Annotated in this window: 38 protein-coding genes and 1 riboswitch (1 of these 39 running past the window's edge); of the genes, 11 read left to right on the top strand and 27 right to left on the bottom strand. The window is 66.9% G+C overall.

Annotated features, from left to right (window positions below):
- Window positions 1-314 precede the first annotated feature (314 nt).
- The 3 genes from ACIBI6_RS35535 to ACIBI6_RS35525 form a co-directional block, all read right to left on the bottom strand.
- Window positions 315-1,313, bottom strand: a complete 999-nt coding sequence (locus ACIBI6_RS35535; protein WP_396959315.1) for a hypothetical protein — start codon at window positions 1,311-1,313, stop codon at window positions 315-317.
- A gap of 6 nt (window positions 1,314-1,319) precedes the next feature.
- A complete protein-coding gene (locus ACIBI6_RS35530; RefSeq protein WP_364353349.1) occupies window positions 1,320-2,345 on the bottom strand; it encodes an NlpC/P60 family protein in 1,026 nt (341 codons plus the stop codon).
- Between the two features lie 280 nt (window positions 2,346-2,625).
- Complete coding sequence (locus ACIBI6_RS35525; protein WP_396959313.1) at window positions 2,626-3,198, bottom strand: C40 family peptidase; 573 nt, start codon at window positions 3,196-3,198, stop codon at window positions 2,626-2,628.
- 606 nt (window positions 3,199-3,804) lie between these two features.
- Between ACIBI6_RS35525 and ACIBI6_RS35520 the strand changes: the two genes are divergently transcribed.
- Entirely contained in the window at window positions 3,805-5,574 is a 1,770-nt protein-coding gene (locus ACIBI6_RS35520; protein WP_396959311.1) for a DEDD exonuclease domain-containing protein, read from the top strand.
- A 5-nt stretch (window positions 5,575-5,579) separates the two neighbouring features.
- Complete coding sequence (locus ACIBI6_RS35515; RefSeq protein ID WP_364353340.1) at window positions 5,580-5,855, top strand: Lrp/AsnC ligand binding domain-containing protein; 276 nt, start codon at window positions 5,580-5,582, stop codon at window positions 5,853-5,855.
- 221 nt (window positions 5,856-6,076) lie between these two features.
- Here the strand turns inward: ACIBI6_RS35515 and trpD are convergent, their stop codons facing one another.
- Complete coding sequence (trpD, locus tag ACIBI6_RS35510) at window positions 6,077-7,132, bottom strand: anthranilate phosphoribosyltransferase (protein ID WP_396959309.1); 1,056 nt, start codon at window positions 7,130-7,132, stop codon at window positions 6,077-6,079.
- Window positions 7,133-7,202: 70 nt separating this feature from the next.
- The gene (locus tag ACIBI6_RS35505; RefSeq protein WP_364353334.1) at window positions 7,203-7,622 is read right to left on the bottom strand and encodes a hypothetical protein; all 420 of its coding nucleotides are present in this window, start codon (window positions 7,620-7,622) and stop codon (window positions 7,203-7,205) included.
- 369 nt (window positions 7,623-7,991) lie between these two features.
- Here ACIBI6_RS35505 and ACIBI6_RS35500 point away from each other — a divergent pair, with 369 nt between their 5' ends.
- From ACIBI6_RS35500 to ACIBI6_RS35485, 4 genes are all read left to right on the top strand, one after another.
- The gene (locus tag ACIBI6_RS35500; protein WP_364353331.1) at window positions 7,992-8,603 is read left to right on the top strand and encodes a heme-copper oxidase subunit III; all 612 of its coding nucleotides are present in this window, start codon (window positions 7,992-7,994) and stop codon (window positions 8,601-8,603) included.
- A 61-nt stretch (window positions 8,604-8,664) separates the two neighbouring features.
- Window positions 8,665-9,528, top strand: coding sequence for a cytochrome c (locus ACIBI6_RS35495; RefSeq protein WP_364353328.1), 864 nt, complete (start codon window positions 8,665-8,667; stop codon window positions 9,526-9,528).
- Window positions 9,529-9,631: 103 nt separating this feature from the next.
- Window positions 9,632-10,807, top strand: coding sequence for a ubiquinol-cytochrome c reductase iron-sulfur subunit (locus tag ACIBI6_RS35490; protein ID WP_364353389.1), 1,176 nt, complete (start codon window positions 9,632-9,634; stop codon window positions 10,805-10,807).
- Window positions 10,804-12,426, top strand: a complete 1,623-nt coding sequence (locus tag ACIBI6_RS35485; RefSeq protein ID WP_364353325.1) for a ubiquinol-cytochrome c reductase cytochrome b subunit — start codon at window positions 10,804-10,806, stop codon at window positions 12,424-12,426. The genes ACIBI6_RS35490 and ACIBI6_RS35485 overlap by 4 nt, the downstream gene beginning before the upstream one ends.
- Before the next feature lie 49 nt (window positions 12,427-12,475).
- Here the strand turns inward: ACIBI6_RS35485 and ACIBI6_RS35480 are convergent, their stop codons facing one another.
- The gene (locus ACIBI6_RS35480) at window positions 12,476-12,994 is read right to left on the bottom strand and encodes a polyadenylate-specific 3'-exoribonuclease AS (protein WP_364353322.1); all 519 of its coding nucleotides are present in this window, start codon (window positions 12,992-12,994) and stop codon (window positions 12,476-12,478) included.
- 105 nt (window positions 12,995-13,099) lie between these two features.
- Between ACIBI6_RS35480 and ACIBI6_RS35475 the strand changes: the two genes are divergently transcribed.
- Window positions 13,100-14,485, top strand: a complete 1,386-nt coding sequence (locus ACIBI6_RS35475) for a class II 3-deoxy-7-phosphoheptulonate synthase (RefSeq protein WP_364353319.1) — start codon at window positions 13,100-13,102, stop codon at window positions 14,483-14,485.
- 48 nt (window positions 14,486-14,533) lie between these two features.
- Here ACIBI6_RS35475 and pknB read toward each other — a convergent pair whose 3' ends face one another.
- Window positions 14,534-16,531 (bottom strand): Stk1 family PASTA domain-containing Ser/Thr kinase, encoded by a 1,998-nt coding sequence (gene pknB / locus ACIBI6_RS35470; protein ID WP_396959305.1) that lies wholly within the window; start codon window positions 16,529-16,531, stop codon window positions 14,534-14,536.
- Between the two features lie 384 nt (window positions 16,532-16,915).
- On the opposite strand from pknB, the gene ACIBI6_RS35465 reads away from it, so the two are divergent.
- Window positions 16,916-17,284, top strand: coding sequence for an Rv2175c family DNA-binding protein (locus ACIBI6_RS35465; protein WP_364353313.1), 369 nt, complete (start codon window positions 16,916-16,918; stop codon window positions 17,282-17,284).
- Between the two features lie 178 nt (window positions 17,285-17,462).
- Here the strand turns inward: ACIBI6_RS35465 and ACIBI6_RS35460 are convergent, their stop codons facing one another.
- The 4 genes from ACIBI6_RS35460 to ACIBI6_RS35445 form a co-directional block, all read right to left on the bottom strand.
- The gene (locus tag ACIBI6_RS35460) at window positions 17,463-18,401 is read right to left on the bottom strand and encodes a phytoene/squalene synthase family protein (protein WP_396959303.1); all 939 of its coding nucleotides are present in this window, start codon (window positions 18,399-18,401) and stop codon (window positions 17,463-17,465) included.
- Window positions 18,398-20,116 (bottom strand): alpha-(1->6)-mannopyranosyltransferase A, encoded by a 1,719-nt coding sequence (locus tag ACIBI6_RS35455; protein WP_396959301.1) that lies wholly within the window; start codon window positions 20,114-20,116, stop codon window positions 18,398-18,400. The genes ACIBI6_RS35460 and ACIBI6_RS35455 overlap by 4 nt, the downstream gene beginning before the upstream one ends.
- Window positions 20,117-20,180: 64 nt before the next feature.
- Window positions 20,181-21,764: a phytoene desaturase family protein gene (gene crtI / locus ACIBI6_RS35450; protein WP_396959299.1), complete on the bottom strand. Its 1,584-nt coding sequence runs from the start codon at window positions 21,762-21,764 to the stop codon at window positions 20,181-20,183.
- Window positions 21,765-21,782: 18 nt separating this feature from the next.
- On the bottom strand, window positions 21,783-22,931 hold the full coding sequence (locus tag ACIBI6_RS35445) for a polyprenyl synthetase family protein (protein WP_364353386.1): 1,149 nt from the start codon (window positions 22,929-22,931) through the stop codon (window positions 21,783-21,785).
- Window positions 22,932-23,106: 175 nt separating this feature from the next.
- Here ACIBI6_RS35445 and ACIBI6_RS35440 point away from each other — a divergent pair, with 175 nt between their 5' ends.
- A complete protein-coding gene (locus ACIBI6_RS35440) occupies window positions 23,107-24,159 on the top strand; it encodes a methylenetetrahydrofolate reductase (protein WP_396959297.1) in 1,053 nt (350 codons plus the stop codon).
- 111 nt (window positions 24,160-24,270) lie between these two features.
- Here the strand turns inward: ACIBI6_RS35440 and ACIBI6_RS35435 are convergent, their stop codons facing one another.
- The 11 genes from ACIBI6_RS35435 to ACIBI6_RS35385 all read right to left on the bottom strand — a co-directional run bounded on the left by ACIBI6_RS35435 (window position 24,271) and on the right by ACIBI6_RS35385 (window position 35,520).
- Entirely contained in the window at window positions 24,271-25,422 is a 1,152-nt protein-coding gene (locus tag ACIBI6_RS35435; protein ID WP_396959295.1) for an LLM class flavin-dependent oxidoreductase, read from the bottom strand.
- Window positions 25,419-26,225, bottom strand: a complete 807-nt coding sequence (locus ACIBI6_RS35430; RefSeq protein WP_364353295.1) for a DUF1684 domain-containing protein — start codon at window positions 26,223-26,225, stop codon at window positions 25,419-25,421. Before ACIBI6_RS35430 ends, ACIBI6_RS35435 begins: the two co-directional genes overlap by 4 nt.
- 61 nt (window positions 26,226-26,286) lie before the next feature.
- Window positions 26,287-27,981 (bottom strand): ABC transporter ATP-binding protein, encoded by a 1,695-nt coding sequence (locus tag ACIBI6_RS35425; RefSeq protein ID WP_364353292.1) that lies wholly within the window; start codon window positions 27,979-27,981, stop codon window positions 26,287-26,289.
- Window positions 27,978-28,850 (bottom strand): ABC transporter permease, encoded by an 873-nt coding sequence (locus ACIBI6_RS35420; RefSeq protein WP_364353289.1) that lies wholly within the window; start codon window positions 28,848-28,850, stop codon window positions 27,978-27,980. Before ACIBI6_RS35420 ends, ACIBI6_RS35425 begins: the two co-directional genes overlap by 4 nt.
- Window positions 28,843-28,971, bottom strand: a complete 129-nt coding sequence (locus tag ACIBI6_RS35415; protein WP_396959293.1) for a hypothetical protein — start codon at window positions 28,969-28,971, stop codon at window positions 28,843-28,845. The genes ACIBI6_RS35420 and ACIBI6_RS35415 overlap by 8 nt, the downstream gene beginning before the upstream one ends.
- Entirely contained in the window at window positions 28,964-29,968 is a 1,005-nt protein-coding gene (locus ACIBI6_RS35410) for an ABC transporter permease (RefSeq protein ID WP_364353283.1), read from the bottom strand. The genes ACIBI6_RS35415 and ACIBI6_RS35410 overlap by 8 nt, the downstream gene beginning before the upstream one ends.
- Window positions 29,969-29,970: 2 nt before the next feature.
- Window positions 29,971-31,590, bottom strand: coding sequence for an ABC transporter substrate-binding protein (locus ACIBI6_RS35405; RefSeq protein WP_396959290.1), 1,620 nt, complete (start codon window positions 31,588-31,590; stop codon window positions 29,971-29,973).
- The gene (locus tag ACIBI6_RS35400) at window positions 31,587-32,723 is read right to left on the bottom strand and encodes an LLM class flavin-dependent oxidoreductase (protein ID WP_396959288.1); all 1,137 of its coding nucleotides are present in this window, start codon (window positions 32,721-32,723) and stop codon (window positions 31,587-31,589) included. Before ACIBI6_RS35400 ends, ACIBI6_RS35405 begins: the two co-directional genes overlap by 4 nt.
- Window positions 32,724-32,727: 4 nt before the next feature.
- The gene (locus ACIBI6_RS35395) at window positions 32,728-33,702 is read right to left on the bottom strand and encodes an ABC transporter substrate-binding protein (protein WP_396959286.1); all 975 of its coding nucleotides are present in this window, start codon (window positions 33,700-33,702) and stop codon (window positions 32,728-32,730) included.
- Window positions 33,703-33,721: 19 nt separating this feature from the next.
- The gene (locus ACIBI6_RS35390; RefSeq protein WP_396959284.1) at window positions 33,722-34,501 is read right to left on the bottom strand and encodes an amino acid ABC transporter ATP-binding protein; all 780 of its coding nucleotides are present in this window, start codon (window positions 34,499-34,501) and stop codon (window positions 33,722-33,724) included.
- The gene (locus ACIBI6_RS35385; RefSeq protein ID WP_396959282.1) at window positions 34,498-35,520 is read right to left on the bottom strand and encodes an amino acid ABC transporter permease; all 1,023 of its coding nucleotides are present in this window, start codon (window positions 35,518-35,520) and stop codon (window positions 34,498-34,500) included. The genes ACIBI6_RS35390 and ACIBI6_RS35385 overlap by 4 nt, the downstream gene beginning before the upstream one ends.
- Before the next feature lie 10 nt (window positions 35,521-35,530).
- A riboswitch (SAM riboswitch) is annotated at window positions 35,531-35,625 on the bottom strand.
- Window positions 35,626-35,947: 322 nt separating this feature from the next.
- Between ACIBI6_RS35385 and ACIBI6_RS35380 the strand changes: the two genes are divergently transcribed.
- Entirely contained in the window at window positions 35,948-36,661 is a 714-nt protein-coding gene (locus ACIBI6_RS35380) for a hypothetical protein (RefSeq protein ID WP_396959280.1), read from the top strand.
- A 74-nt stretch (window positions 36,662-36,735) separates the two neighbouring features.
- Here ACIBI6_RS35380 and ACIBI6_RS35375 read toward each other — a convergent pair whose 3' ends face one another.
- The 5 genes from ACIBI6_RS35375 to ACIBI6_RS35355 form a co-directional block, all read right to left on the bottom strand.
- Window positions 36,736-37,917 (bottom strand): glycosyltransferase, encoded by a 1,182-nt coding sequence (locus tag ACIBI6_RS35375; RefSeq protein WP_396959278.1) that lies wholly within the window; start codon window positions 37,915-37,917, stop codon window positions 36,736-36,738.
- Window positions 37,893-38,669: an LppM family (lipo)protein gene (locus ACIBI6_RS35370; RefSeq protein WP_396959276.1), complete on the bottom strand. Its 777-nt coding sequence runs from the start codon at window positions 38,667-38,669 to the stop codon at window positions 37,893-37,895. The genes ACIBI6_RS35375 and ACIBI6_RS35370 overlap by 25 nt, the downstream gene beginning before the upstream one ends.
- Window positions 38,670-38,754: 85 nt before the next feature.
- Window positions 38,755-39,645, bottom strand: a complete 891-nt coding sequence (locus ACIBI6_RS35365) for a carotenoid biosynthesis protein (RefSeq protein ID WP_396959274.1) — start codon at window positions 39,643-39,645, stop codon at window positions 38,755-38,757.
- A gap of 302 nt (window positions 39,646-39,947) precedes the next feature.
- Window positions 39,948-41,516, bottom strand: a complete 1,569-nt coding sequence (locus tag ACIBI6_RS35360) for a phytoene desaturase family protein (RefSeq protein ID WP_396959272.1) — start codon at window positions 41,514-41,516, stop codon at window positions 39,948-39,950.
- A gap of 75 nt (window positions 41,517-41,591) precedes the next feature.
- Window positions 41,592-42,209 carry an N-acetyltransferase gene (locus tag ACIBI6_RS35355; protein WP_364353259.1) on the bottom strand — a complete coding sequence of 206 codons (618 nt, stop codon included), beginning with the start codon at window positions 42,207-42,209 and terminating at the stop codon, window positions 41,592-41,594.
- 151 nt (window positions 42,210-42,360) lie between these two features.
- Here ACIBI6_RS35355 and ACIBI6_RS35350 point away from each other — a divergent pair, with 151 nt between their 5' ends.
- Window positions 42,361-42,799, top strand: partial view of an SAV_6107 family HEPN domain-containing protein gene (locus tag ACIBI6_RS35350; protein WP_396959331.1) — the 5' portion only. 2 nt of this gene lie beyond the right edge of the window; 439 of the gene's 441 nt are visible here — the first part of the coding sequence; it begins with the start codon at window positions 42,361-42,363; the stop codon is cut by the window's right edge — 1 of its three bases falls inside, at window position 42,799.

Here is a 42,799-nt window from a genome sequence, read left to right as displayed (position 1 = left end):
GGAGTTCGCGACTGTGGCGTATGCGCTTCGAGGGCTTGGACGTGGGACGGGGCGCGAATGTCGTTTGTATGACTCGCTCCGTTGTGGTTGCGTCATTGAGGGGAGTTCGCGACTGTGGCGTATGCGCTTCGAGGGCTTGGACGTGGGACGGGGCGCGAATGTCGTTTGTATGACTCGCTCCGTTGTGGTTGCGTCAGTGACGGGAGTTCGCGACTGTGGCGTATGCGCTTCGAGGGCTCGGACGTGGGACGGGCCGCGAACGGTCGCTCGCAAGTCTCGCTCCGTCGTGGCGGGTAGTCGGTAGCGGTCCGAGATCAAGCGGCGCGGGCGGACAACCAGCTGCGCCAGTCGGCGACCAGATCGTCACGGCTGGTGCCGAGCACATCGCGCATGATGCGGTCCTCGCTCGCGGAGTCCTGTTTACCCGCGGCGATGCGGCGGTACAGCTCGACCAGGCGCGGCTGGTCGAACTTATCGGCGACGAACGCGCAGACCGACCACGCCTGCTCATAGGCGACGACGGCACCGCTGCCCGCGAAGTCGGCGGCCGACGGGAGATCGCGCGGGACATCTCCGGCGCGAATGCGGGTGGCGACCGTGGGTGCGATATCGGCGAAATGCTGTCCGGCGCCGAGGTGGGCCACGAATTCGGCGAAGCCCTCGAGCATCCACTGCGGCGCGCCGTCGACGGTCTGTGCCCGGGTGGCGATATGGGTGAGTTCATGGCGCAGCAGCGTGCGCAGACCGCCGGCGTCGAGGCGGCGTCCGGCATCGGAGCTGAAGACGACGCGCTGCCCGGTCGGCTGGGTGCCCGGTGTGAACGGATCAGCGACCGAGGCCGCGGCGACATCTGCGGGCATGCTCGCACCCGAGCGCACCAGTGCGGCGAACTCCGACGGATTCGATGCGACCACCACCATCGCGGACTGGGCCCAGCCCGGACCCCATACGCCGGTGACGGCCGTGGTCGCGGCCGCGAGTTCACCTGCGAGCGTATCGATTTCGGCCTGCTGGGCCGGATGACCGACGACCAGGGACTGCTGGCCGTTCCCGGTCGGCAGCTGCTCCGTTACGAGCTGTCCGAAGGGTTCGAGTGTTCGCCGCACCGCGGCCAGGCGCGGATCGTCGTCGGCGGCGCGCAGGCTGCCGATCGAAGTCGGCTGGGCCGCATGCAGTTTCGGCAGCACCGAATTCGGCATCATCAGCAGTGCACCGCAGGTGCCGGTCAGTATGGTCACCATCGCCACCGTGGCGACGAACTGGAAGCGGCGCCGCACGAACAACCAGGCGCGGGCCCGCCGAAAGCTACTCATAGCTGATCAGTATCGTCGAGCCGAGTGATAGGGCGTCGACCCCATCGGCGCAACGGCTACCGGAACCCCGAACGTGGAGGCGTGCAGCATCATTCCATTGCCCGCATAGATGCCGACATGGGAGATATCGGAGTAGAAGAACACGACGTCGCCGGGTTGCAGATCCTTCTGGGCCACCGGGGTGCCGTAGGTGGCCTGCTGCGAACTGGTCCGCGGCACATCCTTGCCGACTTGTTTGAAGGCCCACTGCACCAGGCCGGAGCAGTCGAACTGATGCGGTCCGGTCGCGCCCCAGACATACGGGTCGCCGATGCGGGTGAGTCCGGCGGCCAATGCGCTGGTGCCGCTGCCGGGGACGAGTCCGCGCAGCAGGGTATCGGTATCGAAACCGGGCGGGAAGGGTGATCCGGCCAATGCCGATTTGTCCTTGGTGGACAACTGCCCCCATGCCTCTACGACCTGCGCGATGGATCCGGACAGGCCGGCCCGCTTGCGCTCGAGATCGGCGCGCACCTGGTCGGCCTTATCGGAGGCCGCGCGGGCGGTATCGGCGGCGGCACGTGCGGCCTTTTCCGCTTCGGTCGCGGTGGCGGTGGCCTGCTTGTAGAGATTGAGCTGCTCGGAGTTCCTGGCCGAGATCACATCGATGGTGGACATCTGGTCGAGCAGACGCTGCGGTGAATCACTCAGCAGCACAGCGGAGAGCCGGCTGGTGCGTGCGCCCTGATAGGCGGCGATCACGGTGCGATCGACGATCGGCTGAAACTTGCGGACTTCCTCGCGGGCCGCGTCGGCGGTCTGGGTGGCCGCGGCGAGTTCGGCGTCGGCATCGTGCAGGGCGGCGAGTTTGGTGTCGAGATCGGCCTGCGCGCCGAGTGCCTGCTGATTGAGCTGTTCGGATTCGCGAGACAGGTCGATCATCCGCTGTACGGCCTCACTGGCCGTGGTCGGCATGGCGGCCGGATCGGCTCCGGCTGGACTGCCACTGCAGAGTGCGGCGGCCAGGACTGCGGCCGCTAATGCCCCTCCCACCAGACGTTTACTGCGATGTCTCCGGTGATGTGCTGTCACAGCGCGCCAGGCCCCGTTTCTCTCGTGAAGCGATCTTGTCGCCTCCGTAAGCTGCGGAACCGCTGCGGCGAACTCCGCAACCCGGGAAGGTCTCGATTAGGTTACGGAACGGCGTAGGTCTGTGTCCAGTGGGCCACAAAATGATCACTGGCCCTTCGAACGGCCCGCAAGCGATCGCTACCTATGCCGTCCCGACGCCCGGCCGTTTCGTACGGCCGGGCGGGGTGGTCGAAAGAGCTGCTCAGAAGCGGCGCGCGCCGGCGACCGGCATGGAGGAAATCGGCGCGAGCTTCACCGGGGTGCCCGAGGTGGACGCGTGGACGACGTTGCCGTCACCGGCGTACAGGCCGGAGTGGCTGCCGCCGTAGAACGACACCAGATCGCCCGGCTGCAGGTTGTCGAGCGAGACCGGGGCGCCCGCGTTCAGCTGCTCACCGCTGGTGCGCGGCAGCTCCAGACCGGCCTGCTGGTAGGACCACTTGACCAAGCCCGAGCAGTCGAAGGCATTCGGGCCGGCGGCACCGTAGACGTACGGCGCGCCGAGCTTGCTCATCGCGGCGTCGAGCGCGATATCGCCGACGGACTTCTGGGGCGCCATGAACGGTAGCGGTGCGGGGTTGGGGATCTCGATGCCCGGGATGCCCTGCGGGATCGGGATCTCGTTGGGCACGTCGAAGGTGCCGACGCCGGGGATGGTGACCGGCTGGGCCGAGGCGGGCGCGGCGGGCAACAGGAAGACGCCGAGCGAGGCAGCTCCGACGGCTCCGGCCGCGACGGCACGCTTGGCATGTCGCTTGACGGTGTTGGTCGCCATGATGCGGTACTTCCAATCTGCCCCACGACGCCGCACCCGGTGGTACAGCGGACTGCGTGTCGAGGCACCGTCGGGTGGTGCGCCGAACTCCGTGAGGTCTCGAAAAGGTTACGAACACATCACGGTGTTTTGTAAAGCCGGAGACATCCGAAATGGCGATGCTCAACAAATTCGCCACCGAATATGTGCGACTTGAGTCACACCAATCACGAAACGATAACGACGTGTGATTTCCCAGGGGTGGTGACGTCGCTGGCGAGCTGTCCGACGTCCGGCGGCGGCGCGTCTCAGACGCTGGATTTATCCGAATTTTTCCAGGTCGCGAAGGTATCTTGGCTTGTGTTCAGTCGGGCGAGTCGGACCGAACGGTCTTCTCGTAGGGGGCATGGGCAGCACGCCGAGGGCATCGACTCCGGGCGCCCGGGCGTGTCCGTCCGATTGATGCAATCTGCTGAATAATGTGATGTGCGCCACTTTTTGGTGTTCTAGATCATTTCGTGGGAATCGGAGCGAAATCCTCGCCGTGTAATTCGGACATTTCTCCGCTGAAATCCCGAGTGGCTTTCCCGGCGGTTCCTGTCGTACCGAGGCCCTACGCTGCACGCCGTGCCCGATCCGACGCCGCGCCAGGCCGCCGCATTGCAGTTGGCCTTCGACGAGCTCGAGACCCCGCTCTACGACACCACCTTCGTGGTCGTCGACCTGGAGACCACCGGCACCAGTCCCGAAGCTGACGCGATCACCGAGATCGGTGCGGTGAAGGTGCGCGGCGGTGAGGTGCTGGGGGAGTTCGCGACCCTGGTGAATCCGGGACGGGCCATACCGCCTGCGATCGTGCAGATCACCGGGATCACCACCGCGATGGTCTACGAGGCGCCCCGGATCGAGGCGGTGCTGCCGGGTTTTCTCGAGTTCGCCAAGGGCGCTGTGCTGGTCGCGCACAACGCCCGCTTCGATATGGCCTTCCTGCGCGCCGCCGCGGCCCGTATGGATACGGCATGGCCGAGCGGGCCGGTGGTGTGCACGGTGAAGTTGGCGCGGCGCGTACTCGCCCGTGACGAAGCCCCCTCGGTCCGGCTCGGTGTGCTCGCGCCGCTGCTCGGTGCGAGCACCCAGCCGAACCACCGCGCCCTCGACGACGCCAGGGCCACCGTGGACGTGCTGCACGCCCTCATCGGACGGGTCGGCAATCTGGGCGTGCACAGCCTGACCGAACTGCTCGACTATCTGCCGAATGTCACACCGCGCCAACGCGCCAAGCGGGTGCTCGCCAACGATCTGCCGTCGAGTCCGGGCGTCTATCTTTTCCGCGGACCCTCCGACGAAGTCCTCTATATAGGGACGGCCGTGAATTTGCGTCGCCGTGTGCGCAATTACTTCACCGGATCCGAGACCCGCGGCCGGATGAAAGAGATGGTCTCCCTTGCTATTCGGGTCGACCATGTGGTGTGCGCGCACGGCCTGGAGGCCGGGGTGCGCGAGCTGCGACTGATCGTCGCGCACACCCCGCCCTATAACCGCCGCTCGAAATTCCCGAAGCGCGGTTGGTGGATAACGCTGACCGACGAACCGTTTCCGCGATTCGCGATCGCGCGGACACCGACCGCGGATGCGTTGGGGCCCTTCCCTTCTCGGATGGACGCGAACGACATCGCGCTGACCATCGCGGAGCACAGCGGCCTGCGCACCTGCACCACGCGACTGCCGCGCGACGGTCGCCACGACTGTCCGCCCGCGGTGGTCGGCGGATGCCCGGCAGCCGTCGGTGGCACTCCTATATATAAGGAGGAATACGAACCCGTCGCCGCGGCCGTTCGGGCGCTGTTCGCGGGCCACTCCGACGCGGCGCTGCGGGCCATGCTCGACCGCATCGAAACTTATTCGCAGGCTGAGCATTTCGAGGCCGCCGCCAGACTGCGTGACCGGACCGGCGCGGTGGTGCGGGCACTGCACCGTACCCAACGACTCGCCGCGGTGGCGCGGATCGGGGAACTGATCGCGGCGCATCCGAACGGCGCGGGTGGTTGGGAGTACGCGGTGATCCGCTATGGGCGGCTGGCGGGGGCCGGAACCTCGGCACGGGGTGTGCCGCCGATGCCGGTGATCGAACGCATCGTCGCGACATCGGAGACCGTGCTGCCGGATCCGGTGCCGCCATTGCGTGGTGCATCGCCGGAGGAGGTCGGTCTGGTGACGCGATGGTTGGCACGGCCGGGGGTGCGGATCGTGCGCACGAGTGAGGGATACGGCGAGCCGATCCGCGGTGCCGGACGCTGGGCTGGTTGGGCAGCTCTCGCCGATGCGGCGGCGCGGGCCCGACTCCACGGCCCGGAGGCCGAACTCGCGGAGTACAAGCATGGTGACCGCCTAGGCTGACAGCCATGATTACCGCGATCGTGATGATCCAGGCCGAGAACGCCCGCATTCCGGAGACCGCGCAGGCGGTGGCCGACACCCAGGGTGTCACCGAGGTCTATTCCTGCGCGGGCGATGTCGATCTGATCGCGATCGTGCGGGTGCGCGACCACGAGGAGATCGCCGAGGTGGTGACCGGCCGGATCGACAAGACCCCCGGCGTCGCCCGCACCACTACGCACATCGCCTTCAAGTCCTATTCCCGCGCCGACGTCGAGGCGGGCTTCTCTCTCGGCGAGTGAGCCGTACTCAGCGAATGAGGATGGAGGAGTCGGAGAAGGTTCGGGCAGCGCCCGAGGCGAGTACCGCGTAAACGCCCCGCTTCATCGTGTGCTCCTCAGGAGTCGAGCCGGGCGGCGTAGGCCCGACGCGAAACGGGCGACGCCGGATTGCCGCGTCACTGTAACCTTTACCGCCACAAGAGGCCTGCCGACATGCGGCGCATGATTCCCGGCGCGGGGTGTCAGTTGTCGCCGAGGGTGTTGGTGAGTTTGGCCCAGCGGTCGAGCAGGGCTGCGGATTTGCTGGTGTCGATGGCTTCGGCCGCGCGATCGATGCCCGCGGCGATGGCGTCGTGGATATCAGCATCCGGATCGCCGACACCCTGGGACAGGTCGTAGGCGACGATGGCGGCGGCGGAATTGAGCAGTACCGCATCGCGCACCGGGCCCGAGGTACCCGCGAATACGCTGCGCGCGACACCCGCATTGACCTCCGCGTCGCCGCCGCGCAAGGCGCTCAGCTCGACGCGCGCGATACCGATACGGGTCGGATCAATGGTGGTCTCCCGCAGTTTCCCGCCCGACACCACCCACACGTCGGTGGTGTCGGAGGTGGTGATCTCGTCCAGACCGTCATTGCCGCGCACCACGAGCGCGCTGGCGCCGCGCTCGGCGAAGACCCCGGCGATCACCGGAAGTAGATCGGGGAACGCGCAGCCGACCAGCCCGGCTCGCGGTTGCGCGGGGTTGGTGAGCGGGCCGAGCACATTGAAAACGGTGGGAATGCCGATGTCTTTGCGGGCCGGACCGGCGAAACGCAACGCGGGGTGGAACAGCGGCGCGAAACAGAAACCGATGCCGACCTCGCGCACGCAGCGAGCAACGGCCTCGGGGCCGAGAGCCAGCTTTACGCCCAATGCCTCCAGCACATCGGCGCCGCCGCTCTTCGAGGACGCCGCGCGATTGCCGTGCTTGACCACCGGAACACCGGCCGAGGCCACCACGATCGAGGACATCGTCGAGATATTCACCGAACCGGCCCGGTCGCCGCCGGTCCCGACGATGTCGACCGCATCGCCGTCGACGTGCACCAGGCGGGCGTGGCCGAGCATGCCCGCGGCCATACCGGACAACTCGGTAGGAGTGGGGCCCTTGATCTTCATCGCGACACCGAATGCGGCGATCTGCGCCTGCGTCGCATTGTCGGTGAAGATCTCGTCGATCACCCAGGTCGTGTCCTCCGCTGCCAGATCGCCACCATCGGCAAGGGTCCCGAGTACTTGGGGCCAGCTGCGCATGTCCACTTCTCCTGTCACCACTGGTTCGCGCACCAGTCTGTCGCGATAGAGCGTAGTGGTCGAGACGTTATTACCGCTGCGCGGTCGGGGAACCCGGTTGCAGAGCGTCCCAGCCGTCCGCGACGCCGTCGTGGCGCTGGGCTAGGCCGACCATCCTCGCCCGTTCCTGCGAACAATGCAGTGCGTCCAGCAGTTGAACCCGTTGCAGGGTCAGCGCTTCCAGTTCGTGCGGACCTTCGGTGCGCGGGGCCGCGGCGTAACCGTCCTGGGCCGCGATCGCACACACCTCATCGATCCGATCAGGCGGAATACGCAAATGGTGGCGCAGCAGTGCGGGCGCGTCGGCTTGGAGAGCCGTGGCGCGCGAAAGTGTTGTCGAACACCCTTCGGAGTCATCGAAGCATTCCGCGACGACTACTAGATCGGAACGGGTCGGATCGAGCGGTTCGGGTTCGTTCCCGCCGAACAGCCGTTGCCACCACCACGTCACATCCGCCTCCTGATCTCAGCTTTTCCTTACCAACGCCTGTCACCATCTGAGGCTGTAATCGTCTGGTCGCGCGACATTCACACACCTACATCACCACAACGGAGCGAGTCTTACGAGCGACCGTCGGCGGCCCGTCTCGCGGCCGAGTCGTCCAAGCGCATGCGACGCAGTCGCGAGTCTCGACGACGCCGCCAGCGACTGCTTGCAGGTCGCTCGCAATGGTCGGCCGCGAGACACCTGGGGGCCGCCGACACGCCGCGCCGAAGGCGCGGCCATCAAACGCTGTCTGTCCGTGCGTTTTCCGACGCGGGAGGACAAGTTTCGCACCCGGGTAGTTGTGTCGTACTACGACGAGTCATACTTACCCCCGTGACGACCGCAGTAGGGACCCCAGGATCGGCCATTACTCAGCGTGTGCATTCGCTGAACCGGCCCAACATGGTGAGCGTCGGTACCATCATCTGGCTGTCTAGCGAGCTGATGTTCTTTGCCGGGCTCTTCGCGATGTATTTCGTCGCGCGCGCCCAGGCCCACGGCAACTGGCCGCCGGAACCGACCGAGCTGAACCTGAAGCTTGCCGTGCCGGTCACCACCGTGCTGGTCGCCTCGTCGTTCACCTGCCAGATGGGTGTGTTCGCGGCGGAGAAGGGCGATGTGTTCGGCCTGCGGCGCTGGTATGTCGTCACCCTGATCATGGGTGCGATGTTCGTGTCCGGTCAGGGCTACGAGTACACCAACCTGGTCAAGGAGGGCACCTCGATCTCGAGCAGTGCCTACGGCTCGGTGTTCTACATCACCACCGGTTTCCACGGTCTGCACGTCATCGGTGGTCTGATCGCCTTCGTCTTCCTGCTGGTCCGCACCAAGGTCAGTAAGTTCACCCCGGCACAGGCCACCGCCGCGATCGTCGTCTCCTACTACTGGCACTTCGTCGACATCGTCTGGATCGGGCTGTTCGCCACGATCTACTTCGTCCGCTGAGTCGGGCCAGTACCTCAAAGCTTTTGCACAAGTCGGTTCCGTCTACTCCAAAGGGACACAGATGAGTTCATCTCCCCCGTCAGCGCCAGAGCCCGCCAGCCCCGGGAACGGCCAGGCAAGCAAGACGCGCAAGCAACGCCGTATGCGGCGTCGCATCGCGGGTGGGCTTGCGCTGTTGGTGGGCCTCGTCGGAGCCGGATTCCTCGCCACCGCGATTACGCCGGACCCGCAGGTCGCGACCGCGCACGAGGACCAGTCCGCGCTGATCCGCGACGGCAAGCAGCTCTACGAGACCTCCTGCATCACCTGCCACGGCGCCAACCTGCAGGGCGTGCCCGACCGCGGTCCGAGCCTGATCGGTGTCGGTGAGGCGGCCGTCTACTTCCAGGTCTCCTCCGGCCGTATGCCGATGGCGCGCAACGAGGCCCAGGCCCAGCGCAAGCCACCGAAGTTCGACGCGCACCAGATCGACGCGCTCAGCGCGTACGTCGCGTCCAACGGTGGCGGCCCGAGCGTGGTGCGCGACGCCAACGGCGAGATCGCCCAGGAATCGCTGCGCGGTCCGGATGTGGCCCGCGGTTCGGAGCTGTTCCGGATGAACTGCGCGTCCTGCCACAACTTCACCGGTCGCGGCGGCGCGCTGTCCTCCGGTAAGTTCGCACCGCCGTTGGAGCCCGCGAGCGAGCAGCAGATCTACGATGCGATGCTCACCGGCCCGCAGAACATGCCGAAGTTCTCCGACCGGCAGCTGAGCCCGGAAGAGAAGCGCGACATCGTCGCCTACGTCAAGAACGCCACCGAGGAGAAGAGCCCCGGCGGCTGGGATCTCGGCGGGTTCGGTCCCGCGACCGAGGGTCTGGCCATGTGGGTGGTCGGCATCACGCTCGTCGTGGGTGCCGCGATGTGGATCGGATCACGTTCATGAGCGAGCGCAGCGAGCGAACAACAAACACAGCCGATATATCGGTCATGACGGAGCCGAGCGCCAGCGAGGTGCAGGCATGAGCGATAGCAAGGAGCCAACTGACATGGGTCGGCCGGATGAGGGCCACGACGGTGCGCAGCCGTCGAAGGAGCCGGTGAACACCACACCGGCTGAGCCCACCGAGGAAGAACTCGACGCGATGTCGCGCGACGAGCTGGTCAAGCTCGGTACCGAGCGCGACGGTGTCGACGTCGCCTACCGGCGCGAGCGGTTCCCGGTGCCGGGCACCCGCGCCGAGAAGCGCGCCGAGCGGGAGGTCTCGTTCTGGTTCGCGGTCTCCGGTATCGCGGCCGCGGTCCTGGTCGGGGTCTTCCTGTTCTGGCCTTGGGAGTTCAAGGGCAAGGACGAGGAAGGCCACACCGCCTACTCGCTGTTCACCCCGCTGGTCGGTCTCAGCCTCGGTATCTCGGTGCTGGTCATCGGCGTCGCGGTGGTGCTGATCCGCAAGAAGTTCATCCCGGCAGAGCTGTCCATCCAGGACCGGCACGACGGACCCTCGCCCGAGGTCGAGCGCCGCACCCTGGTCGCCGAACTGCAGGATGCGCTGGACACCTCCACGCTGGGCCGCCGCAAGATGATTACCCGGACCGCGGGCGCCGGTGTCGGCGTACTCGGTATCGGTGCGCTGCTGGTCTTCGTCGGCGGCATGATCAAGAACCCGTGGGCCAAGGGCGACAAGTCGCCGCTGTGGGTCTCGGGCTGGACCCCGGACTTCCCCGGCGAGACGATCTACATCCGTCGCGACACCGGTCGCCCCGAGGACGTCATGCTGGTGCGTCCCGAGGACCTGGACGCGGGCGCGATGGAGACGGTGTTCCCGTGGAAGGAGAAGTGGCGCGGTGACGAGCACGCGACGCTGCAGTCCCTGCGCGGTATCCGCAACGCCGTCATGCTGATCCGGCTGCGCACCGAAGATGCGCAGAAGGCCATCAAGCGCAAGGGGCAGGAGAGCTTCAACTACGGCGACTACTTCGCCTATTCGAAGATCTGCACCCACCTCGGTTGCCCGACGTCGCTGTTCGAGCAGCAGACCAACAAGATCCTGTGCCCCTGCCACCAGTCGCAGTTCCTGGCGACCGAATGGGGTAAGCCGGTCTTCGGTCCCGCCGCTCGCGCACTGCCGCAGCTGCCGATCACCGTCAACTCCGAGGGTTACCTGGTCGCCGCGGGCGACTTCATCGAGCCGCTCGGACCGGCCTACTGGGAGCGTCGTTCATGAGTCGGGTTGCAGCCCAAGCCAACGAGGCGGACGAGCGGTACCGCGCCGCCGCGTTCATGAAGCGGTCGATCAACAAGGTCTTCCCGACCCACTGGTCGTTCCTGCTCGGCGAGATCGCCCTCTACAGCTTCATCATCCTGCTGCTGTCGGGTGTGTATCTGACCCTGTTCTTCGATCCGTCGATGAGCGAGGTCGTCTACAACGGTGCCTACCAGCCGCTGCGTGGTGTGACCATGTCGCGGGCCTACGAGACGGCGCTGAACATCACCTTCGAGGTGCGCGGCGGTCTGTTCGTGCGTCAGGTGCACCACTGGGCCGCACTGCTTTTCGCGGCATCGATCATCGTGCACCTGTTCCGCATCTTCTTCACCGGTGCGTTCCGTAAGCCGCGTGAGGCGAACTGGGTCATCGGCTGCCTGCTGCTGATCCTGGCCATGTTCGAGGGCTTCTTCGGTTACTCGCTGCCCGACGACCTGCTCTCGGGTACCGGTCTGCGGGCCGCGTTCGGCGGTATCACGATGAGTATCCCGATCATCGGTACCTGGATGCACTGGATGATCTTCGGCGGCGACTTCCCCGGCGACATCATCATCCCGCGTTTGTACATCGCGCACGTGCTGTTGTTCCCGGGCATCTTCCTGGCGCTGATCGCCGCGCACGTGGCGCTGGTCTGGTACCAGAAGCACACGCAGTTCCCCGGTCCCGGCCGCACCGAGAACAACGTCGTCGGCGCGCGGATCGTGCCGGTGTTCGCCTCGGATCAGGGTGCGTTCTTCGCCTTCACCCTCGGCATCGTGGCGATCCTGGCCGGTGTGCTGCAGATCAATCCGATCTGGAACCTGGGTCCCTACAACCCGTCTCAGGTGTCGGCGGGTTCGCAGCCCGACTTCTACATGATGTGGACCGACGGTTTGGCGCGCCTGATGCCGCCGTGGGAGATCTACATCGGTAACTACACGGTTCCGGCCGTGTTCTGGGTCGCGCTGATCATGGGGCTGGTGTTCACGGTGCTGATCCTGTACCCGTGGATCGAAAAGCGCCTCACCGGCGACGATGTGCGTCACAACCTGCTGCAGCGCCCGCGCGACGTGCCGGTGCGCACGGCGATCGGTGCGATGTCGATCGGTTTCTACGTGGTGCTGACGCTCTCGTGCGTCAACGACATCCTGGCGCTGAAGTTCGACATTTCGTTGAACGCCACTACCTGGATGGGCCGCATCGGTCTGCTGGTCGTGCCGCCGGCGGCGTACTTCATCGCCTACCGGTTCTGCATCGGTCTGCAGCGCAGTGACCGCGCGGTGCTCGAACACGGCATCGAGACCGGTGTGATCAAGCGTCTGCCGCACGGTGAGTACATCGAGGTGCACCAGCCGTTGGGCCCGGTCGACGATCACGGCCACCCGATCCCGCTGGAGTACCAGGGCGCGACGGTGCCCAAGAAGATGAACAAGCTGGGTTCGGCCGGTAAGCCGGGCACCGGTAGCTTCCTGCGCGCCGATCCGGTGCACGAGATCGAGCAGGCCTTCGAGGACGACCACGCGGAAGAGCTCAAGCAGCTCGCCGTACTGCAGAAGGTCCAGGCGAAGGCGAACGGTCAGAACGGTAAGTCCGCGCACTGACAGATAAGCAAAGGCCCCGAGTCGAATCTTCGACTCGGGGCCTTTTGCTTCAAAGGGAGACTCGGCGGCGGGCGGCCTCGATGGCCTCGAATTTGGCCAGGTTGTGGCGGGCGTCGGCGAGGGCGTCGTGGGCGTCCGGGGGGACCGGGGGCAGTTCGGGACGACCGTGGGCCTCCCAGTGCTGACGCAGTTCGTTGGTGTAGCGGGGCAGCGCATTAGGCAGGTCGACCATGGAGCCCCAGAGCTGGCACAGCGCGACGTGGTCGTATGCGGCCACCCAGGCCCACAGTTCGGGGGTGACGCTGGGGCGCGGGACCAGGAATTCGTAGAGGTCTTTGCGGATCTGTTCGCGGCTGCGCCATAGCCGGGAAGAGGGCGGCGGGAGCTGCGGCAGCACGTACCTGCGGACCCAGGGGCCAGCGCGTTCGGGATCGAATTCGGTTGAGACCGCATAGTATTCGCGGCCGTCCTCGCAGACCACACCGATCGATACGAGGTCGATCGTCGACCCGTCCTCGATGAATTCGCAGTCATAAAAATATCGAAGCGAGATCGGTCTCTCCTCCAAAGATCGGTACGGTGGCGATAGTGCCCGGCTATCCACCCTAGGTGCGCAGAATCCACCCCTAATACCGGGTACCTGCGCGTGCTGGAGGGTCCGTATTCTGAACAGGTGAACTGGACCGTCGACGTACCCATCGATCGCCTGCCGGAGCTGCCGCCGCTGCCCGCAGAGCTGCGTAGGCGGCTGGATGACGCGCTGGCGCGTCCGGCGCTACAGCAGCCGGCGTGGGATCCGGAACAGGCGGCAATGATGCGCACCGTGCTGGAGAGCGTGCCGCCGATCTGCGTGCCCGCCGAGGTGGAGGAGTTGCGCGCGCAGCTGGCGGAGGTCGCGCGCGGCGAGGCCTTCCTGATGCAGGGCGGTGATTGCGCGGAGACCTTCGCCGATAACACCGAACCGCATATCCGAGGCAATATCCGCACGTTGCTGCAGATGGCTGTGGTGCTGACCTACGGTGCCAGTCTGCCGGTGGTCAAGGTCGCGCGCATCGCGGGCCAGTACGCCAAGCCGCGTTCCTCTGACACCGACGCGCTCGGCCTCAAGTCCTACCGCGGCGACATGGTGAACTCGCTGGTCGCCGATGCGAAGCTGCGTGAGCACGACCCCTCGCGACTGGTCCGCGCCTACGCCAACGCCAGTGCGGCCATGAACCTGGTGCGTGCCCTGACCAGTGCAGGCATGGCGGATCTGCACCGTGTGCACGACTGGAACCGCGACTTCGTCGCCCAGTCACCGGCGGGTGCGCGCTACGAGGCGCTGGCCGAGGAGATCGACCGCGGCCTGGCGTTCATGACCGCCTGTCGAGTGAACGATCCAAGTCTGCAGTCGGCCCGCATCTACGCCAGCCATGAGGCATTGGTGTTGGACTACGAGCGCGCCATGCTGCGCCTCGGCCAGAACCCGGCGGGCGAGCCGGTGCTCTACGACCTGTCCGCGCACTTCCTCTGGATCGGCGAGCGCACCCGCCATCTCGACGGCGCACATATCGCCTTCGCGGAACTGCTCGCCAATCCGATCGGCCTGAAGATCGGCCCGACCACCACGCCGGATCAGGCCGTGGAGTACGTCGAGCGGCTCGATCCCAATAACGAGCCGGGCCGGTTGACCATCGTCTCGCGCATGGGCAACACCAAGGTGCGCGACGTGCTGCCGCCAATTATCGAGAAGGTGCAGGCGACCGGACACCAGGTCATCTGGCAGTGCGACCCCATGCACGGCAACACCCACGAGGCCTCCACCGGCTACAAGACCCGGCATTTCGATCGGATCATCGACGAGGTGCAGGGCTTCTTCGAGGTGCACCACGCACTCGGCACCCATCCGGGCGGTCTGCACATCGAATTGACCGGTGAGGATGTCACCGAATGCCTCGGCGGCGCACAGGACATCTCCGATCTGGATCTGTCCGGTCGCTACGAGACCGCATGTGACCCGCGGCTGAACACCCAGCAGTCGCTGGAACTGGCCTTCCTGGTCGCCGAAATGCTGCGCTGACCACGGCTTCCGAAGAGGAGCGCCGCGACATGTGGCGCTTCTCTGTCGTCAGGGCAGCGCAGTCAGCGAGACGGTACTGCCCGCCTCGACATTGGAACCCACGCCCGGAACTTGGCCGATCACCACGGAGCTCTCGGACGGGGCGAGCTGACGCACCGCCACCACCAGGCCGAGCGCCTGCAGCTTGGAGCGGGCGTCGGCGACGCTCGAGCCGACCAGCAGGGGCACCTTCACGGCATTCGAGACGATCAAGGTGATGCCGTCGCCGGCCTGGATCGTGGCGCCCGCGGCCGGTTCGGTGGCGATGACCTTATCCGCCTCGATGGTGCGGTCGTACTGAGTTCTGGTCTCGCGCACCGTGATTCCGGCCGCGGTGAGCGCCTTGTTAGCTTCCTCGGTGGTCTTGCCGCGCAGATCGGGCATCTTAACCGGCTGAGATCCCTTGCTGCGGTACACCTTTACCTGCGCGGCCAGCGGCAGAACGGTGCCGGGAGCCGGATCCACCTTCGCGAAGGTGCCCTTGGGTGCGGTACTGCCCGTTTCGCCCGCGTCCACCGGTTGCAGTCCGGCATCGCGAATGAGCTGGTTGACCTTCGAAATGTTGTCGCCCGCTTTGACATCCGGCACGCGGGGTTTGCCGCTGGAGATCAGCACGGCCACCGTCGAGCCCTTGGTGACCTTGGATCCGGCCGAGGGATCGGTGCCGACCACCCCGCCGACCGGGATGGTGTCGGAGGTCTTCTGTCTGATCTCGGTGTCGAAACCGGCATCCGACAGGGCCGAAATCGCGCTGGCCTGATCCTTCCCGGCGACCGACGGGACGGCCGAGTAGCGCCCCACACCCAACCACCAACCGCCGATCCCGACGAGCAGTGTCAGGACCGCGACGATGGCGACCCAGAGCAGGACCGTGCGACGCGATTTGCTCCGGTCGTCCGCGAAGGGTGACGGTTGCGGCGAATGTGATGGTGCGTAGGGGTCGCGGTAGGTGTCCGGCGGTCCGTAGTTGTCCGCCGGACCATAGTCGGGCACCCGCGGCCGCGCCGCGGTGACCACCTTGGTGCGCTGCGCGGACGGTGGTGGCGGTGCCGCGGCCCTGGCCTGCTGCGGGGTGGGCGCGGCGCCCTGGTAGCTGGCGCTGAGGTGTTCGGCCGATTCCTGCGGTGCGGGCACCCGATACGGCGGCAGATTCAGCGCTACCCCGATCGAATGCAATTCGGCCGCCATCTCGTTGGCATCGGCGAAGCGGTGCGCGGGTTCGCGGTTGGTGGCCCGCGCGATCAGCTCGTCGAACTCCGGCGGGACTCCGTCGATGAATTCGCTCGGGCTTGGCACATCGTTCTCGATGCGCTGATATGCCACCGATAGCGAAGTGTCGCCGGTGAAGGGGACCCGGCCGGTGAGCAGTTCGAAGATCAGGATGCCGAAGGAGTAGACGTCGCTGCGGGAATCGGCGGTGCCCGCGGTCACCTGTTCGGGTGACAGGTAGGCGGCGGTGCCGAGAATTACGCTCGCCGAGGTGGTGTTCGCGGCCGCGACGGCACGTACCAGACCGAAATCGGCGATCTTGACCTCGCCGGAATCGGAGACCAATACATTCTCCGGTTTGATATCGCGATGGATCAGGCCAGCCGAATGCGCGACGCCGATCGCGGCCAATACCGGCTCGGCGACCGCGCGCACCGCATGCGGCGGCATCGGACCGCGTTCGCGCAGGAGCTCGCGCAGCGTGCCGCCCTCGACCAACTCCATGATCAGGAACGGATGTTCGCCGTCCACGCCCTGGTCGTAGACCGCGACCAGAGACGGATGCTTGAGCTTGGCGACCGCGCGCGCCTCGAATTCGAACCGGGATAGGAACTGGGGATCGGCGGCGAATTTGGGATCCATCACCTTGATCGCGACCGGACGGTCCAGACGGGTATCCACCCCTCGGAAGACCATCGACATCCCGCCCCGCGCGATCGGCGCATCGATGCGGTAGCGCCCCTCCAGGATTTGCCCGATCAAGTGATGTCCTCCGGCTTTCACAAAGTTCTCACCCATCGCTCCGATGCGACAAGCGATTGACCGTCTCGCGCGGCCCGCTCACGATCGTAGCTGTGTCGATCGGCTCTGTTTTTGGCCGCGCGGGGCGCGGCGTGTTCGCGGCCCGGAATGTCAGCATCGCGGAGCGATTCGATGAGGGTGGTGGTCGGGCGACGGGTGGGCCTCGCGGCCGAGCGGTCGAGACTCGCGCCTGCGGCGCCTGCGCTTCGACCACTCGGCCGCGAGACGGGCCGCGAACTGGTCGCTCGTAAGACTCGCTCCGTTGTGGTTGACAAAGTGATGATTTGTGGCCGACAGGGTGCCGTTGTGCCATCGAATCGCGCGGGAACGGTCCAGGGGTGTCTCGAAGCACGTGGGGCGGGACCGTCTACCGTTATCCGGGTGAGTGCATTCCCTTGCAGTGACGATGTTCTTCCCCAGTCGGAGGTGGTGATCCCGCTGCCGGAGGTGGCCGACAAGCTCGGGCTCGTGGTGACCCGGGTGCATCAGATGCTGCGCGACCACCAGTTGCTCGCCATGCGCCGCGATGGTGTTGCCGGCGTGCCCGAGCGATTCTTCGACGACACCGGCGCGATCGTGAAGTCGCTGCCGGGCTTGATCACCGTCATGAAAGACGCCAAGTACACCGATGAGGAGATCTTGGAGTGGATCTTCACCGACGACGAGAGCCTGCCCGGTAAGCCAGTCGACGCATTACACGGCCCGCTCGCGCGCGAGGTTCTGCGCCGCGCGGCGGCCGACCCCTTCTGAGTTCTCGGCCGCGCGGACGCAGCGTGTTCACGGCGCCCTAGTGTGCGGTGGCCTCGCTTTCGCTCGTCCAGCGCAAGAGATTGATGACGGACTTCGTCCGGCAGCGTCCGATAGGCGCGTCCGAGCCGTCGAGACTCGCTCCGTGGTGGTTGAGTGAGTGTCACCGTTGCGGTCGAGCTCAGATCCGCATGGCCGCTGCGGTGAACTCGACTGCCGCGACACGCAGACGTCGGGTGCGCGGGACCACGGCGCGGCGCGCGAACACCGCGTAGTCGGAGTGTTCGATTTCGTCCAGGATGCCGGAGTAGAGCGTGCTCGCTGTGCGAATGGCGGGGCGCACACGGGGGTCGAGTAGGTCGATGCCCGGGTTCGCGAAGCGGTAGAAGTCGCGGTTGATCGCGATCAGGTGGGCCAGTGCGCGGCGGACCCGCTGGTCGGTGTGGCCGATCCGGTGGCAGTGGGCGAGCAGCTCGGCGTCGACGCCGAAGGCCGCGAGTTCGCGGGTGGGGAGGTAGATCCGGCCACGGTCCAAGTCCTCGGCGATATCGCGCAGGAAATTGGTGAGCTGGAACGCCTCGCCGAGTGCGGCGGCGGCGGGTTCGGCCTCGGCTACTGGGACGACCGTGCCCAGTACGGGCAACAGTTGCAGACCGATCGCGGCCGCGGAACCGCGCATGTAGCCGCGAAGTTCGGTCATGGTGGCGTACTCGGCGCGGAAGTGCGCGGTGCCCGGCACATCCATTCGCATGGAATCCAGGAAGGTCCAGAAGTACTGGGGCGCGATGTCGTAGCGCTGGATGGTGTCGGCCAGTGCGGCGAGTACCTGGGTGCGCCGGTCGACGGGAGGCTTTGCCTGCTCCAATGCGACGCGCAGTTGCTTCTCGACCAGATCGAGTTCGCCCGCGGGTCCGTGTTCGGCGTCGTATGTGGGGTGATCGACGATGTCGTCGACCATGCGCGCGAAGGCGTAGAGCGCGTGCACCGCGGGTCTTCGTGGTGCCGACAGCAGTCGGGTGGCGAGGAAGTAGGTGCGTCCGTGTACGGCGGCGATCGCCCGGCATACGCGGTATGCCGCGGCCAGTTCCGAGCCGCGGGCGGTCAGCGCGACCTCGGTCATGACCGGATGACGGCGACCGGATTGCTCTCCGGTGGGGTAGCGCGCAGTCGCAGTGGGTCCACCCGTCGCAGCGACAGGGCCGCGACCACGGCGGCGAAGGTCGCGGCGGCGACGTGCCCGAAGCTGTAGAGCCCGATCGAACCGTCCGGCTGGAATACCAGCATCAACCAGGTACACAGCCCGACCAGCGCCATCAGCGTGGTGGTTGACAGCGCGAACCCGGCGGCCAGCGCCAGCGGCCAGGAGTAGTACCAGGGCAGCGCGGCGGGCGAAAGGATGACGATGGCGACGAAGGCGATGAGGATGCCGAAGACCGCCTCGCGCTCGCTGTGCCGGAACCGCCACCAGGTCCACGCCAGCACGGCGACCAGCGCCAGCGCGCACAGGGCGCGGGTCACCACGAGCACCGGATCCATCGGGAACGGCGTCACCCAGCGGACCATATGCGCCATGATCGTCGGCAGCGAGAGCCAGTTGATGATCTTCTTCGAGCCCGACAGCGCGGTCAGCCAGCCGATGCCGACCCCGGCGATGGCCGAGGCGGCCACGAAGACCACCGCGAACACGCTCAAACCGAGTCCGGCGATCTTGGCGAACATCAGCGCCGGATGCGGCACTTCCGCGCTCGGTCGCGCGGGTTCGGCCTCGCTCTCGAGGCTTTGGGTCGCACCCGGTGATTGCGCGGCGCGTTGCAGCGCCCGACGTTCACGCTCGTGCAGCATCCAGATCCACACCAGGAACGGCAGTGCGACACCGGCGGTCGCCTTGATGGCGACGCCGATCGCGACGACCACGATGCCCGCCACATGATGGCGCTCGAGCACGAGTGCGATACCCGCGCACATGAGCCCGACCATGAGCATTTCGTTGTGCACGCCGCCGATGAGGTGGATCAGGACCAGCGGGTTGAGCACGGCCAGCCAGAGCGCGACATTCGGCTTACCGCCCAGGTGCTTGGTCAGATACGGCACCGCCCACATCATCAGCGCCAGTCCAGGCAGCATGACCAGCCGCAGCGCGATGGTGCCCGCGACCACGTTATCGCCGGTGATCGCGGTGATCGCGTTGCCGAGCAGCAGGAAGATCGGACCGTATGGTGCGGTGGTGGTGGTCCAGACCGGGCTCACATTGTCCAGCAGCACACCGGGATTGGCGACCGGCGGGGAGACGTAGGGATCGAAGCCGTCGCGTAGCAGTGCGCCCTGGGCCAGATACGAATACGCATCGCGGCTGAACATCGGCACCGCGAACAACAACGGGAAGATCCAGATGCCGACGATCGCGCGCAGTTCGTTCAGCGTGACTCCGGCGTCGGGCCGGTCGCCGAATCCGATCGTGGTGCGGCCCAAGCGCACCCACGCGGTGATCATCAACAGCACACCGACCCAGATGACCATGGTGGACAGCACATAGCCGTGCCCGAACCGCAGCCACGACAGATGTATCGCCTCGAGCAGCGGATCGCGTTTGCGGACGCTGCCCGCGCCGAATCCGCCGAAGGTGATCATCAGCGCGCCGAAGAAACCGAGCAGCGCCGAATGTCCCTCGGGGCTGCGGGCGAAGTCGGCGGTAGTCCGCAGCCAGGTACGGAATCCGTGTTCGGCGACGGCCGGGGCTGTCCGGCGCGCAGGAACCCTCGATGGGCGCGCCTCTGCTTCGGTCGCGGTGATCGAGTTGTCGGTGGGCGCGGCGGCCGTCGTCTCAGGGGGATGCATGTGGTGTCGGTCCCCCCGGAGTGGTCGGCGGTCGCAACCGCAGGCGAATAGGTCGGCCGTTAGTTTATCGGCTCGCCGGGAACACTATCCCGCTGGTGCGCGGGGATTCATCCCGAGTGGCTTGTGCGGCGCCGATAATTCGGATTGCCGCCAGTTTTCCGGACAGCAAGGTGGTCGGCACGCCGACGCCCGGAGTGGTGCCGCAACCGGCGATAACCACGTTGTCGCTGCCGCCGGAAAAATTGCGCGGACGAAATGGGCCGGTTTGCCGGAACAGATGGGCCGCGGAGAAGGGTGTGCCCGCGAGCATGCCTTGTTCGTGCCAGGTGCCGGGTGTGTCGAGATGGTCCACGGTGAAGTTTTCGGCGATGCCGTGATATCCGCGCTCCGCCAACACATTCAGGAGTTCACGCAGGTAGGAGGGCCCGAGCCGGTCCCAGTCCAGCGGCGCGGCGTCGAGGTTGGGGCAGGGGGCCAGCAGCGAGAACGGTTCGTGTCTGCCGTCGGCGCGGTCGATGTAGAGCGACGGATCGGTGAGGGCGGGTCTGGTGAGCAACAATGACGGGTCGCTCATCAGGCGGCCGCGGCCGGGGCGGGCGGCGATCTCGTCGAAGGTCCGGTTCCATGCGTCCCCGAAATCGATGGCGTGGTGGGCCTGGATCGGCCAGGTCTGGGCGATCGCGGCGGGGATGGTGCCGTGTGCGACGACAGCGGATGGTGCGGCGCGCAGTCGACGGCGGCGGCGCACGCCGAAGCGCTCGAGTGAGCCGAGGTCGGCGGTGAGGACAACGGCGTCGCAGTCGACGGTGCGCCCGTCTGCGGTGCGGACCTGCCTGGCCCGCCTGCCCGCGTATTCGATCCCGGTGACCTCGGCGTTCAGCTCGAGTGTGCCGCCCGCCGCGGTGAAGGCGTCGGCGAGTGCGGCGGTGATGGCGCGCATGCCGCCCTCGGGGAAGTAGACGCCGAGCGAGGTGTCCATATGTGGAATCGCGCCGTATACGGCTAGCGCCTTCGCCGGGGCCATGCCCGCGTACAACGCTTGGAAGGTGAACAGTCGGGCCAAACGAGGATCGCGCAGGAAGCGCGAGACGCGCGGGCCCAGCCTGCCGAAGCCGCCGAGTCGCACGAGTGTGGCCAGTGCGCGGCGCTTGGCCGGGTAGCGGACCATATCCAGCGGCGAATCGAAGTTCGTATCCATGAACTCGGTGAATTCGGCCTGGTAGATCTGTGCGAGCCAGTTGCGCAACCGTCGGTAGCGCATGGCCTCGGCCTCGCCGCAGACGCGGGCCACCTCGATGGCCATGGCCTCGGGATCGGCGTAGACGCGGATGGTGGAGTCGTCGGCGAAGCGGGCGTGATAGCTGGGGGCGAGTCGGTGGATGCGCAGTGGCGGCGTGCAGGTTTCGGGCGTCGCACCGACGGCGGCGAGGGCGTCGGTGACCAGCTCTGGCAAGGTGAGTACCGTTGCACCGGAGTCGATTTCGTAGTCCGGGCCGCGATATAGGCCGACTCGGCCGCCGGGATGATCGGCTCGCTCCAGCAGGGTGACTGTGCGCCCGGCTCCGGTCAGATATAGGGCGGCGGCGAGGCCGGATAGGCCCGCGCCCACCACCACGACGCGATCGGTCGACCCCGCAACAGTTTTCATGTGCATCTCCTCGCGCCGCTAGTGCGTGCGACTCGTCGCTGCCAGTGCCATGGCGCGCAATCGCTCCTTGGCATCGGGTGTGGCGGTACTCGATGCCAGTGCGGCCAGGCCCTGTTCGGTGAGTTCGGTGATACGCCGCTCCACCTCGTCGACCGCGCCGAGTTCGGTGATCACCGTGCGCAACCGCTCGACCTGGTCCGTAGTCAGGTTGGTGCCGATGCTGGTGCGCAGCAGATCGGCCGCGGCCGGATCGGTGGCATCGGCGCGCTGCAGCGCCTCGGCGACGAGAACGGTGCGCTTGCCCTCGCGTAGATCGTCGCCGGAGGGCTTACCGGTGACCGCGGGATCGCCGAAGACGCCGAGCAGATCGTCGCGCAGCTGGAAGGCGATGCCGATATCGGTGCCGAAGGTCCGGTAGGCCTCGATCAGCTGCGGATCGGCGTCGGCCAGTGCCGCGCCCAGGTGCAGTGGGCGCTCCACGGTGTAGGCTGCGGTCTTATAGCGGTTGATGCGCAGCGCCGCCGCGACGGATTCGTCACCCGCGGACTCGCCGTGGATATCGAGCAGCTGTCCGCCGAGCACCTCGGTGCGCATCAGCGCCCATACCGGTGCGAAGCGGCCGAGGGCGGCGGCGTCGAGTCCAGCGGTGTGCACCATGTCATCAGCCCAGGCCAGCGCCAAATCGCCGACCAGGATGGCGACCGAGGTGCCGAAGTGTTCGGCGTCACCGGCCCAGCCGTGGTCGCGGTGGCGCTGTTCGAAGTCGACATGCACGGTGGGGAAGCGGCGACGGGTGCGCGAGGAGTCGATGATGTCGTCGTGGACCAGCGCGCAGGCCTGCACCAATTCCAGTGCGGCACAGGCGTTCAGGACCGCGGCGGCGTGCGGGTCGGTGGGATCGCCGCCCGCGCCGAGCCAGCCGGTCCAGGCGAAGGCCGGGCGGGTGCGCTTACCGCCGCGCAGCACGAACAGTTCGAGCGCGTCCGCGGCCTGGATGAAAACCGGACCGAGCGGTTCGACGATGGGGCGTCGGGTCAGGAAAAAGGCTTTGAGCGCGTCCTCGACCGCCGCGACGAATCCGGGGGTGCCCGGCGCTGGCGTGTGGTTCGTGGGCGGGGTGCCCTGAGGCGTCTGGATACCGGTTCCGGCGGACAGGGGAGCCTCCAAGGTCGTGCGGGTGCTGGTGCGCGGTGGATCGTGGGCGCTATAGGTACTTCGCTGCCGGACGGGGACCGTCGCGCGTGTCGTTCCGGTGACTGCGAGCATGTCGCTTGCTCGCAGAATACGCGTACGGTTGTGACGACCTGACGGCCCGGTGAGGGGCCACCACTACACTGGACCGGTGACTTTCGACAACGTGCGGGGACGTTCGACCCCTGGCCGGCCGTCCCCGACGCCACCGATCGTCTCTGGAACACCCTCGGTTGTACAGAGCCTGCGGACCCACTCGGGGGGTTCTGTGCCCTTCTCGGTGGAGTTCAATCCGCCGCGTGACGCCGCGGGCGAGGCGCGGTTGTGGCGGGCCGCGCGCACTTTCGAGCGCATGCATCCGGCCTTCGTCTCGATGACCTACGGCGCGGGCGGTACCACTCGCGACCGCACCGTGCGGATCACCGGCGCGCTGGCCGAGGAGACGACGCTACTGCCGGTCGCGCATCTGACTGCCGTCGAGCACAGCGTCGCAGAACTGCGCTCACTGGTCGGCGCGTACGCCGATTCGGGCATCCGCAATATTCTCGTGCTGCGCGGCGACCCGCCCGGCGATCCGCTCGGCGAATGGCGCAAACATCCCGAGGGTGTGGCCTATGCCGAGGAACTAGTGCGTATCGTGCGCGACCTCGGCGACTTCCATGTCGGCGTCGCCTCGTTCCCGCAGGGCCACCACCGCTCCCCGGATCTGGAGCACGACACCGCGTATCTGGCCGCGAAACTGCGTGCGGGCGCGGAGTATTCGATTACCCAGATGTTCTTCGACGTCGAGCACTATCTGCGCCTGCGCGATCGCATCGCGACCTACGATCCGATCGAGGGCGCGAAGCCGATCATCCCGGAGCTGATGCCCATCACCTCGCTGCGCACGGTGGCACGCGCCGAGGAACTGTGCGGACGTCCCCTGCCCCCTGCGGTCATGGAGCGCCTGCGCAAGGCCGCCGGTGACGGGTCGGAGGAGCACAATGCCGCCGTCCGCGAGGCCGGCATCGAAATCGCCACCGAAATGGGCCAGCGCCTCATCGCTGAGGGCGCACCCTGCCTGCACTTCATCACGCTGAATTTCGCCAAGGCCACCGGTGAGGTCCTCACCAACCTCGGCTACGGCGTAACCGCCGCACCCAGCTCCCCGAGTCTTCTGCCGGTCGTGGGTGCCACACCGGTGGCGTCGCGGGCCGACAGTTAGCCGGGGGTCGGGTGCTGGGCGTACCCGACGAGTTACCGATGTTCTTGCGAACTCAGTTATTGCGCGGAATTCCCAGCTGCCCCGACATTGGTCGACGGGGCAGCATGCTGGCTACGCGGCGCGCGCTGTCCGCAGCCCCCAGGCATCGGCGAGGAGGCGGTGGGATTCGAGGCGGTCCTCATGGCGGTGGGTGACGCTGGTGACGAGGAGTTCGTTCGCGCCGGTGACCCGCTGCAGGGCCTGCAGGCGTTCGACGACGGTGCGTGGGCTGCCGACGAACTGGGTGGCGAGGCGGTCGTCGACCAATCGGCGCTGCTCCGGTGTCAGCGGGGTGGCGGTATCCGGATCGAGATAGTCCGCGGCGCCCGCACCGCTGCGGATGCTGTGCACCCAGTGACCGTAGGTGGCGGCCAGATGTTGGGCGCGCGCGTCATCGGAGGCGACGACCACGTCCGCGGAGATCACCACATACGGCTCGGCGAGGCCGGCCGAGGGCCGAAAGGCCGCTCGGTAGGCCGCGACCGCGTCCAGAGCGGTGCCGGGGGAGACGTGATAGGCGGCGGCAAAGGGCAGACCGAGTTTGCCTGCCAATTCGGCGCTTTCACTGGCCGAGCTGCCGAACAACCACAGCTCGACCTGTGCGCCCTCACCCGGAACCGCGTGCAGCGCAATGCCTTCGGCGCTCTTGTAGGTGCCGTTGAGCAGGGTGCGTACCTCGTCGACCTGGTCGGGGAAGTCCGGTGCCTGCGCGCCATGCTGTTGCAGTGCGCCGAGCGAGGCGATGAACTTCGACCGGTCGGTGATCCGTCCGGGATCGAACGGTGGCGGAACAACTACGCCGTCGCGGACCTCGGTGCGCCCGGTCACGGTATCGACGACCGGGTGACCGCCCTTGGGATGCGCGGGCTGTGCGCCGAACTGAGTGCGGCGATGGCCCGATCGGCCCAGGCCGAGGTCGAGTCGTCCCGGGTAGAGCGCGTCGATGGTGCCGAACGCCTCCACGATCGATGCCGAGGTGTGGTGGCCGACCTGAACCGCCGCCGAGCCGACGCGAATCCGGGTGGTGGCCGCGGCGACCAGGCCGATCAGCGTGATGGAGGAGGAGCTCGCCACCGAGACGAAATGATGTTCGGCCAGCCAGTAGCGGCGGTAACCCCACTGCTCGGCGTGCTGGGCCAGATCGATGGTGTTGCGCAGGGCCTGCTGTGCGGTGGATCCGGCGCTGATCGGGGCCAGATCGAGGATGGAAAGCGGGATCGTCACGCGGACCGTCCCAGGCGCGGATCCTGTTCGCCCGCTTCGATGGCAACCCGCAGCCGGTTTTCCGCGGGTGCGAGCGGGCAGGTGGCGAAATCGGTGAAGGCGCAGGGCAGATTGGCCGCCCGGTTGAAATCGAGACCCACGGTGCCACGGGCGTCGGGTGCCTCGACGGCCAGCGAGCGGGCCGCAGGGTAGGTGGTGACGCCGCTGGTGGCATCGGTGAACAGCACCCGCAGGTTGGTCGGCTCGCCGAAGGCGATGACGCGCTCGGTGACCTCGCCGATGGTGAATTCGATGGTGCCCGAGGCGGTGTGGTGATGTTCGAGCCCGTCGACGACGGCTCCGGTGGTGATCGTGCGCGGCTCGTCGAACGGCTCGAAGCGGCCTTCGACCACCCAGCGCGGGTCCGGGGCATAGGTCGGGATGCCCTCGAAACTCAGCAATGTCGGTGCGGCCGGGTCGTGCACGCGCACGGCGTAGAGGCCGCTGCGCCGAATCACCTCGAGCACTCGATTCTCGTGCAGCACCTCGAGTCCCGGCGCGCCTTCGGCCGGTATGACGATCTGTACGCCCGCGATGTCGCTGCCCTCGAACCGCAGGCGGTCGGCGGGCCGGGCGGTGATGAACACCTTGTCGTCGGTGACCCACCAGGTGCCGGGAATGTCGGGCATGCGCTCGGGTTGGTCGGTGAGCCAATGCAATCCGGTCAGGCTCAGGAAGCCGAGCGGATCACGCAACTGGTCTTGCCTGGCGTGATGCCAATGCGCCCACTCGGTTTCGAAAAGACTGGTGATGCTGGTCGTCATGACGCTCTGACTCCTTCGAGTGTGCGGTTGTGGTGGGGATGGCGTAGTCGGGTGCCGGTCATCAGGCCGCCCCCGGTGTGGCGACGTGCGGTGTGGGAATGGCCGACAGCAGTTCGCGGGTGTACTCGTGCTGCGGGTTGTCGAAAATGTCGGCGGTGGAGCCGGATTCGACAATGCGACCGTCGCGCATGACCGCGACGCGGTCGCTGATGCGGCGCACCACGGCGAGGTCGTGGGAGATGAACAGGTAGCTCAGTCCGAGTTCGGTTTGCAGGCGGTCCAGCAGTTCCAGGATCTGGGCCTGGACGGAGGCGTCGAGAGCCGAGACCGGTTCGTCCAGTACGAGCAGGTCCGGGTGCAGGGCCAGCGCGCGGGCGATGGCGACGCGTTGGCGTTGTCCGCCGGACAGTTCCGCCGGGCGGCGCTGTGCGAAGTTCTCCGGCAGCGCGACCTGGCCGAGCAGTTCACGCACCCGCTCCTGTCTGGCCTTGCGATCGCCGACGGCATAGGCCCGCAGCGGTTCCTCGATGATCGAGCCGACTCGCCAGCGCGGATCCAGTGAGCCGTAGGGATTTTGGTAGACCACCTGGAAGCGCTGGCGCAGGTCGCGCAACCGTCCACCTTTCACCGCGGTCATGTCCTGCCCGTCGAACGTAATCGCGCCGCTGTCCGGTTCGGTGAGCCGCAAGGCGATTCGCGCCGTAGTCGACTTGCCGGAGCCGGATTCGCCGACCAGCGAGAGGGTTTCGCCGCGACCGAGTTCGAATCCGACGCCCGCCACCGCGGTGACCGAACCACCGGCCGGTGCGCGGAAGCGCTTGTGCACATCCCGCACGGTGAGCAACGGCGGACCGGCGCTCGTGCGCGGTGTGCGGAACCCGTCGAACGGGGCCAGGCTCGGTGAGGCGGCGAGCAGGCGCTTCGTGTACGGATGACGTGGTTCGGTGAGCACCGTCGCGGTTGGACCGGTTTCGACGATCTCCCCGCCGCTCAGCACAATGATCCGATCGGCCCGCTCGGCGGCGATCGCGAGATCGTGGGTGATCAGCAGTACCGCTGTGCCGCGCGCCGCCGTCTGCGCGGCGAGTTTGTCGAGTACCCGTCGCGCTACCGTGGCGTCGAGCGCACTGGTCGGCTCGTCGGCGATCACCAGATCCGGTCCGGCGATGATCGCCGCCGCGATCAGCACCCGCTGCCGCTGGCCACCGGACAGTTCGTGCGGATATTGCGCCGCCCGCAACTCCGGCACGTCCAGTCCGGCATCCGAGAGCAATTCGATCGCTCGCGTGGCCGCATCGCGACGATCGGCGAGTCCGTGCACGAGCAGCGCTTCGGCGACCTGATCACCCACGCGCCGCACAGGATTCAGCGAAAGTCCTGGATCCTGCGGTACGAATCCGATCCGCGCACCGCGAATCCGTCGCAGCGCCCGCTCGGATCCGGTATCCACCGTCTCCCCGTCGAAGGTGATGGTCCCGCCGGTGATCTCGGCATTGGGGCCGAGCAATCCGATCACCGATTGCGCGAGAGTCGACTTACCGGAACCGGATTCACCGACCAGCGCGACAACCTCGCCGCGTACGACGGTGAGGGATACGCCGCTGAGTGCGGCGACGTCGCCGCTGTCGGAGGCGTAGCGCACGTGCAGGCCGTCGATGCGCAACAGTGCCGCTGCGGACCCATTCGGTCCATTCGTGACGTCGCGGACTTGCGGCGTGCCGTCCGTCGGATCGGCGGACGTGCTGCGCTTACTCATGCGCTGTGACTCCTTCCTACGGCGCGGCCGAGACGTTGTGCGGAGAGGACGACGACGATGATCACCAGGCCGGGCAGGGTGGTCATCCACCATGCCGTGGCGAGGAAATTGCGTCCCTCTGAAATCAGTGAGCCCCATTCGGGGGTGGGGGGTTTCGCGCCGTAGCCGAGGAAGCTCAGCGCCGAGACCGATAGCACCGCCATACCGAATTCGACCGCGGCCAAGGCGAGTACCGGCTGATACGAGTTCGGCAGGACGTGCCTGGCCAGCACCGTGTACCAGCGGACCCCGCCAGCGTGCGCCGCCTCCACATACGGTGCCTGTCGCACTCGAAGCACCTCCGAGCGCATGACCCGCGCGAAGTTGGCGATCAGCGAAACGCCAACCGCGATGGCCACATTGCGGGTGCCGAAGCCGAGCGCGGTGACCAGCGCAAGGGACAGCAGCAGCGACGGAATCGATAGCAGCACATCGACGAACCGCATGATGACGGTGTCGACCGAGCCGCCGATCGATCCCGACAGCAGCCCGAGTATCGATCCGGCGATCAGGGCGATGGCGACCGCGGACAGGGTTGCGGTGAGCGAGAGTCCTGCGCCGTGCACCATCCGGGTATACAGATCGCGCCCGAGATTGTCGGTGCCGAACCAGTGTCGGGCACTGGGCCCCTGGAACTTCTGCGCGGGCACTCCGGTCAGCGGGTCACCACTGGCGAAAACCGAAGGGAACAGCGCCCAGCCGAGCGCCAGCACCGCGACGGCACCGGACAGAATCACTACGACATTGCCGCGCAACGACTTCCACTGCAGTGCTGGCCGGCGCAGTCCGGGCAGTGCGACCCGGCGCGACTCATCGGCGACATCAACCATGGTCGGTCACCCGCTGTCGCAGATCGGGCCTCGGCGCGAAGCCATAGCCGCTGATGAGGTGCCCGGGCGTCAGTGCGAGTACGGCGTTATCGCGCGCCGCGTCGAGGGATAGCTCAGGCACGGACGACCACCTCTTCCGGGATTTCATTCGAGTCGGTCTCGGAATCGGTTGCCGCACGGCGGGATCGACCGGCGATGCGCGGGTCGAGCAGTGGATACAGCAGGTCAACGGCCAGATTCACGGTGACGAAGACCGTCGAGGTGAGCAGCACAATGCCCTGCACCACCGGAATGTCCTGGGCCAGTACCGAGGTCTGGGTGAGCCGGCCCACGCCCTGACGGGCGAAAACGGTCTCCACCACTACGGAACCGGCGAGCATATTGCCGACCAGCACACCGGCAATGGTGAAGGTCGGCACGCTGGCCGGACGCAGCACATGCTTGCGCAGCACCCACCCGCGCGAGCCCCCTTTGGCCAGTGCCACATCGACGAACGGCTGACGCCAAGTCGACGCCAGCCCAGCGGCGAGCACTTGGGCCAGCACCGCCCCGATTGGTATCGCGAGAGTGAGCGCGGGCAGCACCGTGCCCTTGAAACCGTGTCCGCCGAAGGCCGGGGCGAGCCGCCAGTGGAACGAGAACAGTTGCAGCAGTAGTAGTCCGGTCCAGAAGGTCGGCACCGAAACCCCGAGGGAGGGCAGCGAGCTGAGCGCGTCACGCAACCACGGGCGGCGAGCATAGGTCGCGGCGAAAGCCACACTCACTCCGCCGAGCACCGCGAAAAGCAGTGCCAGACCCGCCAATCCGAGCGTATTGGGCAGTGCGTCACCCAGCGCGGTGGCGACCGGCTGGCCGGTGGCAATGGAGTGGCCGAGGTCGCCGGTCAGTGCGTGCGTCAGCGCGGTCCAATACTGTTCCCAGAGTGGACGATCCAGTCCGTAGCGGGCCTGCAGTTCAGCGATCGCCGCCTTGTCGATCGGGGTGCCCGCACCTGCACCGTCGGCCGCGATGGAGACCGGGTCGGCGGGTAGCAGGTAGAGCACCACGAACGAGATGGTGAAGGCCGCCCACAGCACCCATATCGCCTGCAGGACCCGCACAACCACATACCGAGCCATGACTACCGCCCGCTCAACCAGGTGTCGAAGAACTGCAGCCGGGCGGACGCCTCGAACTCGAGCTCTTGTACGTTCTGCGCCGCACCGATCGCCTGTGACAGTTCGACGGTAGGAATCCACAGCCCCGCATCGAGTACGGCCTGTTGCGCGGTGCGGATCAATGCGGTGCGTGCGGCGGTATCCGAGGCACTCAGCTGACCGTCGAGCAGATCATCCAGCGCCGGGATGCGTTCACGGGCATTGAGATTGCGGCCGTCGACACTGAAAGAGGTGCGCAGGATGTCACCGTCGGCACGGGTAGTGTTGTAATAGGTGGTGTCGAAATCCTTGACGTTCTGCCGAGCCGTGCTCTCCGGACCCGACACCAGATCCAGCTTCAGCTCGACACCCACCTGGCGCAGCTGCTGCTGCACCAGTTCCAGGATGGCCTGATTGCCCGCGAACGCCTGACTGAACAGCACCGAGAAGGACAGGCGCTCACCATTCTTCGCGCGGATACCATCACCGCCCGGCGTCCAGCCCGCCTGGTCCAGAATGCTGCGCGCCTTGGCCGGGTCATAGCTCAGCCGGACCGAAAGATCTTGATACCCGGGTGTAGTGCTGGCCAATGTACTGGTGGCGGGCTTGAACTGCGGTCCGAGTACGGTGTCCACCAGCTGTTTGCGGTCGATCGCGGGCAGCAGCGCCTGGCGCACCGCGACATCGCGCAGCGGTCCGCGCGTGACATTGGTCTGGAAGCCGAACGGCACACCGGGATTAGCGGTGCTCAGCACCCGTCCGTTCGCGGCCTCGATCTGCGGTGCGTCCTGCGGCAGCGCATCGCTGACGGCGTCGAGCTGACCGGAGATGAGACTGCCGGTGCGGACTCCGGATTCGGGCACCACCGTGAACTCGATCTTGTCCAGATAGGCCTCGCCCTGATGGGTGAAGACCGCCGAACCCCAGCGGTATCCGGCACGTTTGGCCAGGGTCGCCGAGGCGTCCTGGCGCCAGGACGCGTAGGTGAACGGTCCGCTGCCGACATTGTCGCCCAGGCAGCGCTGATCGGCGGGTTCGGCCGTGGTGACATCACCCTGAATGCCCAGCTGCGCGGTCGAGGACGCCTGCAGGAACTGGGCATTGGGCTTGCTGAATTCGACCCGCGCGGTCAGCTTGTCTACCGCGGTGGTGCCGACGTAATTGGTGAGGTAGCTGGAGCCGAGCGGTGCCTTGACCCCGCCCAGTTTGATCACCGAATCGAAGGTGTTGCGCACCGAATCCGCGGTGAGCGGGGTGCCGTCGCTGAAGGTGACACCGTCGGCGAGATGGAAGGTGATCACCTTGGCGTCTGGGGAGATCTCCCAGCTCTTGGCCAGCCACGGCTTGATCTCACCGGTCTTGGGATCCTGATCGGTCAGCGAATCCACGATCTGGCGGGTCACATACAGCGTCTGATTGGTACCGGACTGTGCCGGATCCGAGCAGGTCGGCGCCTGAGAGAGGCCGTAGCGCAGAGTGCCGCCCGGCTGTGGCGGTCCCGCGTCGGCGCCGCCGGTGGCCGAATCACTGCCGCAGGCGGCCAGACTCGCGGCCGCGGTGACGGCGGCGGCCACCGCCGCGATTCGGTGTCGGGAACGGATCACTGTGGTACTCCAGATGTTTCGGTGCGGACGAGTTCGCCGCGGGAATCGATGTCGTAGTCGGTGCGACGTGCGGTGGCGCGGCCGTTGGGCGCGGTGGCCAGTGGTCGGCTCGGAATGCGTCGGCGCAGTTCGGGTGCGACCTCGGCCTGGAAGAGTTCGAGGCCGGCGTGATGTTGCGACTCGCTGCGGCCGTCGCGTTCGGCGGACAGGTGGATCACCTCGTGCCCGAAGGCCTCGTGCTGGCGACCGACCTTGTCGATCACCTGCTGCGGGCTGCCCACCAGCGCCGAACTGCGCGCGACGAAATCGTCGAGTGTCTCGAATACGATCGGCAGACCGAGCTTGCGCGCCAATGCCAGTCGAGCCTCGAAAATCGGGCGGTATACATCGAGGGCTTCCTGTGACGTGCGCGCCACATGGAATCCCGCAGTGCCCGCGCCGACCAGGGCCTCGGCCGGATCGTGTCCGTAGTGCGCCCAGCGCTCCCGATAGTGGCGCACCAGTTCGGCATACGGTTCGATCGGATTGGTGACATTCGCCGAGAACAGCGGATCACCGTGGCGCGCGGCGAGTTCCACCGAATCGCGGCTGGTCGCGCTGCCGTGCCAGATGCGAATGCGCGGTTGCCAGGGCCGCGGCAGCGCCTTGGCCTCGACCAGTTCCGGCCGGAACCGGCCCGCCCAGGTCACGGTGTCGCTGTCCCACAGCGCCCGGAACAGCTCATAGCCTTCGCGATTGCGATCCCACTGGTCCTCGGCGGTGACGTGGTACAGCTTCGCCTGCGCCGCACCGTTGCCCTTGCCGATGATCAGTTCGAGGCGGCCGCCGGAGAGATTGTCCAGCGTCGAATAGTCCTCGAACGCACGCACCGGATCCAACAGACTCAGCGTGGTGACGGCGGTGAACAGACTGATCCGCGAGGTGACCGCGGCGATATGGGACAGGATCACCGGCGGCGCGGCCGAGAGGAACGGATCCTCGTGCCGCTCACCGACGGCGAATCCGTCGTAGCCGAGTTCCTCGGCGATGCGGGCCTGGGCGATGACGTCGAGCAGTCGCTCCCTGGTCTCGGGCAGCCGACCGGTATTCGGATCCGGCACCCGGGTGACGAGGGTGAACAGCAGGAACTTCATGTGATCACGACTTCTTCGGTAGGCCGGGCGGATTGATCCGCGAACTCGGCACGGTCTCGGTCCGCAACCCCCAGCGATCGATGACCTGCTGGTAGGTGCCCGTCTGGATGGCGTTGTTGATGGCCTTGTTGATGGGGCCGATCAGCCCGTTGTCCTTCTTGGTGAGCACACCGATCTCGCCCTGCAATGCGTCACCTGCGCCGGAGAAGGTCGCGACGATCTTGGTCTGATTCGCGGTGGTGCTGTGATAGATCGCGGACGGGTTCGGTCCGATATATCCATCGAGGCGCTGCGAGGCCAGCGCCAGGTAATAGTCGGTGACCTGCTGGAAGTAGGCGATACCGATCGGGGGCAGGCCCTCGGCGATATTCTGCTCGTTCCACTTGACCAGCAGCTGCTCCTGGTTGGTGCCGCTGCCCACGCCGATCCGCTTGCCCGCCAGGCTCTTACGATCGGAGTACTCCAGCTTGCTCTGCTTGGGGATCTCCAGCGCGACGGTGTCATTGCGGTAGGTGGCGAAGTCGTACTTCTCCTTGCGCTCCTCGGTCACGGTGACGTTGGAGATGAATACATCAGCCTCGCCGGAATCGACCCGCACGAAGTTCTGCGACCAATCGGCCACCTGTGCAACGAGTTTCAGTCCGAGGATATCGGCGATGAGCGAGGCGAAATCCACCTCGGACCCGACGATGGTCTTGTCGTCGGTGGCGTAGAACCGCAATGGCGGTGCAGCACCACCGGATCCGGTGACGACCAGCGTCCCGCGGTCCCGGATGGCCTGCGGTAGTTCGGCGGCAATGGCGTCGACCTTGGGCGCGTGGATCCGGCCGGACTGGCCGGGGGAGAGGTCGAAGGTGATCGAACCGGCGGGCTGTGCGGAGTTTTCCGCGTCCGGATCGGTGCCGCAGCCGGTGGCCAGCAAGGCGACCGCGGCGGCCAGGCCGACCAGGGCAGAGAGCTTCATCGAATACCTGTTCATCGGGGAGCGCGCACCGCGCTCAACGGACTCGGGACAGAAATGCGCGGGTGCGCGGGTGTTGCGGGTTGTCGAGTACGGCGGCGGGCGGACCTTGTTCGACGATCACGCCGCCGTCGAGGAATACGACGGTGTCGGCGACTTCACGGGCGAAACCGATTTCGTGGGTGACGATCACCAGCGCGGTCCCACCATCGGCGAGATCGCGGATCACGTCGAGGACCTCACCCACCAGCTCTGGATCCAGTGCGGAGGTGGGTTCGTCGAAGAGGATCACCGGCGGTCGCAGCGCCAATGCCCGCGCGATGGCCACGCGCTGCTGTTGTCCGCCGGACAGCCGCCGCGGATAGGCATCGGTCAGTTCGCCGATGCCGACCCGCTCGAGCAATTCCCGCGCCTCGGCCTCGATTTCCGCACGCGGGCGACGTTGCGCGGAAATCGGTGCGAGCGTGACATTGTCGAGCACCGTCAGATGCGGGAAGAGATTGAACTGCTGGAAGACGAAGCCGATATGCGAGCGCTGCTTGCGCACTTCGCGGTCCGACAGCGCGTGCAACTTATTGCGGCGCAGCCGATATCCGATCAATTCACCGTCGATATGCACGGTGCCCGCATCCAGCGACTCCAGGTGGTTGACCACCCGCAGCAGCGTCGACTTGCCGGAGCCGGACGGTCCGATCACGGTGACCACCTCGCCGGCTCGTACGGTCAGGTCGATGCCGGCCAGCACCTCGGTGCTGCCGTAGGACTTACGCACCCCGCGCACCTCTACCGCAGGAGCCAGGACCACCGGCGCGCTCATCGAGTCGCCCCGCGCGGTGCGGCGGAACCGATTTCGGCGATCTCGCGCAGCCTGCGCCACACCTGCTGCGCCGGTGTCGGTGGCGGCGTGCGGTGCGCGCCCTTGGCGTAGTGGCGTTCGATATAGAACTGCACCACCGACAGAATCGTGGTCAGCACGATGTACCAAACGGTGGCGACCATGAGCAGTGGCACTACCCGGCCGTTGCGACCGTAGATCACCTGGACCTGGTAGAAGAGTTCCGCGATCGCCATGACCGACACGATCGAGGTGCCCTTGAACAGGCTGATGACCTCATTGGTCGCATTCGGCAGAATCGAGCGCATGGCCTGCGGGGCGATGACCGTGCGGAACTGGCGCACCCGGGGAATACCCAGCGCCGCAGCTGCTTCCAGCTGCCCGGGATCGACCGAAATGTATCCGGCCCGGATGATCTCGGCCGCATACGCCGCCTGATGCAGTGCGAGTCCGATGACGGCCGCGGTGAAGCCGCTGATCACTCCGTTCACCTCGAAGGTGAGAAAGGAAGGGCCGAACGGGATTCCGAGCGAGAGCGTCTGGTACAGGTAGGCGATGTTGAACCAGAACAGCAGCTGCACGATCAGCGGAATCGAGCGGAAGGCCCAGATGTAGACCCACGAGATCACCCGCAGCACCGGATTATTCGACAGCCGGGCGATCGCCAATGCCGTACCGATCAGGAATCCCAGTGCCGTACCCCACAGGGTCAGCTCCAAGGTGACCTTCAGCGCTGACAGCACCGATTTCGCGGTGAAGTATTTGGCGAATGTCGACCAATCCCAGCCGGGGTTGGTGGCCAGTCCGTGGATGAACTGGGCCAGCAGCACAAGCGCGATGGCGCTGACCACCCAGCGCCACGGGTGCCAGGACCTGGCGATCGCCGGTGCGTCAGTGGCGCTTACGGTAGCAGTGGGTGCACCCGATGCCGTGGCATCGGGTGCGTGGGCACCCGGTATCGGTACATCTGATACCGGATCGGATGCGACGGACGCGCTCATGATTTCGGTTCCTCCATCGTTCCCGGCGGAAGCACCCGCACCCGGTTGCCCGGGGGGTTGCTGCGACGTCGACGAGCCAGGTCTCTCGGTCGCTCTGGATGGTGTGTCCGACGCCGAGCACGGGTCGGTCAATGGGTCTAGCCGAAATATCATGCGAAGCAGGCGAAGTCCGGCACAAGGGTACGAATCAGCGTGAGCGCAGACCTTGTTTGCATGGCCATGAGCAGGCACTATTGGCTCGGTCGCACAGTGGATCGTGGCATTTCGGACGCCGTTCTTCGCGTGCTTTCCGTCCGGATTGCCCACCTGCTGGTTGCCGCGACGGCGCGCGGCACGAACGTGTCGCTCGTCGAAATAAACACTGCTGCGAAGGTTTGCCGGAGTAGTCTCGGACCTCGATTCGTGCCCGACGATGAGGAGGCCCGTCGTGACCCTGCTGCGCCGTCTGACCACGCTAACCGCCATCGCGACCGGTACGGTCGCGCTGACTCTCGCCGGCCCCGGCATCGCCGCCGCGGGTCCGGCGCCGATGCCCGCGTCACCCGTTCCGGCCGCGACCGCACCGTCCGCCCAGGCCGCGCCGGGTGATTTGTTCGCCGCTTACCGAGACGTCGTCGAGGCGTTGCGGACCTTCGGTGTCGACCCGTTCCTGTACCCGGCGCTCGCGCCGTTCTGCTCCGACACCGGCTCACTCGGTCTGGTCCCCGCGGTCGCGGGTGCGGTGCCCGGCCCGTGGCCCAAAACCACGGTGGCGATTCCGGGGCTCGACCCGACCGCCGTCAAGGCGGGCCAAGTCATGTTCACCTTCGTCCCCTACGGCCTGCGCCCGGACGGCACGAATGCCACGGGCATGAATGTCGCCTGGGTCAACCTCGCCAATGGCCGCAGCGGCATCACCGCCATGGGATCGATCTCCGATGTGGTCCGCAAGATGGTGCCCACCGAAATCCCGACCGAGATAAGGCCACTGGCCGAACGTGCCATCCAGGATCTCTTCGCCGCATTCCCGGTCGGCGGGGTGCGCGCGGTCCCGGTCGACACCGGATCCGGCACGATACTCGCCGCGGTCTTCGGAACCGTCGACAACGGCACCAAGTCCTGCTTCTTCCTCCCGACGGTCGGACTCACCTCAGTACGCTGAGCTGGATCAAGATCAGGTGGACCCGAGGGCGGGGGCTCTCGGGCGATGCCGCCACAGATTCCACGTGATCTTGATCAGCGGGTGGGCGTTAGGGGGCGGGACTTCCAGGTCAGGAGGTTGGTGCGGTGGGCGTGGCGGGAGCGGGTCCAAAGGCGGAGGTAGGCGTCGATGGAGATCGGGTGTGCTAGACCCGCGAGGATGTCTGTGCGGGTCGTGGTGCCGCGTTCCAGTGAGCGTGCGAGCAGGCGGCTGGCGACCGCCGCGCCGTAGCCGATGAGACCGGCGGTGCGTACGGAGCCTCGACCGCCGATCGCGGCCAGTGGGGGCACCCAGTAGGCCAGTGTCGCAACAGCTCCCACTGCCGTGCCGCCGATCGCCGTTCCGCCGTAGGCGGACCACAGCCAGCGGTTGTAACCGGTCTCCAGTTCGGCCGCGCCACGGTACATTCGGGTGCTCGCCGCTGGGCCTGCCACGACCAGCGCGGTCCGGCGACCCGAACGACGTAGTGCGCGAGCGATATCCAGGTCCTCGGTAGGGCTCGCGGCGACCGCGGTGTGACCGCCGATGGCGCGATAGGCGGTGGCATCGAACACCAGGAACTGGCCGCAGGCGACGGCGGTCGAGGGGCGCAGGCTGCGATTGGCTGCCGCGATCGGCAGGCTGGCCGCCCACGACCAGCACAGCAGCGGCTGCACCAGCGCCTCGGCCAGCGACTCTGTCACTTGGTACGGCCACGGTGACAACAATGTGGCCCGGCTGCGCCGCAATTCGGTGGTCGCGGCAGCTATCGCATTCGGTGCCAATCGTACATCGGCGTCGAGAAAGACCAGCACCGTGGCCTCGGCCAGCTCGGCGAGTCGCGCGCAGGCGGCGGCCTTCCCGGTCCATCCGGGTGCGGGTTCGGCCTCGGAGCGGAACACCGTGAAGCGCGAATCGCCCGCAATCGCGTCGAGCGCAGCCGCTTCGGTCCCGTCCGAGGACGCATCGTCGAGAATCAGCACCCGCAGTCGCGGCACACCCACTTGACCGCGGAGATCATCGATCAGCCCGGGTAGTCGCGCTGCCTCGTCGCGAGCCGGGATACACACCGTGACCGGCTCGATCACCGTATTCGGTCCGGTCGACAGCCTGCGCACCGTCACGCGGTTGAATAACGCGGTTCCGCAACCGAACAGCGCGATACCCGCGCCCGTCCACGCGGCGATCGCCGCGCCCGTACGCAGGGTTCGCGTCAGCGGCGGGTCAGTGAACGCCACAGGTTGCTCGGTGAGAAGTCGCTCTCGGGTGCGCCGGGCGGCGTCGGGTTGCGGTCCATATAGGCGATGGCGGCGATAATGGCGGCGACAGCGAGAGTGATACCGCCGACTATGCCCGCCCAGCCCGCGAAGGAGCGGGTATTCGGGTCCGCGTAGCTGACCTCGGCGCGCATGGTGGAAACATCGCCGGGCGGCAGTTTCCAGGAGACGGTGGAGTCGTCCTCGCGATTGCCGTTGGTCTTGGCGACGCGGGCCGGGAAAGCCACCGTGAACTGCACATCCGAACCGTGCGGCGGAACGGATTTCAGATCGACCCGGCCATTGAGGCTGACCAGGTCGCCGGTGCGCTGGAACGACAGGTTGAACATGCCTTGGGTCTGATCGGAGAGCGCGCCGAGTTGGCCGACCTCACCGAAGGACAGATCCTCGAAGAACACCTTGCTGCCGACATAGCCATCCTGGCTGTACGGCTCGACCCGCACCTTCGCGGCCAGCGAATCGGGCGCCTTCAACTGCGGGCCCTTGTCATTGGCGTCCGCGGGCACCACCGCGGCCACGATCCGACCGGAGACGCGGTCATTGGACGACACACCCATCGACACCTGAACCCGCAGGCAGCCCACGAGCATGGGCACCAGCATTGCGGCCAGCAGTACTGCCGCGGCCACCCGCGCTGCGGGCCGGGGCGAACGCGGCGGTAGAACCGGTGTGTCGGGCATCGCGGTGAGAGGACTCGGCTGCACGGCACACATCGTGCCAGGCGCTCGCCCCGAATTGCCACGCGACGGGCGCAACGCACGCCGACCGAAGTGTCGGACAGGTGGTATCCGCATCGCTTCACCCCCGCCGGGCCAGGACCGACCGCACCAGTAGCGGTGTGCCGAGCACCCCCAGCCCGACACATCCGTACCAGGCCGAATACGGCAGATCGAGGAACACCGCGTGCGCGAGCGTCGACCCGAGCCAGGTCCACATGAACACCGCCGCCGGCACCACCGCGTCTGCCGAGATCGGGGATACCGGACCTCGGGATTCGGGCTCCGGACTGGTCGGGTCAGGCGTTCCCAACTCCAGCGCCAGTGTTCCGGCCTCCGCCGCATCGGGGGCTGCCGCCGGTGTCTGCGCTGTCGTTGGCAGGCGCTCTGCCGCGGGCGTAAACGTATTCGCATTTCCCGTCCCCACGACGCGATCCAAGCCGGTCAGCAGCAAGGCCATCACCAGCGCCAACGCGAACCACCCCAGATAGTTGGTGTACGGAATCTCGGCGAGTCCAGGCAACCCACGACCGGCGGCACACCAAGTCCACTGTCCGTCCGCCACCATCTGCGGATCGAGGAACAGATCCCAACCGACGGCCCCGACCGCGGTCAAAACAACTCGCCCGGCCCAACGTCGAGTCAACAACCCGGCAACCATCCACACCGGATACAGCCCACCGGTCCAGGCCAGCGCGACCACCAACGGCACCGCCGCCACCGCGGGCCCCAATCTGCCGTCGGCATACTCATAACAACCGAATGGGAACCCCGTCGCGGTACCAACGATTTCGGCAACCAGCCCGAGCCCCGAGACAATCACCACGAACCCCGAGGCGTACCTGATGCCGCGCGTCGCGACCGCGTGCACCACCGCCGTCCCCGCCGACAGCAACACGACCAGCACGGTCACCAGGTCGCGAGCGTCGCCCGAGGCAAGCGGATAACTGATCTGCACGAGCACGAGCAGCACCGCGGGAACCGTCGGCGCTAGCAACCGCGGCGTCCATCGAAAGGCGGCAGTCGACCGCGGAGGCCGACTCGCGCCGGGCCGACTTGCCAGGTTCTTGTCAGCACCGCTGACGTCGGAATCTGTTGGGCTGGCGGGCTCGGGTCTTCCGGTGGTTTCCGGGTTCGTCGGAGCCTGGGTGTTGGTGTCCGTTGCCCCGGAGGGATTGGCCCGCCCGGAGGTCTCCGGACTCGCTGTACCAGGGATTTCCGTCCTCGGCGTGGGTTGCTCGCGCGGCTTCGGCACGACTGGTCCGGTCGGCTCCGTCATCGCCTGCGCAGCAGGGGAAACCGGTTGCGCTGTCGATCGCGCAGCAGCAGCTGTGCCGCGCTGCGCCCGCTCGCACCGGACACCCCACCACCCGGATGCGTCGAAGCCCCGGTGAGATACAACCCGGGCGCGCCGGGTACCCGCTGCCCGGACAGCTCCGGCAGCGGCCGCCACAGCATCATCTGATCCAGCGACATCTCCACGTGCATCACATTTCCGCCGCGCAACCCGAGCTCGCGCTCCAGGTCGACAGGTGTCTGCACATACCGCCGCAGCACACTCGCCCCGAACCCCGGTGCGTAGGAGTCGACTTCGGCGATGATCCGATCGGCCTCCGACTTCGCGTGCGCGGCCCAGTCACTGCCGTCGGCCAACTCGTACGGATGCCACTGCGCCCACAGTGAGAGCTGATGCTCACCTGCCGGGGCGATGCTCGGATCCAGCGCACTGAAACTCATGGCCAGCACTACCGGACGCGGTGGCAAGTCACCGGCCAGCGCCGCACCGTGCGCCCGGCGCAGCTGCCGTCGATCGGAGACGAGAAACTGCAGACCATTGGCGGATTCGGCGGTCGAGCTATCGGGATACTGCGGCAGCGCGGAGGTCGCGAGTCGTACCACCATGCCGATACCGGGCCCGACCCGGATCCGCCGCTGCCACTGGTCGAGCACCGCACCGTCGAATCCGCCGTCCCGCAGCAGATCCAGCGTGGTGAGCACGTGGGTGCCCGCGATCACGGTTTCCGCATGCAAATTTCGGCCCGACATTGTGCGCACCTGCCAGCCGTTACCGACCTGCCGCAGCTCGGTGACCGCATCACCCGCCGACACCACACCGCCGTCGGCGCGCAGCCGCGCGACCAGCGCCGTTGTCAGCGCCCCACTTCCCCCCACCGCCCGTCCCGGCGGCAACGTATGCATCAGTGCGGCGAATCCGACCATCGGTGCGGTCCCCGGCTCGGACATCGGCGGCCCGGACTGCGCACCGAACCAGGCCAGCGACGCCTTGAGCCGTTCATCGTCGAAGTAGCTGTCCAGTAGGGCATCACCGGTCTGCAGGAACTCCCGTGACAACGCACTTCCGCCATCGCGCGCGTCCAGCCCCCAGAACGAACGCAGCAGCCGACCCGGCGTGGGCGTACCGCCGAACGCGCGCATCACTCGCGCCGACCGCGGCCCCCAGACCTCGACGAAGCGCCGATACGCCGCCGCATCCCGGCCCCCACAGACCTCCGCGATCCCGGCGCAGGTTCGATCGAGGTCGCGATGGAACACGATCGGCGCACCACCATCCGGCCCCGCGGGTGTGAAACCCCAAGGATCACAATCGACATAGCGCAGCCCGAAGCGCGACAGCTCCAGTTCCTCGATTATCCCGGTATGGCGCACCATGATGTGCGCCGACGATCCGCGATCGACCAGATGGCCCGGGAAACGTTCGACCGTCGACACCGCGCCGCCGAGCACCTCGTCGCGCTCGAGCACCTCCACCCGTTCCCCGGCACGCGCCAGATAGCAAGCGGCGACGAGCGCATTGTGGCCCGACCCGATCACGGCCACCGTCACGACTGTGCCTCGCTGGCGCTCGGCTGCGTCGTACCGGTAGGCCGGCTGTGCTCAATGTTCACTCGCCGCGCTCGCTCACAGCGGCAGCCGCCGTCCCAGGATCGCGAACGGCCTGGTATCCCCGGCGAAGACGAAATTCCGGATCACATCGGTGAATCCGAGTCGCCGATACAGCTTCCAGGCGCGGTTGGCCTCGCCGTGCACCTCCGGTGTGGATAGCAGTACCGCGCTCTCGGTGCGATTCGCGAGCAGTCGTGTCAGCAGTTCGCCGCCGATGCCGCGCCCCTGCGCCGACGGATGTACGTGCAGCTCGGTCAGTTCGAAATAGTCCGAAAGCAGTTCGCGCGCAGAATGTTCCGGCCAGCCCGAGCGGCGCATCCCGCTGTGCACCTGCTGGTGCCACCACTGGTGGGCGGCGCCGCGATAGCCGTAAGCGATGGCCACGATCGGCGCGGTTCGCAGGTCGATCTGCCCGGAATCATCCGGGACGACGGCGGCGACGCCCTGCCAGCCGACGCGGGTGGTGTGCTCGGTCCACATCGGCGCGCGATGGTGTTCGGTGCCGTGCGGATATTCCATTGCCGCGACGTACACCGCCAGCGCGTCGTGCAGCCGGGAGCGCAGCGCCGCGATGGAAAGGTCGATGACGACAGGGGCGTTGGCGGGGATGTGTTTGGGCTTGACGGCTGTCATGGCTCTCGTCGGTCCGCGGAAAGTTGTCGGTGGGTGTCCCTATATTCAATCTCAATTCAAACGTTCGAATACCTGTTCGATCCGTGCGGTGCTGAGAACTTCGGCATTCGGGCCCAGGATAGGCCAGGTGAGCGACTCGGAGGGACGGCTGATGTCTGGTCGGATCGAACACCCGGGGCAACCCGGCAAGGCGGGCAAGCTGCTGCAGCGGGCGGACGGCTTGCTCATGCAGGCGGCGGGGGAAAGCGACCCGCGCGAGCGTTTTCGGACCGCGTATCTCGCCGCGCTGCGCGGTGCCGGTGCCGTGCTCGCGTTTACCGGGGCGGATGCCGCGCCGCGGGCGCGCTCGCGCAATGCCTGGGTGCTGATGCAGCGCGCCGCGCCCGAATTCGTCATGTGGACCGACTACTTCAGCGCTCGCTCGGAGATCAGGGCAGCGCTGGAGGCGGGCTTGGATCGCGATGTGGATGATCAGCAGGCCGACGAGTTCTATTCGCGGGTGGGCGCATTCCTTCACGACGTGGAAGATCTGGTCGATGCCAGGGCTCGATTGCGTCCCGCGCCGGGCTGGTCCGGGGGCATGACCGCTT

The organism is Nocardia sp. NPDC050412, assembly GCF_044458825.1.
In the GTDB taxonomy this organism is placed as follows: Bacteria; Actinomycetota; Actinomycetes; order Mycobacteriales; family Mycobacteriaceae; genus Nocardia.
This window is presented reverse-complemented; position numbering and strand designations above follow the sequence as displayed.

Coding starts and splice junctions, on each gene's coding strand:
- pknB (WP_396959305.1), bottom strand. CDS start 16,531: ATGGGTGAGAACTTTGTGAAAGCCGGAGGACATCACTTGATCGGGCAA.
- ACIBI6_RS35395 (WP_396959286.1), bottom strand. CDS start 33,702: ATGAACAGGTATTCGATGAAGCTCTCTGCCCTGGTCGGCCTGGCCGCC.
- ACIBI6_RS35355 (WP_364353259.1), bottom strand. CDS start 42,209: ATGACAGCCGTCAAGCCCAAACACATCCCCGCCAACGCCCCTGTCGTC.
- ACIBI6_RS35385 (WP_396959282.1), bottom strand. CDS start 35,520: ATGAGCGCGTCCGTCGCATCCGATCCGGTATCAGATGTACCGATACCG.
- ACIBI6_RS35425 (WP_364353292.1), bottom strand. CDS start 27,981: ATGAGTAAGCGCAGCACGTCCGCCGATCCGACGGACGGCACGCCGCAA.
- ACIBI6_RS35525 (WP_396959313.1), bottom strand. CDS start 3,198: ATGGCGACCAACACCGTCAAGCGACATGCCAAGCGTGCCGTCGCGGCC.
- ACIBI6_RS35535 (WP_396959315.1), bottom strand. CDS start 1,313: ATGAGTAGCTTTCGGCGGGCCCGCGCCTGGTTGTTCGTGCGGCGCCGC.
- ACIBI6_RS35515 (WP_364353340.1), top strand. CDS start 5,580: ATGATTACCGCGATCGTGATGATCCAGGCCGAGAACGCCCGCATTCCG.
- crtI (WP_396959299.1), bottom strand. CDS start 21,764: ATGAAAACTGTTGCGGGGTCGACCGATCGCGTCGTGGTGGTGGGCGCG.
- ACIBI6_RS35485 (WP_364353325.1), top strand. CDS start 10,804: ATGAGTCGGGTTGCAGCCCAAGCCAACGAGGCGGACGAGCGGTACCGC.
- ACIBI6_RS35420 (WP_364353289.1), bottom strand. CDS start 28,850: ATGGTTGATGTCGCCGATGAGTCGCGCCGGGTCGCACTGCCCGGACTG.
- ACIBI6_RS35455 (WP_396959301.1), bottom strand. CDS start 20,116: ATGCATCCCCCTGAGACGACGGCCGCCGCGCCCACCGACAACTCGATC.
- ACIBI6_RS35370 (WP_396959276.1), bottom strand. CDS start 38,669: ATGTGTGCCGTGCAGCCGAGTCCTCTCACCGCGATGCCCGACACACCG.
- ACIBI6_RS35460 (WP_396959303.1), bottom strand. CDS start 18,401: ATGACCGAGGTCGCGCTGACCGCCCGCGGCTCGGAACTGGCCGCGGCA.
- ACIBI6_RS35495 (WP_364353328.1), top strand. CDS start 8,665: ATGAGTTCATCTCCCCCGTCAGCGCCAGAGCCCGCCAGCCCCGGGAAC.
- ACIBI6_RS35490 (WP_364353389.1), top strand. CDS start 9,632: ATGGGTCGGCCGGATGAGGGCCACGACGGTGCGCAGCCGTCGAAGGAG.
- ACIBI6_RS35410 (WP_364353283.1), bottom strand. CDS start 29,968: ATGGCTCGGTATGTGGTTGTGCGGGTCCTGCAGGCGATATGGGTGCTG.
- ACIBI6_RS35430 (WP_364353295.1), bottom strand. CDS start 26,225: ATGACGACCAGCATCACCAGTCTTTTCGAAACCGAGTGGGCGCATTGG.
- ACIBI6_RS35390 (WP_396959284.1), bottom strand. CDS start 34,501: ATGAGCGCGCCGGTGGTCCTGGCTCCTGCGGTAGAGGTGCGCGGGGTG.
- ACIBI6_RS35400 (WP_396959288.1), bottom strand. CDS start 32,723: ATGAAGTTCCTGCTGTTCACCCTCGTCACCCGGGTGCCGGATCCGAAT.
- trpD (WP_396959309.1), bottom strand. CDS start 7,132: ATGCGCAGCTGGCCCCAAGTACTCGGGACCCTTGCCGATGGTGGCGAT.